Annotated in this window: 53 protein-coding genes, 1 pseudogene and 1 riboswitch (2 of these 55 running past the window's edge); of the genes and pseudogenes, 24 read left to right on the forward strand and 30 right to left on the reverse strand. The window is 63.0% G+C overall.

The window, feature by feature from the left end; translation table 11 throughout:
• Positions 1–76 carry the final stretch of a DNA polymerase IV gene (locus ACFFNA_RS08065; protein ID WP_378917229.1) on the forward strand. 1,253 nt of this gene lie to the left of the window's left edge, so the window shows 76 of its 1,329 coding nt (coding positions 1,254–1,329); the start codon falls outside the window, past its left edge; it ends in the stop codon at positions 74–76.
• 164 nt (positions 77–240) lie between these two features.
• On the opposite strand, the gene ACFFNA_RS08070 is transcribed toward ACFFNA_RS08065, so the two are convergent.
• Entirely contained in the window at positions 241–747 is a 507-nt protein-coding gene (locus ACFFNA_RS08070) for a hypothetical protein (RefSeq protein WP_111546375.1), read from the reverse strand.
• A 184-nt stretch (positions 748–931) separates the two neighbouring features.
• Between ACFFNA_RS08070 and ACFFNA_RS08075 the strand changes: the two genes are divergently transcribed.
• Both ACFFNA_RS08075 and ACFFNA_RS08080 read left to right on the forward strand, forming a co-directional pair.
• Positions 932–1,813, forward strand: coding sequence for a DMT family transporter (locus ACFFNA_RS08075; protein ID WP_378917231.1), 882 nt, complete (start codon positions 932–934; stop codon positions 1,811–1,813).
• A 216-nt stretch (positions 1,814–2,029) separates the two neighbouring features.
• Positions 2,030–2,395 (forward strand): hypothetical protein, encoded by a 366-nt coding sequence (locus ACFFNA_RS08080; protein WP_378917233.1) that lies wholly within the window; start codon positions 2,030–2,032, stop codon positions 2,393–2,395.
• A gap of 74 nt (positions 2,396–2,469) precedes the next feature.
• Here the strand turns inward: ACFFNA_RS08080 and ACFFNA_RS08085 are convergent, their stop codons facing one another.
• The 3 genes from ACFFNA_RS08085 to ACFFNA_RS08095 all read right to left on the reverse strand — a co-directional run bounded on the left by ACFFNA_RS08085 (position 2,470) and on the right by ACFFNA_RS08095 (position 8,991).
• Positions 2,470–3,273: a potassium channel family protein gene (locus tag ACFFNA_RS08085; RefSeq protein WP_378917234.1), complete on the reverse strand. Its 804-nt coding sequence runs from the start codon at positions 3,271–3,273 to the stop codon at positions 2,470–2,472.
• Positions 3,274–3,337: 64 nt separating this feature from the next.
• Positions 3,338–6,832 carry a DNA polymerase III subunit alpha gene (gene dnaE, locus ACFFNA_RS08090; protein ID WP_378917236.1) on the reverse strand — a complete coding sequence of 1,165 codons (3,495 nt, stop codon included), beginning with the start codon at positions 6,830–6,832 and terminating at the stop codon, positions 3,338–3,340.
• Between the two features lie 146 nt (positions 6,833–6,978).
• Positions 6,979–8,991 carry an acetyl-CoA carboxylase biotin carboxylase subunit gene (locus ACFFNA_RS08095; RefSeq protein ID WP_378917238.1) on the reverse strand — a complete coding sequence of 671 codons (2,013 nt, stop codon included), beginning with the start codon at positions 8,989–8,991 and terminating at the stop codon, positions 6,979–6,981.
• A gap of 200 nt (positions 8,992–9,191) precedes the next feature.
• Between ACFFNA_RS08095 and ACFFNA_RS08100 the strand changes: the two genes are divergently transcribed.
• The 7 genes from ACFFNA_RS08100 (at position 9,192) to ACFFNA_RS08130 (ending at position 14,238) form a co-directional block, all read left to right on the forward strand.
• The gene (locus tag ACFFNA_RS08100) at positions 9,192–10,319 is read left to right on the forward strand and encodes an S-(hydroxymethyl)glutathione dehydrogenase/class III alcohol dehydrogenase (RefSeq protein ID WP_378917240.1); all 1,128 of its coding nucleotides are present in this window, start codon (positions 9,192–9,194) and stop codon (positions 10,317–10,319) included.
• 68 nt (positions 10,320–10,387) lie between these two features.
• Positions 10,388–10,957 (forward strand): S-(hydroxymethyl)glutathione synthase, encoded by a 570-nt coding sequence (gfa, locus tag ACFFNA_RS08105; RefSeq protein ID WP_378917242.1) that lies wholly within the window; start codon positions 10,388–10,390, stop codon positions 10,955–10,957.
• Positions 10,958–11,018: 61 nt separating this feature from the next.
• Positions 11,019–11,291: a hypothetical protein gene (locus ACFFNA_RS08110; RefSeq protein ID WP_378917244.1), complete on the forward strand. Its 273-nt coding sequence runs from the start codon at positions 11,019–11,021 to the stop codon at positions 11,289–11,291.
• Positions 11,288–11,758, forward strand: a complete 471-nt coding sequence (locus tag ACFFNA_RS08115) for a YaiI/YqxD family protein (RefSeq protein ID WP_111546367.1) — start codon at positions 11,288–11,290, stop codon at positions 11,756–11,758. Before ACFFNA_RS08110 ends, ACFFNA_RS08115 begins: the two co-directional genes overlap by 4 nt.
• 30 nt (positions 11,759–11,788) lie before the next feature.
• A complete protein-coding gene (locus tag ACFFNA_RS08120; protein WP_378917246.1) occupies positions 11,789–12,466 on the forward strand; it encodes a DUF1345 domain-containing protein in 678 nt (225 codons plus the stop codon).
• Positions 12,467–12,563: 97 nt separating this feature from the next.
• Positions 12,564–13,445, forward strand: a complete 882-nt coding sequence (locus ACFFNA_RS08125; protein ID WP_378917247.1) for a cytochrome b/b6 domain-containing protein — start codon at positions 12,564–12,566, stop codon at positions 13,443–13,445.
• Between the two features lies 1 nt (position 13,446).
• A complete protein-coding gene (locus tag ACFFNA_RS08130; RefSeq protein WP_378917249.1) occupies positions 13,447–14,238 on the forward strand; it encodes a molybdopterin-binding protein in 792 nt (263 codons plus the stop codon).
• A 57-nt stretch (positions 14,239–14,295) separates the two neighbouring features.
• On the opposite strand, the gene ACFFNA_RS08135 is transcribed toward ACFFNA_RS08130, so the two are convergent.
• Positions 14,296–15,297 (reverse strand): hypothetical protein, encoded by a 1,002-nt coding sequence (locus tag ACFFNA_RS08135; RefSeq protein ID WP_378917251.1) that lies wholly within the window; start codon positions 15,295–15,297, stop codon positions 14,296–14,298.
• Between the two features lie 238 nt (positions 15,298–15,535).
• A riboswitch (glycine riboswitch) is annotated at positions 15,536–15,622 on the forward strand.
• 149 nt (positions 15,623–15,771) lie between these two features.
• Between ACFFNA_RS08135 and gcvT the strand changes: the two genes are divergently transcribed.
• Genes gcvT through gcvP form a run of 3 tightly spaced genes read left to right on the forward strand, consistent with a single transcriptional unit; the run spans position 15,772 to position 20,074 of the window.
• Positions 15,772–16,872: a glycine cleavage system aminomethyltransferase GcvT gene (gene gcvT / locus ACFFNA_RS08140; RefSeq protein ID WP_378917253.1), complete on the forward strand. Its 1,101-nt coding sequence runs from the start codon at positions 15,772–15,774 to the stop codon at positions 16,870–16,872.
• 5 nt (positions 16,873–16,877) lie between these two features.
• Positions 16,878–17,246 (forward strand): glycine cleavage system protein GcvH, encoded by a 369-nt coding sequence (gene gcvH, locus ACFFNA_RS08145; RefSeq protein WP_378917255.1) that lies wholly within the window; start codon positions 16,878–16,880, stop codon positions 17,244–17,246.
• Between the two features lie 17 nt (positions 17,247–17,263).
• Positions 17,264–20,074: an aminomethyl-transferring glycine dehydrogenase gene (gcvP, locus tag ACFFNA_RS08150; RefSeq protein ID WP_378917257.1), complete on the forward strand. Its 2,811-nt coding sequence runs from the start codon at positions 17,264–17,266 to the stop codon at positions 20,072–20,074.
• A gap of 225 nt (positions 20,075–20,299) precedes the next feature.
• On the opposite strand, the gene ACFFNA_RS08155 is transcribed toward gcvP, so the two are convergent.
• From ACFFNA_RS08155 to cpaB, 10 genes are all read right to left on the reverse strand, one after another.
• The gene (locus ACFFNA_RS08155) at positions 20,300–21,475 is read right to left on the reverse strand and encodes a GGDEF domain-containing protein (RefSeq protein WP_378917259.1); all 1,176 of its coding nucleotides are present in this window, start codon (positions 21,473–21,475) and stop codon (positions 20,300–20,302) included.
• Positions 21,476–21,640: 165 nt separating this feature from the next.
• Positions 21,641–22,111 (reverse strand): tetratricopeptide repeat protein, encoded by a 471-nt coding sequence (locus ACFFNA_RS08160; protein WP_111546358.1) that lies wholly within the window; start codon positions 22,109–22,111, stop codon positions 21,641–21,643.
• 193 nt (positions 22,112–22,304) lie between these two features.
• A complete protein-coding gene (locus ACFFNA_RS08165) occupies positions 22,305–22,715 on the reverse strand; it encodes a hypothetical protein (protein WP_378917261.1) in 411 nt (136 codons plus the stop codon).
• 89 nt (positions 22,716–22,804) lie between these two features.
• Entirely contained in the window at positions 22,805–23,770 is a 966-nt protein-coding gene (locus ACFFNA_RS08170; RefSeq protein WP_111546356.1) for a type II secretion system F family protein, read from the reverse strand.
• A gap of 1 nt (position 23,771) precedes the next feature.
• Entirely contained in the window at positions 23,772–24,737 is a 966-nt protein-coding gene (locus ACFFNA_RS08175) for a type II secretion system F family protein (protein ID WP_111546355.1), read from the reverse strand.
• Between the two features lie 5 nt (positions 24,738–24,742).
• A complete protein-coding gene (locus ACFFNA_RS08180) occupies positions 24,743–26,164 on the reverse strand; it encodes a TadA family conjugal transfer-associated ATPase (protein ID WP_111546354.1) in 1,422 nt (473 codons plus the stop codon).
• Positions 26,161–27,375, reverse strand: coding sequence for a CpaE/TadZ family protein (locus tag ACFFNA_RS08185; RefSeq protein ID WP_111546353.1), 1,215 nt, complete (start codon positions 27,373–27,375; stop codon positions 26,161–26,163). The genes ACFFNA_RS08180 and ACFFNA_RS08185 overlap by 4 nt, the downstream gene beginning before the upstream one ends.
• A 32-nt stretch (positions 27,376–27,407) precedes the next feature.
• Positions 27,408–27,677, reverse strand: coding sequence for a hypothetical protein (locus ACFFNA_RS08190; RefSeq protein WP_111546352.1), 270 nt, complete (start codon positions 27,675–27,677; stop codon positions 27,408–27,410).
• Between the two features lie 4 nt (positions 27,678–27,681).
• Positions 27,682–29,127 (reverse strand): type II and III secretion system protein family protein, encoded by a 1,446-nt coding sequence (locus tag ACFFNA_RS08195; protein ID WP_111546351.1) that lies wholly within the window; start codon positions 29,125–29,127, stop codon positions 27,682–27,684.
• Positions 29,128–29,159: 32 nt separating this feature from the next.
• Complete coding sequence (cpaB, locus tag ACFFNA_RS08200; RefSeq protein ID WP_245446122.1) at positions 29,160–30,086, reverse strand: Flp pilus assembly protein CpaB; 927 nt, start codon at positions 30,084–30,086, stop codon at positions 29,160–29,162.
• 238 nt (positions 30,087–30,324) lie between these two features.
• Here cpaB and parE point away from each other — a divergent pair, with 238 nt between their 5' ends.
• A complete protein-coding gene (gene parE / locus ACFFNA_RS08205) occupies positions 30,325–32,379 on the forward strand; it encodes a DNA topoisomerase IV subunit B (RefSeq protein WP_378917265.1) in 2,055 nt (684 codons plus the stop codon).
• Between the two features lie 44 nt (positions 32,380–32,423).
• Positions 32,424–34,490 (forward strand): FUSC family protein, encoded by a 2,067-nt coding sequence (locus ACFFNA_RS08210; RefSeq protein WP_378917267.1) that lies wholly within the window; start codon positions 32,424–32,426, stop codon positions 34,488–34,490.
• Positions 34,491–34,567: 77 nt separating this feature from the next.
• Here ACFFNA_RS08210 and ACFFNA_RS08215 read toward each other — a convergent pair whose 3' ends face one another.
• A complete protein-coding gene (locus ACFFNA_RS08215) occupies positions 34,568–35,689 on the reverse strand; it encodes a DUF2336 domain-containing protein (protein WP_378917269.1) in 1,122 nt (373 codons plus the stop codon).
• A 151-nt stretch (positions 35,690–35,840) separates the two neighbouring features.
• On the opposite strand from ACFFNA_RS08215, the gene ACFFNA_RS08220 reads away from it, so the two are divergent.
• The gene (locus ACFFNA_RS08220) at positions 35,841–36,293 is read left to right on the forward strand and encodes a MaoC family dehydratase (RefSeq protein ID WP_111546347.1); all 453 of its coding nucleotides are present in this window, start codon (positions 35,841–35,843) and stop codon (positions 36,291–36,293) included.
• A complete protein-coding gene (locus ACFFNA_RS08225) occupies positions 36,293–37,174 on the forward strand; it encodes an HpcH/HpaI aldolase/citrate lyase family protein (protein ID WP_111546652.1) in 882 nt (293 codons plus the stop codon). The genes ACFFNA_RS08220 and ACFFNA_RS08225 overlap by 1 nt, the downstream gene beginning before the upstream one ends.
• Here ACFFNA_RS08225 and ACFFNA_RS08230 read toward each other — a convergent pair.
• Both ACFFNA_RS08230 and ACFFNA_RS08235 read right to left on the reverse strand, forming a co-directional pair.
• Positions 37,171–37,779: a flavin reductase family protein gene (locus ACFFNA_RS08230; RefSeq protein WP_111546346.1), complete on the reverse strand. Its 609-nt coding sequence runs from the start codon at positions 37,777–37,779 to the stop codon at positions 37,171–37,173. The genes ACFFNA_RS08225 and ACFFNA_RS08230 overlap by 4 nt on opposite strands.
• Positions 37,780–38,364 carry a nitroreductase family protein gene (locus ACFFNA_RS08235; RefSeq protein WP_378917272.1) on the reverse strand — a complete coding sequence of 195 codons (585 nt, stop codon included), beginning with the start codon at positions 38,362–38,364 and terminating at the stop codon, positions 37,780–37,782.
• Between the two features lie 157 nt (positions 38,365–38,521).
• On the opposite strand from ACFFNA_RS08235, the gene ACFFNA_RS08240 reads away from it, so the two are divergent.
• Positions 38,522–39,487, forward strand: a complete 966-nt coding sequence (locus ACFFNA_RS08240; RefSeq protein ID WP_111546344.1) for an RgsD C-terminal domain-containing protein — start codon at positions 38,522–38,524, stop codon at positions 39,485–39,487.
• A gap of 24 nt (positions 39,488–39,511) precedes the next feature.
• On the opposite strand, the gene ACFFNA_RS08245 is transcribed toward ACFFNA_RS08240, so the two are convergent.
• Complete coding sequence (locus ACFFNA_RS08245; protein ID WP_378917274.1) at positions 39,512–40,450, reverse strand: lysophospholipid acyltransferase family protein; 939 nt, start codon at positions 40,448–40,450, stop codon at positions 39,512–39,514.
• A gap of 83 nt (positions 40,451–40,533) precedes the next feature.
• Positions 40,534–42,510: a threonine--tRNA ligase gene (thrS, locus tag ACFFNA_RS08250; protein WP_378917276.1), complete on the reverse strand. Its 1,977-nt coding sequence runs from the start codon at positions 42,508–42,510 to the stop codon at positions 40,534–40,536.
• On the opposite strand from thrS, the gene ACFFNA_RS08255 reads away from it, so the two are divergent.
• Positions 42,509–43,564, forward strand: coding sequence for an SAM-dependent methyltransferase (locus tag ACFFNA_RS08255; protein WP_378917278.1), 1,056 nt, complete (start codon positions 42,509–42,511; stop codon positions 43,562–43,564). The two genes, thrS and ACFFNA_RS08255, sit on opposite strands and share 2 nt — an antisense overlap.
• On the opposite strand, the pseudogene ACFFNA_RS08260 reads toward ACFFNA_RS08255, so the two are convergent.
• Together ACFFNA_RS08260 and yidD are read right to left on the reverse strand one after the other, a co-directional pair.
• A pseudogene (locus ACFFNA_RS08260) lies at positions 43,539–43,760 on the reverse strand (class D beta-lactamase); the annotation flags it as partial. The gene ACFFNA_RS08255 and the pseudogene ACFFNA_RS08260 overlap by 26 nt on opposite strands.
• A gap of 133 nt (positions 43,761–43,893) precedes the next feature.
• On the reverse strand, positions 43,894–44,262 hold the full coding sequence (gene yidD / locus ACFFNA_RS08265; protein ID WP_111546650.1) for a membrane protein insertion efficiency factor YidD: 369 nt from the start codon (positions 44,260–44,262) through the stop codon (positions 43,894–43,896).
• A 392-nt stretch (positions 44,263–44,654) separates the two neighbouring features.
• Between yidD and ACFFNA_RS08270 the strand changes: the two genes are divergently transcribed.
• On the forward strand, positions 44,655–45,572 hold the full coding sequence (locus tag ACFFNA_RS08270; protein ID WP_378917280.1) for a LysR substrate-binding domain-containing protein: 918 nt from the start codon (positions 44,655–44,657) through the stop codon (positions 45,570–45,572).
• 37 nt (positions 45,573–45,609) lie between these two features.
• Here ACFFNA_RS08270 and ACFFNA_RS08275 read toward each other — a convergent pair whose 3' ends face one another.
• A complete protein-coding gene (locus ACFFNA_RS08275; RefSeq protein ID WP_378917282.1) occupies positions 45,610–46,056 on the reverse strand; it encodes an iron-sulfur cluster assembly scaffold protein in 447 nt (148 codons plus the stop codon).
• Positions 46,057–46,296: 240 nt separating this feature from the next.
• On the opposite strand from ACFFNA_RS08275, the gene folE reads away from it, so the two are divergent.
• From folE to ACFFNA_RS08290, 3 genes are all read left to right on the forward strand, one after another.
• Positions 46,297–46,932, forward strand: coding sequence for a GTP cyclohydrolase I FolE (gene folE / locus ACFFNA_RS08280; protein WP_111546339.1), 636 nt, complete (start codon positions 46,297–46,299; stop codon positions 46,930–46,932).
• 90 nt (positions 46,933–47,022) lie between these two features.
• Positions 47,023–47,484 carry a phosphoribosyl-AMP cyclohydrolase gene (gene hisI, locus ACFFNA_RS08285; RefSeq protein ID WP_378917340.1) on the forward strand — a complete coding sequence of 154 codons (462 nt, stop codon included), beginning with the start codon at positions 47,023–47,025 and terminating at the stop codon, positions 47,482–47,484.
• Between the two features lie 84 nt (positions 47,485–47,568).
• The gene (locus ACFFNA_RS08290) at positions 47,569–48,540 is read left to right on the forward strand and encodes a patatin family protein (RefSeq protein ID WP_111546647.1); all 972 of its coding nucleotides are present in this window, start codon (positions 47,569–47,571) and stop codon (positions 48,538–48,540) included.
• Between the two features lie 85 nt (positions 48,541–48,625).
• Here ACFFNA_RS08290 and ACFFNA_RS08295 read toward each other — a convergent pair whose 3' ends face one another.
• Complete coding sequence (locus tag ACFFNA_RS08295) at positions 48,626–50,119, reverse strand: MFS transporter (protein WP_378917284.1); 1,494 nt, start codon at positions 50,117–50,119, stop codon at positions 48,626–48,628.
• Positions 50,120–50,277: 158 nt separating this feature from the next.
• On the opposite strand from ACFFNA_RS08295, the gene ACFFNA_RS08300 reads away from it, so the two are divergent.
• Positions 50,278–51,249: a GlxA family transcriptional regulator gene (locus ACFFNA_RS08300; protein WP_378917286.1), complete on the forward strand. Its 972-nt coding sequence runs from the start codon at positions 50,278–50,280 to the stop codon at positions 51,247–51,249.
• Positions 51,250–51,266: 17 nt separating this feature from the next.
• On the opposite strand, the gene recJ is transcribed toward ACFFNA_RS08300, so the two are convergent.
• From recJ to ACFFNA_RS08330, 6 genes are all read right to left on the reverse strand, one after another.
• Positions 51,267–53,051, reverse strand: coding sequence for a single-stranded-DNA-specific exonuclease RecJ (gene recJ, locus ACFFNA_RS08305; protein WP_378917288.1), 1,785 nt, complete (start codon positions 53,049–53,051; stop codon positions 51,267–51,269).
• A 190-nt stretch (positions 53,052–53,241) separates the two neighbouring features.
• Positions 53,242–53,466, reverse strand: a complete 225-nt coding sequence (locus tag ACFFNA_RS08310) for a DUF6434 domain-containing protein (RefSeq protein ID WP_111546336.1) — start codon at positions 53,464–53,466, stop codon at positions 53,242–53,244.
• Between the two features lie 91 nt (positions 53,467–53,557).
• Positions 53,558–54,541, reverse strand: a complete 984-nt coding sequence (glpX, locus tag ACFFNA_RS08315; protein ID WP_378917290.1) for a class II fructose-bisphosphatase — start codon at positions 54,539–54,541, stop codon at positions 53,558–53,560.
• Between the two features lie 305 nt (positions 54,542–54,846).
• Positions 54,847–55,014, reverse strand: coding sequence for a Thivi_2564 family membrane protein (locus ACFFNA_RS08320; protein ID WP_258593979.1), 168 nt, complete (start codon positions 55,012–55,014; stop codon positions 54,847–54,849).
• Positions 55,015–55,085: 71 nt separating this feature from the next.
• Positions 55,086–55,442 (reverse strand): hypothetical protein, encoded by a 357-nt coding sequence (locus ACFFNA_RS08325; RefSeq protein ID WP_378917292.1) that lies wholly within the window; start codon positions 55,440–55,442, stop codon positions 55,086–55,088.
• Between the two features lie 137 nt (positions 55,443–55,579).
• On the reverse strand, positions 55,580–55,764 hold the final stretch of the coding sequence (locus tag ACFFNA_RS08330) for a homoserine dehydrogenase (protein ID WP_378917294.1). The gene runs 1,129 nt beyond the window's last position; only the last 185 of its 1,314 coding nucleotides appear in the window; the start codon falls outside the window, past its right edge; its stop codon occupies positions 55,580–55,582.

Here is a 55,764-nt window from a genome sequence, read left to right on the forward strand (position 1 = left end):
CCGCAGGGCGGTGGAAACCGGCTATACATTCGGCAAGGGCCGCGACGCCCACCCGCCGGAGCCTCTCGAGGACTGACCTTGCTGGCCTTGCATATCGGGTGTGTTGAGATTCAGGTCAGGCCGAGCCGAGAATGGTGGTTTCCGAGAACCGGAGCGGAGCGTACTTAAAGTACGTGAGCACCGGAAGCGCAGGAAATCACCGTTCGCAGGCCGGCATCACCTGAATATCAACATACCCTGTCAGGTGCGCTGCAGATCGATCCGGCTCGTCACCACGCTCTTGCCGGTTTTAGGGTCGGTGTCGGTGACCGTCAGCCGGATGCCGTTCTCGCCCCTCTTCTCGACCGTCATCCGCGCCTTTCGATCACCGTTGACCTCCTTGGCCCAGCCAATGCCGAGATTGATCGCGTTGCCGGAGCGGCTGCCATTCAGCTGTGCCGGCCCGGTGCGTGACCCGACATAGATGCCGTTGTACTTCGCACCTGTGACCTTCAAGTTGGCGCTGATGGCCCGCGTTACCAAGACGAGACCGCGGCAATTGCCATCCAGCGAGAGTGAGGTTGAGGTCGCATTCGACTTGAAGCTGCAGGATACACTAGCGTTCGGCACATCGGTGGTCACCTGGACAGTACCCTTGCCAGCGAAATTGCCATTGAACGACTGGAGAAACTTGGCCTCATCGGCATGTGCGGTGCCTGCTGCAAACAACAGACAGCCGGCAAGCGCGAACTGCGCGAATGGTTTCATGAAACTCTCCTTGTCGATGTTGCAAAGGCAGTTCCGCAGATAGAATATCGGGACTCAACGCCCGTTGCCGTATCAGGTTCCGCCTCGAACAGGACGTTCCGCAACATCCACCCGTTACGGCTGGCCCAGAAGAATGCAGCGGCTAGCGATTGCGGCAATGGCCCCGGCCTGCGAGATAGCGGGCATGGTACCTACCCCCTCCATCCCCAAGGCCGCGTTCTGGATGGCGCTGTCCATTGCCTCGTTCCTGGCGATGTCGGTCGCCGGCCGCGCCACGACAGCCGAACTCAACGTCTTCCAGGTACTGGAACTGCGCTCGGTGATCGGCTTTTTCATCCTTCTGCCGCTGGTGATGATGAGCGGTGGCTTTGCAGCCATGCGCACGCAGCGCCCCGTCGCCCACATCGCCCGCAACGTCATCCATTATACCGGCCAGGCGGCCTGGCTCTACGCGCTGACGCTGATCCCGCTGGCCGTGCTGATCTCGATCGAATTCACCACACCGATCTGGACGGCTATCCTGGCGGTGACTTTTCTTGGCGAAAGGCTGTCCCGGCCACGGCTTGCAGCGATCGTGCTGGGGCTGATCGGCGTCGTGATCATCGTGCGCCCCGGTGTCGGCGCCGTCGATCCGGGACATCTCGTCGTGCTCGGTGCCGCCGTCTGTTTCGGCGTATCGCTGGTGCTGGTCAAGTCGCTGACGCGCACGGACAGCGTCGTGCGCATCATCTTCTGGATGCTGATCATCCAGTCGGCACTCGGCCTCATCCCGGCGCTCTATGAGTGGCGCAACCCGCCGCTGGAGCTGTGGCCCTGGATCCTGCTGATCGCCTTCACTGGCATGTCGTCGCATTTCTGCATGGCCCGTGCGCTTGCCTATGCCGATGCCACCGTCATTTCGCCGATGGATTTCCTGCGCGTGCCGCTGTCGGCGCTGATCGGCTGGCTGCTCTATCAGGAGCAGATCGACGCCTTCACCGCCGGCGGCGCACTGCTGATCCTGATGGGCAATCTGCTCAATCTGCAGCGAAAAGCGCCACAACCGGCGAAGATCGCCGCGTCCTAGACCATGATCCGCTCTGGTAGAGATTGAGTCTAAGAGAATTTCGTGCCCTGATTGGAGGTTGCCGCCTACTAGCTGGGGCGGTGGGATGAGACACTCCTGGAAGATGGTGCAACGATGCCTCTTATGATCGTCGCTGTTTTGCTGATATCGGTGCTGGTAGCCACCGGCGAAGCGAAAGCCGAAGCGGGAACGCATCTTCTCGAGTCGGAGAATCCTATGGCTTCCTACTATAGCCCGACGGTTGTGGCCGACTATTCTGCGTCCATGGCGCATTATCGAACAAGCTTGAGCGCGCATTCCAGGAATGATGGCCTTGTCGGCGATTTCGTTTCCTCGTTGCGCATTCCATGGACCTGGCGTTCCGATGACGGAAGCACGGTTCGGCGCGTCGGGAACAGCTTGTTCTTGCTCACCGAGGGCGATTGCCTGAGCCGAATGTGCCGCGAGATATCCTGCCGACAGACGGAGTGGCCGGTGTTCGACTGCCGCGATGGCCATAAGCGCAAGATGGCAGCTCCCGGCCTGTCGGGCATCAGCTTCGGCGGCATCAACTACAGCCAGATAGGCGGCCCGCAGTTTTGAGCCTCCGGATCGTGGTGCCACGCGGCGGCCGTTCGGGTTAATCTCTCGATTCTGGCGGGATGAACTCCAGCCCGTCAATTGCCGTCGTCGGGTATGTTGAGGAGGTGACCGCAGGCCTTGCAATGGACGGCGTCGGGCTCGTGTCGCTGCAGCCCGCATTGCGGACAGGGAAAGAATACCTTGGTGGGACGGAACAGCGCCTGCGCCAGCCTGACGAACAGCGAAATGCCGATGATCATGGTGGCGATCGCCGTCAACTTGCCTGCTATCCCGGGCAGGACGATGTCGCCGAAGCCGGTCGTGGTCACGGTGGCGACGGTGAAATAGAGCGCGTCGATGTAGCCTTCCAGACCTGCCGCGGTGCGGAAGAAGAAGGTGTAGACAAAGCCGGTGATGACAAACAGGAAGGTCAAGAGATTGATGACCGCCTGGCTCGCCTCGCGCCATTTCTTGACGCCGCGCATCTCGAAATGCCGCCACAGCGAACCGCTACGCGACAGCGACCAGAGCCGCAGGATGCGCAGGAAACCGAGATTGGCGAGTGCCGTCGGCATCAGCAGCGTCAAGAGGATGAAGGCATCGACCCACGATGTCGGCTGCTTCATCAGCCGCAGCATGTCGTTGGAAGCGAGCAACCGGGCAATCATGTCGACGGCGACCAGTGCCGCCACCGCATAGTCGAGCCAGAGGAATGACGGCGTGTCCTGAAGAACCGGCGTCGCGATGAAGAAAGCAATGATGGCGAGGTCGATGACGACAGCCACCAGCTGGAACCGGAAAGCCGCCGGGGTGCGTCCGTGATAGAGCTTGCGCAGCCTATCGCGCAGCTGCGCCATTGCTGACCTGTCTGGCAATCCGTCCTTGTCCGCCGCATTCATGATTGCGGTGGCGTTCGCGGCAAAAGCCGCCCGGCGGACTGCCGCCAGCCCGCAAGAGCAGGGGTCACACCAGCTCCACTTCGACCACGCCCGGCACGGCACGCATCGCCGAGGCGATCTGCGGCGAGATCCGGTAGCGATTGGGCAGTTCGATCTCGATTTCCCCCTCGCCATCTTCCTTGATCAGCACGAAGCTGACCTGGCCTTCGCCCCTCACCGAAAGCTGGCCGGCCAGCGTGCCGATCGGCGCCGCATTGCGTACGAAAATGCGCAATGCTTTCTGGATGCGGCTTGCCTCGTCCTCCAGCGACTGCACCGTCTGGATGCGCAAATTGACGCCTTCCGGCCTGTCCTCGGCCGCGACGGTGATGACGACGGAACGGCCGGGCTCGAGCAGGTCGCGATACTGCGCCAGGCCTTCGGAAAACAGCACGGCTTCATACTGGCCGGACGTGTCGGAAAACGCGACGACGCCCATCTTGTTGCCGGTGCGCGTCTTGCGCTCCTGCTTGGTGGTGACCGTGCCGGCCAGCCGTCCGGCGGCAGCGCCGCGCTTGACGGCCGCCGAAAACTCAGCCCAGTTCTGCACCCGCATCTTCTGCAAGGCCGCTTTGTACTCGTCGAGCGGATGGGCGGAGAGGTAGAAGCCGACCACCTGGAATTCACGGTGCAGCCGGTCGGCGGCAAGCCATGGATCCGTCGCCGGCAGATTGAGCGCCTGCGACTGGGCGCCGAGCGAGGCGCCGAAGATATCGTGCTGGCCGGAGACCGCGTTCTGCTGCGCCAGCGACGCCAGCCCCATCATGCGCTCGACGCCTGCCATCATCGAAGCACGGTCATGGCCAAAGCAATCGAGCGCGCCGGCCATGATCAGGCTTTCGAAGACGCGCTTGCCGACAATCTTGGGATCGACCCTCTCGCAGAAATCGGCGAGGTTCTTGAACGGCTTTTCGCCACGCTGGGCAACGATATGTTCGACCGCCGCGTCGCCGACGCCTTTGAGCGCGGCCAGCGAATAATAGATGCGGTTTTCACCGACTTCGAAGGGACGAAAGCTTGATATCACCGACGGCGCCAGAACCTCGATGCCGAGGCGCAATGCATCCTGGCGGAAATCGGCAAGCTTGTCGGTGTTGCCCATGTCGAGCGTCATCGACGCCGCCAGGAACTCGACCGGATAATGCGCCTTGAGATAGGCGGTCTGGTACGAGACCACGGCGTAGGCGGCGGCGTGCGACTTGTTGAAACCATAGTCGGCGAACTTGGCCAGAAGGTCGAAAATGAAGTCGGCTTGCGGCTTGCCGACGCCGCGCTCGACCGCGCCCGAGACGAAGCGCTCGCGCTGCTTATCCATCTCGGCGCGGATCTTCTTGCCCATGGCGCGGCGCAACAGATCGGCTTCGCCGAGCGAATAACCGGCAAGCTCCTGCGCGATCTGCATCACCTGTTCCTGGTAGACGATGACGCCTTGCGTCTCCTTCACCAGATGGTCGATCTTGGGATGGATCGACGCCATCTCCTCCTCGCCATGCTTTCTGGCGTTGTAGGTCGGGATGTTCTCCATCGGCCCCGGCCGGTAGAGCGCGACCAGCGCGATGATGTCCTCGATGCAGTCGGGCCGCATGCCGATCAGCGCCTTGCGCATACCAGCACTTTCCACCTGGAACACACCGACCACCTCGCCGCGCGACAGCATGGCGTAGGTCTCGGGATCGTCGAGCGGGATCGTCGCCAGGTCGATTTCGATGCCACGGCGGCGGATCAGTTTGACCGCTGTTTCGAGCACGGTCAGCGTCTTCAGGCCAAGAAAGTCGAACTTCACCAGCCCGGCCTGTTCGACATATTTCATGTTGAACTGGGTGACCGGCATGTCCGAGCGCGGATCGCGGTACATCGGCACCAGCTCCGACAGCGGCCGGTCGCCGATGACGATGCCGGCGGCATGGGTCGAGGCGTGGCGATAAAGGCCCTCCAGCTTCTGTGCCATGTCGAGCAGCGTCTGGACGATCGGTTCCTTCTCGGCCTCTTCGGCAAAGCGCGGCTCGTTGGCGATGGCGTCGGCGAGCTTGACCGGATTGGCCGGGTTCTGCGGCACCATCTTGGAGAGCTTGTCGACCTGGCCGTAGGGCATCTGCAGCACGCGGCCGACGTCGCGCAGCACGGCGCGGGCCTGCAGCGTACCGAAGGTGATGATCTGGCCGACCTGGTCGCGACCGTACTTCTGCTGAACGTAGCGGATCACCTCCTCGCGGCGATCCTGGCAGAAGTCGATGTCGAAGTCGGGCATCGATACGCGGTCTGGGTTGAGGAAGCGCTCGAACAGCAGGGAGAAGCGCAGGGGATCAATGTCGGTGATGGTCGTCGAATAGGCGACCAGCGAGCCTGCGCCCGAACCACGGCCCGGCCCGACCGGAATGCCTTGCGCCTTGGCCCATTTGATGAAGTCGGCAACGATCAGGAAGTAGCCGGGAAACTTCATCTTGGTGATGATGCCAAGCTCGAAATTCAACCGCTCGCGATATTGCTCGACCGTGTAGCCTGGTGTCGGGCCGTGCGCGGCCAGCCGCGCGTTGAGCCCCTCATGCGCCTGGCGGGCCAGCTCGTCGGCTTCCGCCTGCACGGCGGCATCATTGTCGGCGACGTCGCCGCCGGTGAAGCGCGGCAGGATCGGGTTGCGATTCTTCGGATAGTAGGAACAGCGCAGCGCGATCTCGACCGTGTTGTCGATCGCCTCCGGCAGGTCGGCGAACAGCCTGGCCATATCGGCCTGGCTGCGCAGGAAATTGTCCGGCGACAGCCGGCGGCGGTTGTCGGCGGCTACGACCGAGCCCTCGGCAATGGCGATCAGCGCGTCATGCGCGTCATAATCGTCACGCGCCGAGAAGAACGCCTCGTTGGTGGCAACCAGCGGCAGTTCATGGGCATAGGCGAGATCGATCGAGGATTTCTCGATCATGCGATCATAACCGGAAACCCGGTCCAGCTCGACATAGAGTCGGTCGCCGAACATCGTCTTGAGGGTCAAAAGCCGTGCCTCGGCCAGATCGCGGCGATCTTCCTTGAGCGCAATACCGATCGGGCCGCGCGGCCCACCACTGAGGCAGATCAGCCCGTTACAATAGCCTTGCATCATTTCGGTGGTCAGGTGCACCGCCTCGCCGGGCGGTGTTTCCAGATAGACGCGGCTGACCAGCCTGACCAGATTGGAATAGCCGGCCTCGGTCGCGGCGATCAGGACCACCGGCCGCATGTCCGGACCTTGCCGCCTGCGGTCGCGCTGGCCGTCGCTGTTCTCGCCGGAAAAGGCGAGCGCGACCTGGCAGCCGATGATCGGCTGGATGCCGTCCTTTACCGCCTTCTGCGCAAATTCCAGCGCGCCGAACAGATTGTTGGTGTCGGTGACCGCAATCGCCGGGGCTTCGTCCTTGACCGCGTGAGCCACCACCTTGCCGATCTGCAAGGCGCCTTCCAGCAGCGAATAGGCTGAATGCACGCGCAGATGGACGAAGGGCCGCGCCGGCGCCTCAGGCCGCGCAGCCGCTATCGCGGCTTCGCGCATCAGGGGATCGCGTGGAAGTTTTTCGTCGGCCATAATGCTGCGTGAAGGTCCTGAGTCGATGGAGATGTATTGTCCGGGACCCGGCGATGCCAGTCCAGCAGAAACGATCGCCGACCACAGGCTTGCCGTACCCTGCCTGGCTCGCCTTACGCAAACTCCATGATCACCGCATCGACCGCCAGGCTGTCACCCGGCTTGGCGTTGAGTTTCGCCACGATAAGATCGCGTTCGGCGCGCAGCACGTTTTCCATCTTCATCGCCTCGACGACGGCCAGCGTCTCACCGGCCTTGACCTCCTGGCCCTCGGCAACGGCGATCGACACGACAAGGCCGGGCATCGGGCAAAGCAGCAGGTTCGACGTGTCCGGCGCCACTTTCTCCGGCATCAGCCTTTCCAGCTCGGCGGTGCGTGGCAGCATGGCGCGCGCGGTCACCGACATGCCCTTCCAGGCGATGCGAAAGCCATTGGCAACCGGCCTGATCTGAGCGACGACCTTGTGCGTGCCGATCGTGCCACGCCAGATCAGGTCGCCCGGCCGCCAGTCGGAGGCAACGGTCAGCGCCTCGCCGCCCTCGATCGACAGATCGATTTCCATCGGAATGGAAATCATGCCTTCGAGGATGGACGCCGACAGATAATCTTCACCGATCTTCACCACCCAGTCGCGCTTCAGCGCCCCCGAATGCGGCGCCAGGCGCCCGCCCAGCCGGTCGAGCCGGTCGCGGCGCAGCAGTTCCACCGCGGTCGCAATCGACGCCAGCACGGCTTTCTCATCGTTGTTCGGTACGACAGGCGCAAAGCCCTCGGGATATTCCTCTGCGATGAAACCGGTCGATATCAGCCCTTCCCGCCAGCGCGGATGCTGCATCAAGGCAGCCAGGAACGGAATGTTGTGCTCGATGCCGTCGACAACAAAGCTGTCGAGCGCTTCCGACATGGCGTCGATGGCTGCGAGCCGTGTCGGCGCCCAGGTGCACAGCTTGGCGAGCATCGGATCATAGAACATCGAAATCTCGGAGCCTTCGGTAACGCCGGTGTCGTTGCGGATGACGACATCGCCGAATTGTCCTTCCTCCGGCGGCCGGTAGCGCGTCAGCCGGCCGATCGAAGGCAGGAAATTGCGGTACGGATCCTCGGCATAGAGCCGGCTTTCCACCGCCCAGCCGTTCAGCTTCACATCGCTTTGCTTCAAGGCGAGTTTTTCGCCGGCGGCGACGCGGATCATCTGTTCGACCAGGTCGATGCCGGTGACGAGCTCCGTCACCGGGTGCTCGACCTGCAATCGTGTATTCATTTCAAGGAAATAGAAGTTCTTGTCCTTGTCGACGATGAACTCCACTGTGCCGGCGCTCTGATAGTCCACCGCCCTGGCCAGCGCCACCGACTGCTCGCCCATGGCTTTGCGTGTCCTGGCGTCGAGGAACGGCGATGGCGCCTCTTCGGCGACCTTCTGGTTGCGGCGCTGGATCGAGCATTCGCGCTCGCCGAGATAGAGGGCGTTGCCATGCGCATCGGCCAGCACCTGGATTTCGATATGACGCGGATCGACGACGAACTTCTCGATGAAGACGCGGTCGTCACCGAACGAGCTCTTGGCTTCCGAGCGCGCCCGGTCGAAGCCGTCGCGCACTTCCGACTGGCTCCAGGCGATGCGCATGCCCTTGCCGCCGCCGCCGGCCGAGGCCTTGATCATCACGGGATAGCCGATCTCGCCGGCGATCTTTTCGGCATGGTCGGCATTCTCGATGACGCCGAGCCAGCCGGGCACGGTGGAAACCTTGGCGGCGTTGGCGAATTTCTTCGATTCGATCTTATCGCCCATCGCCTTGATCGCCCTGGGCTTCGGGCCGATGAAGATGATGCCTTCCGCTTCCAGCGCCTCGCAGAAGGCCGCCCGCTCGGACAGAAAGCCGTAACCGGGATGCACCGCCTGCGCACCCGTCTCCTTGCAGGCGGCGATGATCTTCTCCGGCACGAGATAGCTCTGCGCGGCGGGCGAAGGCCCGATATGCACCGCCTCATCGGCCATCTCGACATGCACGGCATCGCGATCGGCATCGGAATAAACCGCGACCGTGGAGATGCCCATCTTGCGCGCCGTCTTGATGACACGGCAGGCAATCTCGCCACGATTGGCGATCAGGATTTTGGTGAACATGCGGAATGTCATCCCTCGGGTCGGCCGTTCCTTTTATGGCCTGTGCTGGCGCGGTCAAGCCGGCCGGGTCAATCGCGACCTTTCAATCGATTTGGGATTAGAATTCTTCGTATTGGCCCAAGCCTGGAACCAGCTAGCGGTTGATCGCCAAGGCAAAACCTGAAAGCGTGCGCAAAAATCGCCTTTGGAGGAATTGCCCGATGAAAACCCGCGCCGCTGTCGCTGTCGCCGCCGGAAAGCCGCTGGAGATTCTGGAGGTCGACCTCGACGGCCCGCGCGATGGCGAGGTGCTGGTCGAGATCAAGGCGACCGGCATCTGCCACACCGACGAGTTCACGCTTTCGGGCGCCGATCCGGAGGGTCTGTTTCCGGCCATTCTCGGTCATGAAGGCGCCGGCGTCGTCGTCGATGTCGGCAAGGGCGTCACTAGCGTCAAGAAGGGCGACCACGTCATCCCGCTCTACACGCCCGAATGCCGCCAGTGCCCGTCCTGCCTGTCCAGAAAGACCAATCTGTGCACGGCGATCCGCGCCACGCAGGGCCAGGGCCTGATGCCGGACGGTTCGTCGCGCTTCTCGATCGGCAAGGACAAGATTTTTCACTATATGGGCTGCTCGACCTTCTCCAACTTCACCGTGCTGCCCGAGATCGCGCTGGCCAAGGTCAATCCCGACGCCCCCTTCGACAAGATCTGCTACATCGGCTGTGGGGTGACGACCGGCATCGGTGCGGTCATCAACACCGCCAAGGTCGAGCAAGGGGCGACTGCCGTCGTGTTCGGCCTCGGCGGCATCGGCCTCAACGTCATCCAGGGCCTGAAGCTTGCCGGCGCCGACATGATCATCGGCGTTGATCTCAACAACGACAAGAAGGCCTGGGGCGAAAAGTTCGGCATGACGCATTTCGTCAATCCGAAGGAGATCGAGGGCGACATCGTCCCGCACCTCGTCAACATGACCAAGCGCGGCGCCGACCAGATCGGTGGCGCCGATTACACATTCGACTGCACCGGCAGCACCAAGGTGATGCGTCAGGCGCTGGAAGCCTCGCATCGCGGCTGGGGCAAATCGGTCGTCATCGGCGTTGCCGGTGCCGGCCAGGAGATCTCGACACGGCCATTCCAGCTCGTCACCGGGCGTACCTGGATGGGCACCGCCTTCGGCGGCGCGCGGGGCCGCACCGATGTGCCGAAGATTGTCGACTGGTACATGGACGGCAAGATCCAGATCGATCCGATGATCACCCACACGCTGAAGCTGGAGGACATCAACAAGGGCTTCGACCTCATGCATGAGGGCAAGTCGATCCGAAGCGTCGTCGTTTACTGAGGAGAAGAAAGCCGCCGACCGAAGGGCCAGCGACTGAAGTTGCGCAGGGTTCAACAAGGGAGGAATAAATGCCGGAAAAACTGCATCCTAAAATCGACAATGGACTGCCTAAGGAAAGCGCCAGCTTTGCCGGCGGGACGCTGGTCTGCGCCTGCCCCAGCAAGCCGGTGAAGGTGAAGGTCAAGGGCCAGATCGCCCACAACCATGCTTGCGGCTGCACCAAATGCTGGAAGCCGGAGGGCACGCTGTTCTCGGTCGTTGCCGTGGCCGGCACCGCGGACGTCACCGTCACCGAGAACGGCGACAAGCTCAAAGTGGTCGACCCCAGCGCGCTGATCCAGCGCCATGCCTGCACCGGCTGCGGCGTCCACATGCACGGGCCGGTCGAGCGCGACCATCCGTTCAAGGGCCTGTCCTTCATCCACCCCGAGCGCTTCGAGGAGGACGGCTGGTCGCCGCCGGGCTTCACCGCCTTTGTCTCGTCGATCATCGAATCCGGTGTCGACCCGAAGCGTATGGACGGCATCCGTGCGCAGCTGAAGACAATCGGATTGGAGCCCTATGACTGCCTCAATCCCGGCCTGATGGATTATATCGCGACCTGGACCGCGAAGAAGTCCGGCGCCTTGCCGGCTTGATCAGTTGCGGGCCGGTCCTTCCAGGCCGGCCCGCACCAACGGCCCGAAAGCTTGCAACGTCATGGTCACGATCCACATCAGATTTCGCGACTGGCAAGCGTCCGGTATCCACCGTATTCGCAACTTCGGCGAAGACCTCTGGCGAACATTTCGCGACAACAAGCGCGTCAGCATCGATCTCGGCGAAATCGATAGATGTGTCGACGAAATCACGTTCAGCGCCCGAGGGTCCCATGTAAGAAGAGCGGTGAAGGAAGCCGAGGTGGTGATGCGCGAACACATGGTCGACAAGGAATCCGAGATCGTGGTCGAAGACGGCACCGCGCAAGCATGAGTGAACTCCCCGCCATCCTCGTCGACGCCGACGCCTGCCCCGTGAAAGCCGAGGTCGAAAAGGTCGCCGAGCGCCATGGCGTCGTCGTCACCTATGTCTCCAATGGCGGCCTGCGACCATCGCGCGATCCGATGATCCGCAATGTCGTGGTGTCGAAGGGCGCCGACGCCGCCGACGACTGGATCGTCGATAATGCGCGGACCAACGACATCGTGATCACCGCAGACATTCCGCTGGCCGCCCGCGCGGTGGCGCTCGGCGCCCATGTGCTCGGGCCCACCGGGCGCCCGTTCACACCGGAGACGATCGGCATGGCGGTGGCGATGCGCGATCTCAAGCAGCATCTGCGCGAGACCGGCGAAAGCAAGGGCTACAATGCCAGCTTTGCGCCGCAGGACCGTTCGCGGTTTCTCGGCGAACTCGACCGCATCTTGCGGCGGGCGCTCAAATCCGCCACACCGCAGTAGAAACCGAGCGCCATCCAAGGTTGGAACGCCATGGCTGACGAAACCCCAATGAAGAAACCCATGCAGCGCCACATGCTGTTCGCGGTGTCGGCCTGCTTCGGCGTTTTGGCGCTCCTCACGGCGTTGCTGCTGCACGCCCCGCTTGCCTATTCGATTGGCGCCAACGCATTCTTTGCCGCCTACGTCATTCTCGTCGTCGCTCAGATGCCGAAGTTCACCGGCAGGTACCTGAGCAAGAATGCGCGCGCCACCGACCAGCCGGTGCTGGTCATCTTCGCCGTCACGCTTGTTGTCGTCGGCTTTGCCACCTTCTCGTTGTTTCAACTGATCAACCAGAAAGACAGCGCTCACCCTGTCGAGCTTGGCTTCGCGCTTTTATCGATCCCGCTCGGCTGGTTCACCCTCCATGCCATGGCGGCGCTCCACTATGCCCATGTCTATTGGATGGACGGCGATGCGGTCGACGCCGAAACCAAGAAGAAAATCCCGGTCGGCGGACTGCTGTTCCCCGGCGACAAGCGGCCGGAAGGCTGGGATTTCCTCTACTTCTCGACCGTCATCGGCATGACCGCGCAGACCGCCGACACCAACATCTCGACGACCCATATGCGTTGTGTCGTGCTAGTTCATTCTATCCTGTCGTTTTTCTTCAACACGGTCATCGTCGCTGCGGCCGTCAATCTCGCCGTTAGCCTGGGCAGCCCATAATAATTCCGTGATCGGATGAAACATCGGTTTGGTTGGCAACGTATCAGGAGGACAATGAGCGCGCACGCCACGCCGCGAGGCCGGGAGACGAGACAAGATGGAATCGGTTGCCAGAAGCCAACCCACCGCCGGGGCGGACACTGCCGCGCCGAAGGATGAGACGCTGATCTACCGCCAGTCGCGCTGGACGCGGCTGACGCACTGGATCTGGGCCATCTCGCTGTTCTTCATGCTGCTTTCCGGCCTGCAGATCTTCAACGCCCGCCCGCAGCTCTATATCGGCAAGCAGTCGGGCTTCGACTACAACAACACCATCTTCGCCATCGGCGCCGAGAACACCGACGCCGGTGCGCGTGGCTACACCGAAATCTTCGGGCATCGCTTCGACACCACAGGCGTGCTCGGCTGGTCGGGGCCGGCAGGCCAGGAAACGGCGCGCGGCTTCCCGTCATGGGCGACCATCCCGTCCTACTATGATCTGGGCACCGCTCGCGTCATCCATTTCTTCTTTGCCTGGATACTGACCACAACCTTGATCGTCTGGCTGGTCGCCAGCGCTGTGAACGGCCATCTGCGCCGCGATCTCGCGCCGCGCCTCGACGATCTCAAGCGACTGCCGCAAGACATCATCGACCACGCCAAGCTCAAATTTCACCACACGCGGGAATACAACACGCTGCAGAAGATGGCCTATGGCGGCGTGCTGTTCGTGCTGCTGCCGCTGATGATCATCACCGGCCTGGCGATGTCGCCCAGCATGAACTCGGTGCTGCCGTTCCTCAACGATCTGCTCGGTGGCCGGCAGACGGCACGCACCATCCATTTCACCGTGATGCTGCTGCTGGTCGCCTTCTTCGTCGTCCACATCCTGATGATCCTCGCCGCCGGTCCGATCAACGAACTGCGCTCGATCATCACCGGCTGGTACCGCACCGATCCTCCCGCACAGGACGACAATTCCACCGAGAGGAGCGCGTGACATGCCGAAGTTCGAAATCAGCCGCCGGAAGTTCCTGACGGGTGCCAGCCTTGGCGCCTCCGGCATCATGCTGTCGGGCTGCGACGCCTTCGACAGCCAGCTGAGCATTGGCAGCGGCCTGCGCAGCTTCCTCGAAAACGCCAATGGCCTGACATACCGGGCGCAACGCCTGCTCGCCGGACGCGATGCGCTGGCGCCGGAATTCACCGAGGCCGACATCCGCCAGCCGCAGCGGCCGAACGGCGTCACGGCGCCCGATGACGACGTCTACAAGGGCATGCTTGCCAACAATTTCGCCGATTGGCGGCTGGAGGTTTCTGGCCTTGTCGAAAAGCCGCTATCGCTCAGCCGCGAGCAGTTGATGAACATGCCGAGCCGCACCCAGATCACCCGCCATGACTGCGTCGAAGGCTGGAGCTGCATCGCCAAATGGACCGGCACGCCGCTGTCGCTGGTGCTCGACCAGGCGGTGGTCAAGCCGCAGGCGCGCTACGTCATGTTCCATTGCCTCGACACGATCGACCGCAGCCTCTCCGGCGACATCAAATATTACGGCACGATCGACCTGATCGATGCCCGCCACCCGCAGACGATCCTCGCCTATGGCCTGAACGGCAAGCCGCTGCCGGTCGAGAACGGCGCGCCGCTACGCGTCCGCGTCGAGCGCCAGCTTGGCTACAAGATGCCGAAATATCTCTACAAGATCGAGCTGGTCGACGGCTTTGCCAATGTCGGCGGCGGCAGGGGCGGCTATTGGGAAGACAATGGCTACGACTGGTACGGCGGAATCTGAACCGCAAACCGCAAAATGATGATCGGCCCGGGGGCGTAGCGAGCGCCGCCGCCCGGTTCAGGCAACCTTGTCGAGCAGCGGCTTCAGCGCCGGATGGATTTCCGGCGACGCATGCTTGATCAGGGTCAGCAGTGCGCGCTCGTTCTCGTACAATGGCCTGCCTACCCCGATGTTGTCGATCAGCCAGCTGGCTTCGCCGGCATCGATCGTTTCGGCGCGGCGGGCCAGAGCCTCGGCTGCCCTGTTCTTGGCTTCCCACTCGGCCTCGATGTCGTCGGGGGACCGATAGGCCTCCATGATGCCGGCGAGACCGCCGGAGACCATGCGGCTGAAGAAACCGCCGATTTCCGGATCGGCATGTTCGAAGAAGGCATCACGGCGCAGCGCCACATCGCGTGTCGGCGCCTCGTAGCCGGCCGAGCACATGACGAAATTGGCGATCGCCTTGACGAACAGATCGTTCCAGGACGGATCGTTGTTGGCCTGGGCTGTCTGCTCATTGATCTTGAGCAGCACCTCGGCCTCGGCGCGGGTGATGGCGATGTTACCGTCGCCGCCATGGGCATGGAGGATCCGGCGCAAAAGCTCGACCTCCGCCTTGGCGATCAGCCCGGGAACCAGCGCACCACCGAGCATCAGCGGCCCCTTGCCGTCGATGACGGCGTGGGCGACCTGCTCCAGCGCATAGACGCAAAGCTGGCTCGGCGACGATCTTGCTTCTTCCAGCACATGGACCAGCAATTCGAGTTCGGTTCGGCTGTCGACCATGCCGTCACGCGAGATCGTGCGGATCAGCCAGTCGGCATTGTCCTGCGAGATGTAGCCCGACGGCTTTTCCTGGTGGACGATGTAGTCGGTGACCGCCTCGACAAAGAACTGCGGCCATTCCTGGCACTTGTCCTTGGCCGTGGCGTCGAGCGCGAACAGCGCCTCGGCCTCGCCGCGCGTCACCACGCCATCGCCGAACACTTCATGGCGCAACATGGCCACGTCTTCCCTGGTGATGCGGCTTTTCGAGGTCAGCCCCGCCACCGGCGCGCTCATGATCAATTCGCCCATTTGTCGTCCCCGTCCGCTGCCGGCAAGCGCCGGCCCAAAGCCTCACAGCCGCCAACATATCAGCAGTGTCTTGAAAAACCGGCAAACGGCGTGGTTAGCGAAGACTTGTCAGCCAATGCGTGTCGCCCAAAAGTGTGCTGCGGTTTTGGGAAAACGACATGCATCAAAGACGTCGCTGACAGGTGACAATGTGTCGTCGACGGGCTATGGATGACGAGTCGAGGACTTTTGCGAGTCCTACCTGTTTGCGGGAGAGAACAGCGAAAGCTGTCGCCGAAGGGGAAATCGCCCGAAATCTCTCAGGCAAAAGAACCGTAGACGGGAAAGACACTCTGGAAAGTCGGGGCTTGCCCCCGCGCCGAAGGTGTAAGCGCCGCTGACAGAGTTCCGGCTGCGCGAGTCTCTCAGGCTTCAGACAGAGGGGCACGGACTGGTCGCCATTCGCGACCGATTGCGTGCGACTCTGGAGATGACATGACGGGCGACGACACCAAACACCTTCCCCTCGAAGATATCCACGTGGCCGCTGGTGCACGCTTTGGCGCCTTTGCCGGCTGGTCGATGCCGCTGACCTATCCGGCCGGCGTCATGAAGGAGCATCTCCACACCCGCGAGCATGCCGGCCTGTTCGACATCTCGCATATGAAGCTGTTCGAGGTCAGTGGGCCTGAGGCGGTTTCGCTGCTCAACCGCGCCTGTCCCCTGGATGCCGGCGCGCTCGAAATCTCGCAGTCCAAACTGTCCTTCTTCCTCAATGAGGCAGGCGGCATTCTGGACGATCTGATCGTCACCAGGATCGGCGACCAGCGTTTCATGGTGGTCGCCAACGCCGGCAACGCCGTGGCCGACGAAAAGCATTTGCGTGCGCTTGCCGCGGATTTCGACGCCAGGGTCGAACCGCTCGAGCGCGTCTTCCTGGCTATCCAGGGTCCTGAAGCCTGGGCCGCCCTATCCCGCGCCGGCATCGAGACCGGCTCGCTTTTGTTCATGCATGGTGTCGAGCCACGGCAGAACTGGTTCATGAGCCGCTCCGGCTATACCGGCGAGGATGGTTTCGAGATCGGCCTGCCGGAGGCCGATGCGCGCGACCTCGTCGCGAAACTGCTCGGCGATGAACGCGTGCTGTGGATTGGCCTTGCCGCTCGCGACAGCCTGCGGCTGGAGGCTGGGCTGTGCCTGCATGGCCAGGACATCACGCCGGAGACCGACCCGGCCAGCGCCGGACTGATGTGGGCGATCCCGAAAGAGATCCGCGCTTCCGGCGCTTTCATCGGCGCCGACGCCCTGCGCGCCGCCCTTGAGCGAGGCCCCGCGCAAAAGCGGGTCGGCCTGAAGCCCGAGGGCCGCCAGCCGGTGCGCGCCGGTGCCGCGCTCTTTGATGCCGACGGCAAGCCCGCCGGCCATGTCACATCAGGCGGCTTCGGCCCCTCGGCCGGCCATCCGGTCGCAATGGGTTATGTCGCAACGCCGCTGGCCAAGCCCGGCACACGGGTTTTTGCCGATGTGCGCGGCACGAAAATCCCAGTCGATATCAGTTCCCTGCCCTTCACACCGCATCGCTACCGCAAAGGATAATCTTCATGGCAAAGACCTATTTCACCGAAGATCACGAATGGCTCCGCGTCGAGGGCGGCGTCGCCACTGTCGGCATCACCAACTACGCGCAGGAGCAGCTCGGCGATCTCGTCTTCGTCGAACTGCCCGAGACGGGAAAGAAACTCGCCAAGGGCGACACCGCCGTGGTGGTCGAATCCGTCAAGGCGGCCTCAGACGTCTACGCGCCGGTCGACGGCGAGATCACCGAAGCCAACGGCACGCTGTCGTCGGACCCGTCGCTGGTCAACTCGGCGGCAACCGGCGCCGGTTGGCTGTGGAAGATGAAACTGGCCAATGAGAGCCAGTTGGAAGGCCTCATGGATGAGGCCGCTTACCTGGCCCACATCGGCTGATAGCAGGACCAAAAAAGATGACCGCAGCACCCACCCCCTTCTCGGCCCGCCACATTGGCCCCGGCCTCAACGATGTCAGAGCCATGCTGGCCGTGATCGGCGTTCCCTCGGTTGAGACACTGATCAGCCAGGCCGTGCCGAGATCGATCCGCCTCGACTTGCCGCTGAACCTGCCCGCGCCGGCCAGCGAAGCCGAAGCCCTGGCCGAGTTGTCAGCGACCATGGCAAAGAACACGGTGTTGAAGAGCTTCATCGGCGCCGGCTATCACGGCGTCGACGTGCCGCCGGTTATCCAGCGCAATCTGTTCGAGAACCCGGCCTGGTACACGGCCTACACGCCCTACCAGGCCGAGATCAGCCAAGGCCGGCTCGAAATGCTGTTCAATTTCCAGACCCTGGTCGCAGAGCTGACCGGTCTGCCGGTGGCCTCGGCCTCGCTGCTCGATGAAGCCACCGCCGTCGCGGAGGCGGTCGGCATTGCGCTGCGCCACCATCGCGACAAGCGCACCAAGGTGGCGCTTGCCGGCACGCCGCATCCGCAGACGCTGGATGTCGTGCGCACCCGCGCCGAACCGCTCGGCACCGAGGTCGACGGCGAGACCATCGACGACAACACCGCCGCCTTGCTCGTCTCCTGGCCGGACACGTTCGGCGTCTATGGCGACCACAAGGCGGCGATCGAGAAGGCTCGCGCCACCGGCGCGCTGGTCATCTTCATTGCCGATCCGCTCGGCCTGACGCTGACCGACGCACCGGCGAAACTCGGCGCCGACATCGCCGTCGGCCCGATGCAGCGCTTTGGCGTGCCGATGGGCTTTGGCGGCCCGCACGCCGCCTATTGCGCCGTCTCCGACAAACTGACCCGGCTGATGCCCGGCCGCCTCGTCGGCCAATCGACCGACAGCAAGGGCCGCCCGGGCTATCGTCTTGCGCTTCAGACGCGCGAGCAGCACATCCGCCGCGACAAGGCGACCTCCAACATCTGCACCGCCCAGGCACTGCTCGCCAATATGGCGACGGCCTATGCCATCTGGCACGGCCCCGCCGGGCTGCAGGCGATCGCCGGACGCATCCATGCGCTGGCCAACCGTCTGGCGAGCGGCCTCGAGGCGGCAGGCGTGTCGGTGCTCGGTGCCAGCCGCTTCGACGCGGTGACGGCGGAGGTCAAAGGCAAGGCCGCGGCAATCGCATCTGCCGCTGAAAAGACCGGCCGGCTGTTGCGCATCATCGACGCCGACCATGTCGCCGTCTGCTTCGACGAGACCTCAACCGATGCCGATGTGGAGGCGATCGCCGCGCTGTTCGGCGCCAAGGCTGGGACCGCCGTTGCCAGCACCGTGCCTGGCAGGCCGCGTGGCAAGGAGTTCCTCACCCAACCCGTCTTCCGCGACAACCACTCGGAAACCGAGATGATGCGCTTCCTGCGCCGGCTGGCCGACAAGGACCTGGCGCTCGATCGCGCCATGATCCCGCTCGGATCCTGCACCATGAAGCTCAACGCCGCCGCCGAGATGATGCCGGTTAGTTGGCCAAGCATTGCCAATCTGCATCCTTTCGCACCGGCCGCGCACTCGGCCGGCTATCGCGCCATGATCGGCGAGTTGGAGGGCTGGCTGTCGGAGATCACCGGCTTCGACGCCGTCACCTTGCAGCCCAATGCCGGCAGCCAGGGCGAATATGCCGGCCTGCTCGCCATTCGCGGCTACCACCGCTCTCGCGGCGACAATCACCGCACCGTCTGCCTGATCCCGTCCTCCGCGCATGGCACCAATCCGGCGAGTGCGGCGATGGCGGGCATGAGCGTTGTCGTCGTGCGCTGCAGCGAGGATGGCAATATCGACATGGACGATATGAGGGCCAAGGCCAATGAGCATTCCAAAAATCTCGCGGCGCTGATGTTCACCTATCCCTCGACGCATGGCGTGTACGAGGAAGGCGCGCGCCACCTCTGCGCCCTCATTCACGAGCATGGCGGCCAGGTCTACTTCGACGGCGCCAACCTCAACGCCCTGGTCGGGCTCGCCCGCCCCGGCGACATCGGCGCCGACGTCTGCCATATGAACCTGCACAAGACCTTCTGCATCCCGCATGGCGGCGGCGGCCCGGGCGTCGGCCCGATCGGCGTCAAGGCGCATCTGCAGCCCTATCTGCCGGGCCACGTCACCGAAGGCTCGGGCCATGCGGTGTCGGCCGCCCCTTTCGGCAGCGCCTCGATCCTGCCGATCACCTGGATGTACATCCGCATGATGGGCGCTTCCGGCCTGAAGCAGGCTACGGAAACCGCCATCATTTCGGCCAACTATGTGGCGACGCGGCTCGCACCGCACTTCCCGCTCCTCTACAAGGGCAGGCACGATCGCATCGCGCATGAATGCATCCTCGACACCCGCGTGCTCAAGGACAGCGCCGGCATCAGCGTCGACGATGTCGCCAAGCGCCTGATCGACTATGGGTTCCATGCGCCGACCATGTCGTTCCCGGTCGCCGGCACGCTGATGGTGGAGCCGACCGAATCCGAGCCCAAGCGGGAACTCGATCGCTTCTGCGAGGCGATGATCGCCATCGCCGGAGAGGCCGCGAAAGTCGCCAGAGGCGACTGGCCTTTGGCCGACAATCCGCTGGTCAACGCGCCGCACACCGCCGCCGAGGCACTGGCCAGCCAGTGGACCCATCCCTACTCGCGCCTGGAGGCGGCCTATCCCGCCGGCGATGCCGACACGGCAGCAAAGTACTGGCCGCCGGTGTCGCGCATCGACAATGTCGCCGGCGACCGCAACCTGGTCTGCTCCTGCCCGCCGCTGTCGGATTATCTGGGCGCGGCGGAATAGCTAATGCATGTCGCTCAAAAGTGACCCCGGTTTTGAGACAGCGACATGCATACAAACAAAGACTTAAAGCGCGTCGCATGAATCCGTTTCGACGCGACGCGCTTTAGAGCATGATCCCGAAAAGTGGGCACCGGTTTTCTCGGACAAGAGGAACCGTTTGTCCGGAGATCATGCTCAAACAAACAAACGGAGGCCCATCCCGATCCCATCGGGATGGAACGGGCTCTACGCCGAGCGCAAGGCCGGCTTGACCGGTTCGGCCTTGCCCGTCCTTTTGCGGCTGATGACGCAATTTCTCCCGGCGCGCTTGGCGGCATAGAGCGCCGTGTCGGCCTCGGCCAGCACGTCGTCGAGCCTGCGGCCGTCGGTCTCGCCAAAGCCGATGCCGCCGCTGACCGTGCTGCGCAACGGACCGAGCTGGGTGGCAACGATTTCGGTGCCGAAGGCGACGCCTATCTTGCTGGCGAGATCGTAGGCCCTTTCATCCGTCATCCGCGATATGACGACGGCGAATTCCTCGCCGCCGAGGCGGAAGGCGTCGACGCCGGTCCGAGCATATTTCTTGATGACCGCGGCGAAGCGGCACAGGACCTGGTCGCCGACCGGGTGACCGTAGACGTCGTTCGTCCGCTTGAAGTGGTCGAGGTCGAACATGACGACGGACATGAACGGACCGAAACTCCGCTCGCCATAGAGCGATGTCAGCGCCCGGCGGTTCATCAACCCCGTCAGCGGGTCGGTCATGGTTTCGGCCTTCAGCTCGATCTGCGCCTGCAGGTGGTGGAGGGAAAGCGTCAATGCGCCGAGCCCGGTCATGCAGGCCACCGCGACGACGGAGTTCAGTCGTTCGGCCCAATTGTCGGGCGCGGCCGCGAGCGCCCACTGCCCCCGGCCCAGCAGAACCATGCCACAGAGCGCAAACGACACCGCACAGGTGCCGCTCAGAAACGAAACCACCAGCAGGATCCGGCGATCATGGCTGCCGTTGATCCAGAACATGACGCCGATCGCCGACAGCAGTGCCGTTACCGTCGCGTAGGTGATGATGAAGCCTACACCATCAAGGCCGATGAAGGTCACGGCCGCGCAAATAGCCATGGCGGCAAGCGTCGGAGCAACGGCACGCCTGTAGCCGGGCACGCCGAGATACTGCATGGACGACAGGCAAATGATCAGGAACCCCAGGCTGAGCAGAGCAAGCACGATCTGGCAGAGCAACGGATCGGGCTCTTTGGTGTATCGCCAGAACAGGATCACATGCGCGACAAGCACCAGAATGCCGCACGCCACAGTCAGCACGAAACCTGCCTTTGGCGCGGTGCACCAAATCGCAAACATGGTAACGCTGAGGCAGATGCCCGACAGCGCGGCTGCGAGCAGGAGCGAACTGAAGTCCAGCATGTCGGGCGAAGGCCTCTCGAGCGTCGGCGGATGCGCTGCATTCTAGGTCAGCGGCAGCCCTCAGATACGGTTTTCAGCCGATCTTTCGACGCAACCTGCGGATAGGGTTTACAAAGCGTCGATGCCCTGTGTCCCGAAACCGCACCCTTGGATGCGCCGACCAGATCAACCCTTGTTCAGCAGAGCGAGATTGGCGTTGACGACCGTGGGATCGGCCATGCCGGCCCTCGCTTCGAGCAGCAGCGCCTTGGCCTTCTTGCGATTGCCACGCAACAGTTGCGAATAGCCCATGTTGTTGACGATCTGCGGCTTGCGGCCGGCGACTCTCAAAAGCTGGTTGTAGGCACGGTCGGCGAAGTCGAAGCGGCCAAGTTCATCATAGGAAGCGGCGAGCCCCATCCAGGCTTCGGCATTGTCGGCCTTCAACTCGACGGCCTTGCGGAAATGCTGTTCGGCGAGGCCGTAATTGGCGTCGCGAAACTGCGCCTTGCCTTGCGCCAGATCGGAAGTGTCGATGTCCTTTGCCGCCGGTTGGATGGCGGTGGTCTTGGTGGTGTCGACGCCGCTTGTCGTACAACCAGACATCATCAAGACGGCCGCCATCGCGGCCATTGCCGTGAAGTTACTGTGACGCATGCCCCTGCCTCATCGCCCGATTTGCCGGGTCGTTCTTCAGGAAACACACTACAGCCGAGCGATTAAACTTCGGTGCCAAAACGCTCTTAAAATTAAGCTTCGGGCACACCAGCCATTAACCATCCAGTGCAGGCCAGAGGACTTTGACCACGGCAACCGAAGTTCGGGTTGCCTGGCCTGGCCGCCCCGCGGGCTAGAAAAAATCGTTGAGAAACGCCGCCGCGCCGTCCGAGATGCCGACGACCTTGTTCGTTGCCTGACGATAGAATTTGAAATTGAGCTCGGTGCCGGGCTGGCCGTCATTCCAGTCGTTGAGACGTTTGAGCTCGCTGCGTCCCAGTGGCCGCTTGGCCAGCGCGGTGCGTTCGATGGCAAGGCTGACGCGCGGCGTTTGCCGGGCAATGCCGGGCTTCCTCACGATCGCTTCAGTGGAGGTGACAAGGCCGCGCGCGACAAGACCTTGGCCGCCCTCGTTCTCACTGGCGAACACGAAAACCGTATCGCCTTTGGCGATATGTTTGCCGCCATACATCGTCTTTTGCGCCGTGAATACGAACGTATTCGCCCGTGGATCGGCAATTTCGGCCTTGATCGCGAACGCCATGTTTGTCCTTCACGCCCCGCCTCTCGACGAAGCATAAACATCTTCCCGGATGCGAGACAGGCTTGGGCTGGCTTTCGTGGCGCGCGCGCCTAGTGCGCCATCGTCATTTTGACGATGACCGGAATGGCCGCAATCATCAGCACCACCGGCAGGATGCACACCACCACCGGCACCGACATCTTGGCCGGCAGGGCGTGCGCTTTTTCCTCGGCCAGCGACATGCGCTTGTGGCGCATGTCGTCGGAAAAGACGCGTAGCGCTCCCGACAGGCTCGTGCCGAGTTCCTTGGACTGCTGCAGCAGCGTGGCGAAGGAACGCACCTCGTCCAGGCTGAGGCGGTCGGCGAGCGCCTTCAGCGCATCGTCAAGGCTGCGCCCGGCCCTCAGCTCCAGCGACACCAGCTGCAGGTTCTGGCTGAGCGCGGGATAGGTCTTGGCGAGTTCCTTCGACACGCGCTCGATGCCGGCCTCCATGCTCATGCCGGCATCCGAACAGACGATCATCAGGTCCATGAAATCGGGAAAGCCGTTGCGGTACTCACGCCTGCGTTCCCGGACTTTCTGGCTCAGCACCAGGCCGGGCACGAAATAGCCGGCCGCTCCTGACAGAATGACGAATGTCCAGCGGCTGGCCATCGTCGCGTCCGGGCTGGCCATCCACCGGTTAAGCACAAAGACACCGATTGCCGTGCCGATCATCGCGGTGAACCGGATCAGGAAGAACATGCCGACAGCGCGCGGCTCCATATATCCCGCCTGGATGAGCTTCATGCGCAGCCGGGCGACATTTTCCGGATCGCTCTTGGCGTAGAATTCCTGCGCCCGCTTCACCGCCCTCTCGCGCACGACGCCGGTATTCTTCTTCTGCACCGGCTCTGGTTTCGCGGCCACGGGACCGTAGTCGACCTTGAGCCGGCGCTTGACCTCGTTACGATCGCCCTTCGCCGCCATCATCGGCCATGCAACAGCGGCAGCCCCCGCAGCCAGCAGCAGGACGGCCACCGGCATCAACGAGGTCGGCGCAAGCGAGGCGAGGAATTCGATGAAGCCCTGCATGTCAGAACTTGAAATTCGACATCTTGAACATCATCAGATTGCCCAGCATGAGCCAGGTGATCGAGCCGCCAAGCAGGTACCAGGTCTTCGCCTCGCCCCAGACGTCGCGGTAGAAGCCTGGCATCAGCGCCATGATGGCGGTAAACAGCAACGCCGGCACCGCCGTCAGGATGTAGGCCGACATGCGGCCTTCGGTTGCAATGGCGCGCACCTTGCGGCGCAGCTTGCCGCGCTCGCGGATCGTCGTCGCCAGGCCGTCGAGGATCTCGCGCAGATTGCCGCCCGAGGTGCTCTGGATCGAGACAGCGGTGACGAACAGCGGCAGATCCTCCTGGCCGACCCGGTCGAACAGCGAGTTCAACGCCGAAACCAGATCGGAGCCATAGGTCACTTCGTCGGCGATGACGCCGAACTCTGTACCGATCGGATCGGGCATCTCGCGAGCCACCATAGCGATCGCCACCGGCACCGGATGGCCGGCCTTCAGACCGCGCGTGATCAGTTCCAGCGCCTCCGGCAACTGCATGCCGAACCGCTTCACCCGGCGCTTGCGCTTGAAACGCAACGTTATCACCGGCAGCACCGGCACAAGCACAACAAACAGGACAAGCCCCATCAGCGGCGGCAAGCCGTACCAGACGGCGACCAAGGCCATGGCCATCGCCACGCCGCAGGTGATCATCAGGAATTTCGGCAGCGGCATGATCATGCCCGACTGGGTCCGCAGAGCGCGAAACCGGTCCGGCGAAAACAGCGACGTACCCGCGTCAAGGCCGCGCTCCTTGCGCAACTGGACAAGCACCTGCTCCTGGCTGATCCTGCCTTCCTGCAGTTTCATGCGCCGGTTGATGGCGGCGCGCTTGTCGCTGCGGCCGGCAAAAAGCAGGTAGCAGGCCTCGGCGATCAGGATGCCGGTAAGTGCTGCCGCGGCATAGACGACATAGATCGCGCTGAATCCGTCGAACACTTTGGCTACTCCTGCGGCCGGCCGGGTTCGAAATATCGTCCGGGGAACTCGATGCCCATGGCGCGCAGATCCTCGAGGAAGCGCGGCCGGATGCCGGTCGCCTCGTAGTGGCCGAGGATCTTGCCGTCGGCCTCCATGCCGGTGCGCACGAAGCGGAATATCTCCTGCATCTGGATGACATCGCCTTCCATGCCGGTCACCTCAGCGACGCTGGTCACCTTGCGCTTGCCGTCGGACAGGCGTGTCAACTGCACGATAAGGTCGAGCGCGCTGGCGATCTGGCTGCGGATCGACTGCACGGTCATCGGCATGCCGGTCATGCCAAGCATCTGCTCCAGGCGCGAAATGGCGTCGCGCGGCGTGTTGGCATGGATGGTCGCCATCGATCCTTCGTGGCCGGTGTTCATCGCCTGCAGCATGTCGAAGGCTTCCTCGCCGCGGCACTCACCGAGGATGACGCGGTCGGGGCGCATGCGCAGCGCGTTCTTGACCAGATCGCGCTGCTTCAGTTCGCCATGGCCTTCAATGTTGGCTGGACGCGTCTCCATGCGCGCCACATGCGGCTGCTGCAGCTGGAGCTCTGCCGCGTCCTCGATGGTGATCAACCGCTCGTCTTCCGGGATGAAGGCCGACAGCGCGTTGAGCATGGTCGTCTTGCCGGTGCCGGTGCCGCCCGAAATGATCGTCGTCTTGCGGGCATGCACGGCGGCCGCCAGCACTTCGGCCATGTTCTGGGTGATGGCGCCGAATTCGACCAGCTTGTGCAGGCCGAGCTTGTTCTTGGAGAATTTGCGGATCGACACCAGTGGCCCGTCGACCGCAACCGGGCGGATGGCCGCGTTGAAACGCGAGCCGTCCAGCATGCGTGCGTCGACCATCGGTTGCGATTCGTCGACACGGCGGCCGACCGCGGCGACGATCTTGTTGATGATGCGCAGCAGATGCGCCTCGTCCTTGAACGGAATATGGACCGGCGTCAGCTTGCCCCTCTTTTCGACAAAGCAGTTCTGGTGACCGTTGATCAGGATGTCGTTGATATCGGGGTCCTTGAGCAGCGGCTCCAGCGGACCGAGGCCGACCATCTCGTCGACAATGTCGTCGACCAGCGCGTCAAGCTCGACGGTGTTGATCGCCATCCGCTCCTGCTTGGTCTTTTCCGACACGAAATCATGTACTTGCCGGCGCATCTCATCCTTGGGCAAACGCTCCAGCGCGACAAGGTTGATCTCCTCGAGCAGCAGCCGGTGGATACGCACGCGCGCATCGAGCACCTTGTTGGCATTCTTTGCCGGTGCTGCGTCCGGCTTTGCCGGCAAAGCCTTTCGGTTCGTCGGAATGACGACGGCATGATGCGCGACCGGCATCGTCTCGGCAGCGCGCTGCGGACGCGCATCGCGGTTCTGCAGGGTGGAAAAGCGACTGGTCATCCGGCCTTCCTCTTCAGCAATCCCCGGCCCATGCCAAACAGCGAGCGCGATTTCGCCCGGGGTTGGACCGCTTCCTCCGGCAGGATGATCTTCTTCAGATCGTTGACGACATTGGCGTTCGGGTCGATCTCGTGCAGCGGCACGCCGCGATCGACCGCCTCGCGCACCAGTCGGTAGTTGTTGGCAATGCCGCCGACGAAATGCTCGCCGAGGATTTCCTGGACGTCCGCCTGCTTGATGCCGTTATCGAACATCTTTTGCTCGAAACGGTTGACGATGACGTTCGGCTTCACTTCCTTGCCGGCGGTCTCGTAGACCGCCTGGATCAGACGCTGCGTGTGGCGCAGGCACGGCACCGTCATTTCGGCGACGATGTAGAGCTTGTTGGAACCGAGCAACACCGTCTCCGTCCACGGAAACCAGGTGCGTGGCATGTCGATGACGACATTGTCGAAATAGGCCGAAACGAGGTCCAGCATGCGCACCACGACATCGGTCTTGAACGAGCGCATTTCCGCCGGATGCGTCGGCGCCGCCAGTACGCAAAGCCCGCTGGCATGCTTCGACAGCATCACGTCGAGCAGTTGCCGGTCGAGACGTTCGGGCTGGTTCTCGATCTCGGTGATGTCGAAACGCGGTTCGAGGTCGAGGTATTCGGCACAGGCGCCCTGCTGGAAATTGAGGTCGACCACGCAAGTCGACGCGCCGCGCGTCACCGAGTGATGCAGCTGGAAGGCGGTCTGCAGGGCCAGCGTCGTGGTGCCGACGCCGCCGGCGGCCGGCATGAAGGTGTAGATCTGCGACTCGGTGTTTTCCTCGCGCCCGGGGCCCTGCAGCGTCCGCACCACGGAGCGCACCAGGTCGGCGGTGGTGATCGGCTTGACCAGGAAGTCCGCGACCTTGAGCTGCACCAGGATACGCACGGCGGCGGCATTGAACTCCTGGGTGACGACGACGACCGGCACCTTGTCCTCCAGCCGGCGCATGATGCGCTGCAGCGACTCGACCTCCTCCAGCCTTGCCGCATCCATGTCGACGATGATGGCGCCGAAGTCGGCTTCCTGGATCTCGCCGCGCAGCTCGGTGACATTCTTTTCCACTGTCGACAGCTGGATGATCTCGGAGGCGGCGAATGCAGTCCGCGTGTCCTGAACAAAGGTCCTGTCGGTCGATACGAGCAGGATCTTCCTGGTCTTGATGCCGTTTGCCATTCTGTCAGCCTGTCCGGTCGCCGCCTGTTGGATCAGTTGCCTGTCGTGGATTGCGACGCCTTCGCACCGGCCGCCTGATCGGGAGTGATGGCCACCGCCTCGCCGCGCTGGGCTGGAACGAGAAGCTTTGTGTTCTGGACGCCGTATTTCCACGGATCGACCATCTGCATGGCGGTGTTGGCGGCTTGCGCATTGCCAGCGGCGGTCGTCAGCCCCTCGGTGCGCACATAGTCGTCGCTGGTGCAGCCGGCAGCGAAGCCGGACAGCAGCAAGGCGATGCTCGATCTCAAGATCAGACGCATGGCTTCAATCCTTCGGCAGGTCGAGGAAATGCCCGACCGTGGTAACGGCAGCCGGCTGCGCGACACTGCCGCCGGCCATTGCCAGCGCGCGATTGGTGTCGGACGTCTTCACTTCCTCAGTGTTGTTGAGAAAATAGTCGACGTTGCTCGGCGGCTGCGTGCCATCGGTCGGTTCGACGAGCTTCTTTGACGGGTCGACCGGTTTGACCAGATAGGGCGTGACGATGATGACCAGGTCGGTCTCGCGCCGCTGATAGGATTTCGACGAAAACAGCGCCCCAAGCACCGGCATTTTGCCAAGGCCGGGAATGCGCGACGTGGTGATGTCGTTTTGCGACTGCAGCAATCCGGCGATCATGAAGCTCTGGCCGTTCTTCAGGTCGACCGACGTCCTGGCGCGACGCACGATGAAGCCGGGCACCGAGATGGTGCCGATATTGTAGGAGGCCGACGGGTCGATCGACGAGACTTCCGGCGCGATGTCCAGGCTGACCAAGCCGTCCTTCAGCACCGTCGGCGTGAAATCCAGGCTGACGCCGTATTTCTTGTAGCTGACGGAGATCTTGCCGTTGTCCTCGGAAACCGGGATCGGAAATTCGCCACCAGCGAGGAAGCTTGCCGTCTGCCCGGAACGGGCAATCAGGTTCGGCTCGGCCAGCCTTCGGGCCAGGCCGCGCTCTTCCAGCGCCTTGATGGCGATATCGATCGACACACCGTTCGAGAGCAGCCGGCCGATGATCTCGCCGGTCCCGGCTGCCGGCACGGTGCCCGGTTCGAGGGTGACATCGCGTCCGCCGAGGCCGTAGGCGAAATTGGCGCTGTATTTGGCGCCGAGATCCTGACCCGCCTGGCGGTTGATCTCGACAAAGCGGACGTTGAGCTGGACCTGCTGCGACGACGAGATGTTGACCGAGTTGATCACCTCCTCGGTGCCGGAAAAGCGCGTCGCGATCTTGTTTGCCTTTTCGGCGGCAACCGCGTCATCGGCCTCGCCCGACAGCACGACACGGCCATTGGCCGAGCCGACCTTGATCCTGGCGTCCGGCACGCTGGCGCGGATGGTGCTGGCCAGCTGGTCGGTGTCGAGCGTCACCTCGATGTCGACGGTGCCGACAAGCTGCTTTTTCTCATCGAACAGCGCGATGCCGGTGGTGCCGAGGTTGTTGCCGAGCACGTAGAAGGATTTGTCGGTCAGCGGATTGACGTTGGCGATCTCCGGATCGCCGATGACGATCTGGTAGAAGGCGGCGTTCGTCATGATCGTCTTCGGCTTGCCCTTGGCCACCTTGATCGACGCATTCTTGGTCGACGACACATAGACGATGTCGTTGTCGGCCCTGGCCGAAGTGCCGAAAGCCGGCATCCCTGCAGCAGCCAGCGAAGCCGCGACAGCCACGGTGCGCAAAATGCGCAACCGCCCCATGACCCGATATGTGATCAGCCCCAACATTGTCCCGTCCCTCACCCAGTCCCCACTGGCTTCTATTTCTGGTCCGGCGAAGGAACCTGGTATTCCTCGGCCTTTGTGCCGCGCGTCACGATGACCGTCTTGAATTTCGGTTTCTCCGGCTCCTTCGCCATGGCTTCGAACAACGAACTGGCCGCGGCCTGCACGTTGGAAGCGACCGATCCGCCGAACGAAGAGATGGTGGTGACGCCGTTCTTGCCGTCACCGCCTTCGCTAGCGGAGCGAAGCGACAGCGACAGCGTGCCGACGGTGCGGGCCAGCGCCACTTTCTGCGCGCCTTCGGTGGTCACCTCGATGGTCACGGAATTGGCAATCTGCGGCGTGGTCTGGCGCGAGTCGGCGCCCTGCCCGACGCTCAGCACCTTGGCATCTGAGACGACGATCTCTGAGGTGATGGTCGAACCGGCAGCGCCTTGCGCGTTCTTGGCCACTTCCTGGATTTCGCCGGCATCGCGTGTCAGCACGACATCGACCCGGTCGCCAGGTGTGACGAAGCCGCCGACACCGGCAATCTCGTCGGTGCGGATCGTCACCGCCCGCATTCCGGGCGTCAGCATGTTGGCGAGCGTCGCGCGGCCATTTGGCCCGGACAGCTTGGTGAGCAGCACCGGTTCGTTGACCTCGATCGGCGTCAGCACCACGCGATTGCCGTCGCCAAGCAACCCATCGATGGTCGGGAAGGCGCCCTGTGGCAAGGAATCCTGCGGCCAGGGGATTTCGCTGAGCTTCGTGCGGTCGAGTTCCATGCCATACCGCAACGGGGCATTGGCCACCACGATGGTCTTGAACTCGATTTTGGGTGCGGCTGGCGCGGCGATCGACGCCGTCTTCTCTTCGCTATCTGCCTTGGCCTGGCTCTTGACCCAGAAATCCGCGGCAAAGATCGATATCGCGCCGAAAACGGCGGCGATGCCGATCATCGATATGGCCTTGCCCCTCACGCCCGAAACCCCTGATGCCCGCAGTTTCTTGTTTTGTTGGGCTCACACTAGGTGGCATTGTTAAAGAATCAGGAATCCAGCGCGGTGGCATTTGACCTATTTCCGCCGGCTTGGTTATCGAATGGTTTTGGGTTAAGACGGGGCAATTCCCCGAACGGAACAGGAACCTCGGTCGCTTGGCGCTGAAAAGCGTGGCAGTATCGCGAGGTGATTCGCAGCATCGGATGCTATGGCAGGCATGGACGACAACAACGATCTTTTCGGCAATCTGGACAAGCAGCCGCAGCCGGTGCGCACACCGGCGCGCCCGGCGGATCCGCTGGTGCAGGCCACCAAGCGCCCTGCCGCGACCAAGGATGGCAGCGAAGGCTATAGCGCCGCCGACATCGAGGTGCTGGAAGGGCTGGAGCCGGTGCGCCGCCGGCCAGGCATGTATATCGGCGGCACCGACGACAAGGCGATGCACCACCTGTTCGCCGAGGTCATCGACAATTCGATGGACGAGGCGGTTGCCGGCCATGCCACCTTCATCGATGTCGAGCTCTCTGCCGACGGCTATCTTGCCGTCACCGACAATGGCCGCGGCATCCCGGTCGATCCGCATCCGAAATTCAAGAAGCCGGCGCTCGAAGTGATCATGACGACACTGCATTCGGGCGGCAAGTTCGACTCCAAGGTCTACGAGACATCAGGCGGCCTGCATGGCGTCGGCGTCTCCGTGGTCAACGCGCTGTCGGACCATCTCGAGGTCGAGGTCGCGCGCGGCCGCCAGCTTTATCGCCAGCGCTTTTCGCGCGGCGTCCCGGTAACCGGCCTGGAACAACTGGGCGAGGTTCACAACAGGCGCGGAACAAAAATCCGCTTCCACCCCGACGAGCAGATTTTCGGCAAGGGCGCTGCGTTCGAGCCGGCGCGGCTCTACCGCATGACGCGCTCGAAAGCCTATCTGTTCGGTGGCGTCGAAATCCGCTGGACCTGCGATCCGTCGCTGATCAAGGAAAAGGACACGACTCCGGCCAAGGCCGAGTTCCACTTTCCCGGCGGCCTGAAGGACTATCTCAAGGCATCGCTCGGCGACGAGTTCCAGGTGACGCGCGAAATCTTCGCCGGCAAGAGCGACAAGCAAGGCGGCCATGGCTCGCTCGAATGGGCGGTGACCTGGTTCGGCGGCGACGGCTTCATCAATTCCTACTGCAACACCATCCCGACCGGTGAAGGCGGCACCCACGAGGCCGGCTTCCGCAACGTGCTGACGCGCGGCCTGCGCGCCTATGCCGATCTCGTCGGCAACAAGCGCGCCTCGATCGTCACCTCGGAAGACGTCATGATCTCGGCGGCGGGCATGCTGTCGGTGTTCATCCGCGAGCCGGAATTCGTCGGCCAGACCAAGGACCGGCTGGCAACCATCGAGGCAATTCGCATTGTCGAGACTGCGATCCGCGACCCGTTCGACCATTGGCTGGCCGACAACCCGCAGGAAGCCTCGAAGCTGCTCGAATGGGTGATCGCGCGCGCCGACGAGCGGGTGCGCCGGCGCCAGGAAAAAGAGGTGTCGCGCAAGAGTGCGGTGCGCAAATTGCGGCTGCCGGGCAAGCTCGCCGACTGCACGCAGAATGCCGCGGCCGGCGCCGAACTGTTCATCGTCGAAGGTGACTCGGCCGGCGGCTCGGCCAAGCAGGCACGCGACCGTGCCAGCCAGGCCGTGTTGCCGCTGCGCGGAAAAATCCTCAACGTTGCCAGCGCCGGCAACGACAAGCTTGCCGGCAACCAGCAGATTTCAGACCTGATCCAGGCGCTCGGTTGCGGTACGCGGTCGAAATATCGCGACGAGGATTTGCGCTACGACCGCGTCATCATCATGACCGACGCCGACGTCGACGGCGCCCACATCGCCTCGCTGCTGATCACCTTCTTCTACCAGGAGATGCCGGCCCTAGTGCGTGGCGGCCATCTCTATCTGGCAGTGCCACCGCTCTATTCGATCCGGCAAGGCGGCAAAGTCGCCTATGCCCGCGACGATGCGCACAAGGACGAGCTTCTGCGCACAGAGTTCACCGGGCGCGGCAAGGTCGAACTTGGCCGTTTCAAGGGACTGGGCGAGATGATGGCCGCTCAGCTCAAGGAAACCACCATGGATCCGAGGAAGCGCACACTGCTTCGGATCGATGTGATCGACGCCGAGGCCGCCACCAAGGACGCCGTCGACGCGCTGATGGGCACCAAGCCGGAAGCCCGCTTCCGCTTCATCCAGGAACGCGCCGAATTCGCCGCAACGGAAGTGCTGGATATCTGAGCCGCACCCGGTCTAGCTTGCGCTTCTGATACGGAGACCAGCGTGTGATCTGGGCGCGGCTGAAGGGCTATTTCGAGACCAGTTTGGCCGGGCTGACGCAGCCGACGCGTTCGGACTGGATTTTCTCGCTGCGCACCGTTTCGGCCGGCCTGATCGCGCTTCTGGTCGCCTACGCCCTCGAGCTCGACCACCCGCAATGGGCCATGATGACGGTGTTCATCGTCGCCCAGCCCGTCGCCGGCATGGTGCTGGCGAAAGGCTTCTACCGGCTGCTCGGCACGCTTGCCGGCGGCATAGCTGCGATCGGCATCACCACGGTGTTCGGCACCGGCCCCTGGGTGCTGGTGACGGTGCTTGCCGTCTGGATCGGCATCTGTACCTTCGTCTCGTCGCTGCTGCGCAATCCCGAAGCCTATGGCGCCGCCCTTGCCGGCTACACCGCGATGATCATCGGCTTGCCTGCCTTCGGACAGCCACACCTCGTCGTCGACCTCGCGGTCGCACGCTGTGCCGAGATCGTACTCGGCATTGTCTGCGCCGGCCTGACCAGCCGGCTGATCCTGCCCAAACTGGCCAGCGACGCCATCGTCTCGCGGTTGAAACGCTGCATCCTCGATCTCGCCACCTATGCCGGCGGCGCATTCTCCGGCGGCGATCCGGCAACGCTGTCGGGCCTGCATCGAAAGCTGGTCGCCGATACCCAGACGCTTGGCGAGATGCGTGCCTATGCCAGGCTCGAAGCGCCGAGCTTCGCGCCGCGCGCCCATCCGGTCCGGCGCACCATCGGGCAACTGCTCTCGGCCCTGTCGGCGGCGCGCGCGCTGCATTCGCACGCGGCCCCGAAGAACGCGGCGCTCATTCCGGTGCGCTCGGAGCTGCAAGCCCTTGTCAGCGAACTGGCGGCCAAACCCGGCGCGCTGGATGACACCGCACCCTGGGTGGCCCGGCTCGACGCGATCTCGGCCAAGGCCCGGCAAATGCCCGATGCCTCGGCCGATCAGGGCGATGACAGGGTCGGCACCATCACCCGCCTCACCATCGCCGCCGATTTCGCCGAAGCGCTCAGGCAGGTGCTGCGCGGCCTCGACGCCTTGCGCGCGCCTGTCACGCGCCCAGCCCGGGGCAGCAGGCAGCCCGCGCTGGTGGTGCATCGCGACTATGCCGGCGCATCGCGCAATGCCGTGCGCGCCGCCCTTGCCACCTTGCTGGTCGCGGCCTTCTGGCTGACGACGAAATGGTCGGAAGCCGCCGGTACCGTCATTCTCGTTGCCGTCGTGTCGAGCCTGTTTGCCGCTCGCCCCGATCCCGTGCAAGTCGCATGGGGCTTCTTCAAGGGAACGCAGCTCGCTTTGCCCTTTGCCTTTCTCGTCGGCCAGATCGCGCTGCCCGCTTTGCCCGGCTTCGGCTGGTTCATGCTGTTTGTCGTGCCGATCCTGGTGCCGACGGCGCTCGCCATGGCCAACCCACGCTATGTCGGCGTGGCGACGGCCTTCGCCATCAACTTCCTCGCCTTCCTCAGCCCGCATCAGGCGATGACCTACGATCCCGGCCCGTTCTTCGCCGGCTCGGCGTCGATCCTGGTCGGCATTCTGCTGGCGATCGGCGTCTTCATCCTCGTACTGCCCGCCGATCCGTGGCTCGCGGCCAACCGCATCGTACGCGCCATGCGGGAAGATCTTGCGCGGCTTTGCCTGCATGAGCGCGTGCCGAGACGTTCCGCCTTCGAGAGCCTCGCCTATGACCGCATCAACCAGCTGATGCCGCTGGTGCAGAATGCTGGCAGGAAGGGCGATGCGGTTTTGGGCGGCAGCGTCGCCGCCGTCACCGTCGGCCTGGAAGTCCTGCGGCTGCGCGACGCAAGCCAAGGCCATGCCATCCCGTCCGAGACCGCGCTGTCGATCGCCAACTTTCTGAGGGGGCTGGCGCGCGAACTGCTCTTCCGCGCTCCCGGCGATCCGCAAACGTCAACCATCGCCGTCGCCCGGCAGTATGCGACGAACATCGCCCAACGGAACGGCACCGGCGAGATGCTGCAGATCGCGGCATCGCTGCGCATCATTGCCGCCGCGATGGAAGATTTTCCGGATTTTTTTGCCAAGGATCGGAGCTAGAGCGGCTACGCGTGTCGAGATTCAGGTCAGGCCGGACCGCCATTCGCAGGCCGGCATCACCTTAATATCGATACACGTCAGGCCGCAGCGATCGCCAATGCATGACCCCGTGCGTTCTCGCGCAGCGCATCGAGATGGATCGACTTGACCAGCGCTGCGAGATCGCCTTCCACGGACTGTCCGCCCAACTCTTTCAGCATCAGCCAGCTGACCTCCTGCACCCCGGCGACACGCTTGCCATTGGCCACCTCGCGCCAGATTTTCAGCGCGCGCAGGATGATGGCATGCGTGGCGGCGGCGAGACCGGCGCTGCGAAACAGCGCCTGCAGAGCCACATCGTGCCCGCCGGCCAGCAGCGCCCTCACCCTTTGTTCGGATTGCCGGCTAAGCGCAACCAGCGCCGAGCCGAAGAAATCGACCTTGCCATGCGCGATGGTGCGGATGAGGAAGCTCGCGGTGAGATCGCCGCGCAGCCTGAGATGCTCGATCAGCGCCGCATGTTCTTCCTGTCGCGTGCCTTCGATCAGCGTGACCGAAGCCTTGACGCAGGCGTCGCGCATCACGCGGTCGGCTCGCGCCGCGCCCATCAACGCCATGACCAGCGGCGACGTTTTCAGCATCTCGCCGAGCTTAACGAGCAGCATATGCCGGCAGTCGGCAGGCAGGCGGGCGTCTGATATCAGCGCCTCGCGCACCAGGGGCAGATGGCCGTGGCGTTCGGCCATGCGGCGGAAGCTGAGCGAAGCGATGTCGGCGCCGCTGTTGGCGAGCAACACGGCGCAGGCTTCCGCCTCGCCGATCTCAGCGATGGCCGCCGACAGCGCCATCGAAACGAACGGCCGGTCAGCGATCAATTTTTGCGTCACCTTCGGACTGCTGGCCACGCGATTGATCAGGTCGGCGTCGGTGAGCAGCGGCGAGCGCGCCAGCACCACGCCGGCGACTTCCGGCTGGTCTGAGGCCAGCGCGCTGATGATCTGCAACGGCGCGTGTTGGCTCATCGACAGCGCTTCGGCCATCGCCAGCCGCACTTTCGACGAAGCGTCGTCGAGCAGCAGCGTCAGCGCCGCCTCGGCAGCACAGCGATCTTCGAAAGGCAGGTCGGAATTGACGTAGGCCCGGGCCAGTGCATTGGCCGCAGCAGCGCGCTCCGAGACCTTGGCGGTGCAAATCCATCTCAAAAAATGCGAAACAACCATACCGCCTGCTTACGCCCCCTGCCAGAACGCTCCTGGCCCCGTGCAGACGGTACGCAAAAAAGGTTTACGAACGGTTCACCATGTTCATTAACTGGCTTGCGAGCCCTGAATGCAGCGCCTATCAACCCCATAGGCAGGTGAGGAGCAGGATATGGCCGGGCTTTATTTCGAAGAGTTCGTCGTCGGCCATGTCTTCCAGCATACGTTGCGCAAGACCGTCACCGAAAGCGACAACATGCTGTTTTCGGTGATGACGCTGAACCCGCAGCCGCTGCATATCGACTTCGATTTTGCCGCCAAGAGCGAATGGGGCAAGCCGCTCGTCAATTCGCTGTTCACACTCGGCCTGATGATCGGCATTTCGGTCAACGACATCACCGTCGGCACCACGGTCGCCAATCTCGGCATGAAGGAAACCGTGTTTCCGCACCCGGTCTTCCATGGCGACACCATCCGTGTCGAAACGACGGTGATCTCGGTGCGCGAGTCCAGGTCGAAACCCGACCGCGGCATCGTCGAATTCGAGCATCGCGCCTACAACCAGAACGGCGATCTCGTCGCCAAATGCACGAGGCAAGCGATGATGCTGAAGAAGGCGGCCTGATGCGTTCCCTGCTGTTCGTCCCCGGTGATTCCGAGAGGAAGCTGGAAAAGGGTTTTGGCGCCGGCGCCGATGTGGTCATCGTCGATCTTGAAGATTCCGTGGCGCCGCAGAACAAGGCGCTGGCGCGCGAAATCGCGGCGCGCTTCATCGCCGAACGCAGGGCGCAAACCAGTTCGGCGATCTATGTCAGGGTCAACGATCTATCGACCGGACTGACGGATGACGATCTCGCGGCTCTTGTTTCAGCCAAGCCCGACGGCATCATGCTGCCAAAATCGAACAGCGGCCAGGATGTGCAGCATCTCTCGGTAAAGCTCAGGGTTCGCGAGGCCGAAAACGGCCTCGCCGACGGCGCGATCAAAATCCTGCCGATCATTACCGAAACCCCGGCAGGCGTGCTGGCGGCGGCCAGCTATGCCGGGGCGAGCGCGCGGCTTGCCGGTCTCACCTGGGGGGCCGAGGATCTGTCGGCGGCGATCGGCGCGCGCACGGCTCGCAACGAGCGTGGCGGCTACACCGACGTGTTCCGTTTCGCCCGCACCATGACCATCCTCGCCGCGGGTGCGGCGGAGGTCGCGGCGATCGACACCGTCTTTCCGAATTTTCGCGACATGGCGGCATTTGAAGCGGAATGCGCCGAGGCCGAGCGCGACGGCTTCACCGGCAAGATGGCGATCCATCCTGACCAGGTGTCCGTCATCAACGCCGCTTTCACGCCGTCGGTCGAGGCCGTCAAACAATCGGCGGCAATCGTCGCGGCGTTCGCGGCAGCGGGAAATCCCGGCGTCGTCGGCATCGACGGCAAGATGTACGACCGCCCGCATTTGCGGCTGGCTGAACGGCTTCTGGCGCGGGCCAAAGCGGCGGGGATCTCGGCTTAATCCTTGTCCCAGCGCGGCCGGCGCATCGAAAATATCTCGTTGACACTGGCATAGTCCATGTAGCCGAGACGAGCGACATTGCCGGCCTTGGTGATGTCGAACAGACCATCCTTCAGGAAGGCATCGTCGATGTGCACGCCGATCACTTCGCCGGCGACGACGACAGCGCTCGTCGGCGATCCGTCCAGCGCCTTTGGCCGAAAGACTTCCGTCACTCGGCATTCGAGCGCAGCCGGTGCTGCCGCCACGCGCGGTGGCGCGACGAGGCGTGACGGCGCCATGGCAAGGTCTGCATAGGCGAACTCATTGACGCCGCGCGGCGCGCTGACCGACGTGCGGTTCATCTTTTCGGCGAGATCACGGCTGACCAGATTGGCGACAAACTCGCCGGTTTCCTGCGCGAAGGTGGCGCTGTCCTTGTCGCCTTCGGAGGAAAACCAGACGATGAAGGGCCGTGTCGAAACGGCATTGAAGAACGAGTATGGCGCGAGATTGATCTCGCCTGCCCGGTTCAGCGTCGATATCCAGCCGATCGGGCGCGGCGCCACGATCGCCTTGGAAGGATCGTGCGGCAGCCCGTGGCCCTTTGAAGGCTCGTAGAACATTCAGCCCACCCACGGCCCCGAATAATCGGCATAGAGCTTCGCCGGATCGGGTCGCGGCCGCTCCGGCGCCGGGCCGGCGTAGGAGCCGATATGGACGAAGCCAATGACGCGCTCCTGCGGTGCCAGCCCCAGCAGCGCCCTGCCCTCCGCTACGTCGGAATACCAGTTGCTGATCATGTTGGTACCATAACCCAAAGCATTGGCTGAGATCATCAGGTTCATCGCCGCCATGCCGCCCGACAGGAACATTTCCCATTGCGGGATCTTTTGATTCTCCCTGGGGATCGATACCACGCCGATCACCAGCGGCGCGCGCGAGAACCGCGCCAGTTCCTGGTTGCGGCGGCCTTCCGGCAATGGCCCCTCCCGCTGCTCGGCAAGTGCCGCCAGTTGTCTTCCGATCTCGACGCGGGCATCGCCGCGGTAGAGGATGAAGCGCCAGGGTTCGAGCCGGCCATGGTCGGGCACGCGCGAGGCGGCGGTGATCATCGTCGCGATCTCCGCATCGCTCGGCGCCGGCTCCTTCAAATCGGGGATCGGTGCGGAGTTTCGGGTCAGCAGGAAGTCAATGATCGGCGACGCCATGGGCGCAAGTCTCCTAAAACAATCTGTTTTGAGCTGAAGCGCACCATCGGGAATTCGGGCGGCTCGGGCAATGGCGGCGCGCGCGCCGGACGGAAGAGTCGTATCGCTGGACTCTTAAGCCTTGAAATTGCCACCGCCATGGGCTTCAACGCAAGGCATGTTTGAGGGGACACTGCGTCTTTTCCTGGTCTGGTTGGTCGCCCTGCTGTTCACGGCGCCGGTTTCGCTCGCCGTGGCGCAGAACGCGGACGGTGTTGGCGATCTGAAGCTTCCCGGAATTTCGAGCTACGCGACGCCGAAAAGCGAGAGGTCGCTGGCGCTCGGCAGCGGCGGCGCCATCACCCTGTCCGCCCAGTTGACCGACAAGGGCGCCGACATCACCCGCGGCATCGTCTGGCGCGTCTTCAAGCCCGAGGCCGTCAACGGCAAATTGCCGATGGTCGCCTCCGCGCATGGCGGCACCGCCGTCTTCCAGCTCGAACCCGGCAGTTATCTGGTTCATGCCTCCTACGGCCGGGCCGGCGCCACCAAGCGCATCACCGTTGTCGGCAAGGACGCCAAGCGCGAAAGCCTTGTGCTCGACGCCGGCGGCCTCAAGCTCGACGCCGTTCTGTCCGGCGGGGTACGCATTCCGCCGAAGAACCTGCGCTTCTCGATCTACGAAGGCACCGCCGAGCCGAATGGCGAGCAAGCGCTGATCATACCCGATGTCGAACCCAACACTGTCGTGCGGCTCAACGCCGGCACCTACCACGTCGTCTCGACCTATGGCGCGGTCAACGCGGTCATCCGCTCCGACATCCGCGTCGAGGCCGGCAAGCTGACCGAAGCCACCGTCGAGCATCACGCCGCCGAGATAACCATGAAGCTGGTGCGCGAAACAGGTGGCGAGGCGATCGCCGACACGTCCTGGTCGCTGCTTAACGAATCCGGCGATCCGATCAAGGAAAGCGTCGGCGCTTTTGCCTCGATGGTGCTCGCCGAGGGCGACTACACCATCATCGCCAAGAACCGCGACCGCATCTACCAGAAGGATTTTACGGTCGTGGCCGGGCAGAATCAGGAAATCGAGGTTCTGGCCACCGAGGCTGCGGCGATGGACCCCGAGGAAGGCGCCGACTAGCCTTCAGCCTGACGTTTGCCGACTTCAGGCTGCCAGCTTGGTCCGCGCCGGCAGGAACGGAAGCCGGCGGCGCGCCACGATTGGCGCCAGGTCGAACACGCCGCGATAGAGACGGTCGAGCAATGCCTTGCGGTCGCGTAGCGGCTCCAGCTCGTTCCAGCTTAGCACATTGCCAACGCGCACCTCGATCGCCTTGCCGGACAGCCGCGCGAATTCGCGGATGAGCAGCGACGTGCGCAGCGTCAGCGAGGCCTTGCCGACGAATTTCGCCAGGCGGCCATCGCTCTCGGCCATGTTCATCGGGCCGCTGACCAGATGGAACAGCCGGCCGTTTTGTCCGGAAAAATGCATCGGAATGACAGACGCCTTGGCGTCCTGGACGAGACGAGCCGGAAACATCTTCCACGGCAGGTCGCGCGCCCGGCCAAAGCCCTTCGGCGCGGTGGCAACGCCGCCGGCCGGAAACACCACGATGGTGACGCCCTCTTTCAGCAGCCGCACCGCCTCGTGGCGCACGGCCATATTGTTCTTCAGCGCGTCCTTGGTCTCGGAAAAGTCGATCGGCAGCGAATAAGGCTCCATCTCGCGGATCTTGAGCAGATCCTTGTGGATGATCACCCGGAACGGCCGCCCAAGCTGCTCTACCAATGAAAGCACGGCAATGCCGTCGCCGATGCCGAACGGATGGTTGGCGACGATCACCAGTGGTGTGTCCGGCAATTGCGCGGGCGGCCATTGATCCGCTGTCCGCACCCGGACGTCGATCAGGTCGAGCATGCGGCTGAACACACGCTCGCCGGTTGGCACGACCTGGCGGCGCCAGAAATCGTAAAGCGCGGTGTAACGGTCGCGGCCCGACAGGCCTTCGACCGAATGAATGAACCAGCGCGTCAACGCCGGCTGGCGCGGATTGGCATAGGAAAGCTCGGGAAAGGACCGTTCGCGCAATTTCAGCTTGAGCATGAGGCTCGTTACAAGGTTGGCGTGACAGGGATATGAAAATGGCGGTGGATCGCTCCACCGCCATGTCGTCGGGACCATGCAGATCAGGCAGCGCGTTTGCGCTTGCGGTCGGGCGTGACCGCTTCTTCGGTCAATTGCGCGATCGCCTGGGCAAGGCCGAGCGATTCCTGGTCGCGCGAGCCCAGCCGGCGCATGTTGACCGTCTGCTCTTCCGCCTCGCGCTTGCCGCAGACGAGGATGACCGGAACCTTGGCCAGCGAGTGCTCGCGGACCTTGTAATTGATTTTCTCGTTGCGCAGATCCGCTTCCGCCAACAGTCCGGCGGCCTTGAGTTTTGCCACCACCTCGGTCGCATACGCGTCGGCGTCCGACGTGATCGTCGCCACCACCACCTGCAGCGGCGCGAACCACAGCGGGAAATGACCGGAATAGTTCTCGACCAGGATGCCGAGAAAACGCTCCATCGAACCGCAGATGGCGCGATGCACCATGACGGGTTGCTTCTTCTCGGAATCCGAGCCGATGTAGAAGGCGCCAAACCGTTCCGGCAGGTTGAAGTCGACCTGCGTCGTGCCGCACTGCCACTCGCGGCCGATGGCATCCTTCAGCACATACTCGAATTTCGGCCCGTAGAAGGCGCCCTCGCCCGGATTGATCGAGGTTTTGATGCGATTGCCGGACCGCGTCCTGATCGTCTCCAGCACGCTGCCCATGATCGCCTCGGCATGGTCCCACGCCTCGTCGGTGCCGACGCGCTTGTCCGGCCGCGTCGATAGCTTGACGCTGATCTCGTCGAAGCCGAAATCGGCATAGGTCGACAGGATCAAATCGTTGATGCGCAGGCACTCCGACGCCAGTTGCTCCTCGGTGCAGAAGATATGCGCATCATCCTGCGTGAAGCCGCGCACGCGCATCAGCCCATGCAGCGCGCCCGATGGTTCGTAGCGATGCACATTGCCGAATTCCGCAAGCTTTACGGGAAGATCGCGATAAGACTTCAACCCATGCTTGAAAATCTGCACATGGCCCGGACAGTTCATCGGCTTCAGCGCAAACACACGATCATCGTCGGTATCGTCGCCGGCGACCGTCACCTTGAACATGGCGTCGCGGTACCAACCCCAATGGCCTGAGGTCTCCCACAGGCTCTTGTCGAGCACCTGTGGCGCGTTGACCTCCTGATAGCCCTGCTCGTCGAGCCGGCGGCGCATGTAGTTGACCAGGTTCTGGAACATCTTCCAGCCCTTGGCGTGCCAGAAGACGACGCCCGGTCCTTCTTCCTGGAAATGGAACAGGTCCATCTCGCGGCCGAGTTTCCGGTGGTCGCGCTTCTCCGCCTCCTCCAGCATCGTCTGGTAGGCTTCAAGCTGCGCCTGGTCGGCCCAGGCGGTGCCATAGATGCGCGTCAGCATCGGATTGTTGCTGTCGCCGCGCCAATAGGCGCCGGCCACCTTCATCAGCTTGAAGGCATTGCCGATCTGCCCGGTCGAGGTCATGTGCGGGCCACGGCAGAGGTCGAACCAGTCGCCCTGCGCATAGATCTTGAGGTCCTGATCCTCGGGAATGGCGTCGATCAGTTCCAGCTTGTAGCGCTCGCCCTTGTCGGCAAACACTCTTTTCGCCTTGTCGCGCGACCAGACTTCCTTGCTGAACGGCTTGTTGCGCGCGATGATCTCGCGCATCTTCTTCTCGATCACCGGGAAATCGTCTGGTGTGAACGGCTCGTTGCGGGCGAAGTCATAATAGAAGCCGTTCTCGATCACCGGCCCGATGGTCACCTGCGTTCCCGGCCACAGTTCCTGCACGGCTTCCGCCAGCACGTGTGCGGCATCGTGACGGATGAGTTCCAGGGCGCGCGGGTCTTCGCGGGTGACGATCTCGACCTTGCCGGACTTGCCGAGTGGATCACCGAGGTCGCGCACGACGCCGTCGATGCTGTAGGCGACCGCCTTCTTGGCCAGCGACTTCGAGATCGATTCGGCCAGGCCGGCACCGGTCATCGCCGCATCATAGTCGCGGACGGAGCCATCGGGAAATGTCAGGGAAACGGCATTCAACATGGGTATCTCCTATCCAGTCCCGCAAACGAGCGCGGGTGGTCGTCGGGTAAAGCCGGATGCGTCCGGCAGCGGGCGGGTTTTAGAGGCAGCGCCGCGCCAGGTAAAGAGCACTGATTGGCCTGGCCGTCAGGAAATGTCGGCAGAGATGTCGCAGGCCGTTGTCAAGGCTTGCGAATATCGCCGGCATGGCTTTGGAATCATCGACATGGAAGACGCATCCCCAAGCAAAACCGCCCTGGGCGTCGCGCGCCTGAGAGCTCTCCATCAGATTTCACCTGAGGCGGCGCTGTTTCGCGACCCTTACGCGATCGCGATTCTGGGTGAAAGTACTCCCGCCGAGCAACAGCTTGCGCAAGAGGACAACCGCAGCCGGCGTATGCGCCTGTTCGTGGCGGCGCGCGCCCGCTTTGCCGAGGATTGGCTGGCAGCAGCGGTGCGTCGTGGCGTCCGCCAGCTCGTCGTGCTTGGCGCCGGCCTCGACACGTTTTCGCTGCGCAATCCATACCCAGGCCTCGCAGTGTTCGAAGTCGATCACCCGGCAACCCAAGCCTGGAAACGCAAATCTATCGCCGATGCCGGTCTTGCCGAACCGCCGGCCACCACATTCGTGCCGGTCAATTTCGAGCGGCAGCGTCTGCCCGAGGAACTGGCATCGGCCGGTTTGAAATCGACCGAGCCGAGCTTCTTCATGTGGCTGGGGGTCGTGCCTTACCTCACGAAAGACGCGATCTTCACCACACTCTCCTACATCGCCGGCACCCTCGGTTCGGAAGTCGTATTCGACTACAGCGAACCGTCTGAGAATCGCGACGCGGCGGGACAAGCCGCTTTGGCTTTCCACGCGGCGCGCGTCGCAGCAGTCGGCGAGCCATGGATCAGCTTCTTCATCCCTGGCGAACTGGCGAAATCGCTCCGCGACCTCGGATTCGATGAGATCGAAGATCTTGAGAGCGGCGATATCGCCGCCCGCCTTTCCGGGACACCGAAGGGAGAGACGACCAACGCCGGTGGCCACCTCATCCGTGCGCGCCGATCGGCGACAGCGGCACCTTGAACGTCGAAGCCGGGCTGAACCTCTGGTCGCACACTCCATCCTGGTAAAGCGTCTTGCAGCTCGCGGCGTCGAGGATCAGCGTGCCCTGCACATCCCCAAGCGGCGCTGATTGCGCGCGCAGCGGAAATCCCAGCAGCCAGGCGAGCAGGAACAGGATCCCGGCAAAGATGAAGGGAAGACGGTCGAAATTACGCATTTGATGCTCGCTCCAGAGGGGTTCGCGAGCGGCTTAGCGAGGTCTCTTGTCTCGATTTTGTCTCAAATGCGTAGTCTTTGTGCAGGCTGGCGTTAACCCTACCAGATCGTAAACGACAAGCTTGGCAGGCCGGTCAGCTTTGCGCTTCGCCGCGCTTGCCGCCGATCCGCCAGTACCGCCACGGCGCGAACCAGACATAACGATCCGCCAGCACCTCCGGCACGCGGTCAATGCCATGCGTTCCGAACGGCCCGCAGCGCAGCACCCGGAAAAATCCCATCCAGCCGCCGGCCCACAGGCCGTGACGGGCGATCGCCTCATGCGCATATTCGGAACAGGTCGGCAGATGCCGGCAGGAATTGCCGACAAAGCCCGACAGCGTCAGCTGATAGAGCCTGACGAACGAAGTACCCAGGACCCGGCCCGGCGTCTTGCGCCACGGGCCCGGCCAGTTGCGGCCGCGCTTCGGCGGTCCGGCAATGCGCCCATGCTGGTGGCCCACCACAAGTCTCCGCTCCAGAGCATGATCCCAAGAAGTGGGAACCGGTTTTCGGGATCATGCTCGATACATTCGCGTTTCCCAGGCGATAGATGTGGGCTCCGGTTGGAGAAAGCAATCCCTTCTACCCGCTCGCCATGCCATCAGGGTCGGGAGCGGCGAAACGGCTGCCTGTCAACGGAAGGCGCCCAGCGGCCAGGACTCACTGGCCCTTCGCGGCGCCTTGCATGCCCTCTGTCGTCTCGCCATTGGAACGTTGCGATCCGCATGACATCGCCAAGGATGTTCAGGATCTGGATCATGGCCGTGTCTCCTTTGACATGGATTAGACCGCCGCTGGCCTTCGCCTTCAAACGAGTATAATTTCCACTTCGGATAATCTTGGGTTATGCGAAATGAAGCGCGGACGCCTGCCGCTGACGGCATTGAGGAGCTTCGAGGCGGCGGGCCGGCATCTGAGCTTCAGCAAGGCCGCCGAGGAGCTTTTCGTCTCGCAGGCAGCGATCAGCCGGCAGATCCGTGAGCTCGAAATCTTCCTGCGCCGGCCCTTGTTCGAACGTCACCATCGCCGCGTCGAGCTGACCGACACCGGCCGGCGTCTGCTGGACCAGCTCGTCAAGAGTTTCGACGCCATCGACACCTTGCTTGGGGAACTGGTGGCGACGCCGGCGCAGTTCGTGGTTCGCGTCAGTGTCGAGCCATCGCTGGCATCCGTGTGGTTGGTACCCCGGCTCAATCGGTTTCGCGAATTGCGGCCCGATATCGACGTCTCCCTCGAAGTCGATCCGAGGCCGATCGAGTTCCGCAGCGATCAGCCCGAGCTTGCCCTGCGCTTCAGCGCGCATGCCACCTCGTGGCCGCGCAGCCAGGCCGAGCGACTTGCCTCGACAGTCGATTCGCCGGTGCTGTCGCCGGCACTGCTCGCCGCGGGTCCTGCCCTCGAGAGACCGATTGATCTTGGTCGCTACACGCTTTTGCACGAGGAAAACCGTCAGGGTTGGGCGCGCTGGTTCGAAGCGGCCGGCGTGCCCGCCGATGCCGTGCCCGCGCGCGGTCCCATGCTGGCGGATGCGTCGCTTTCAAAGCAGGCCGCCCTGCTCGGACATGGCGTGGCACTGGGCGATCTCTTGCAGATCGGCGGGGAAATCGCATCCGGCGCGCTGATCAAGCCGTTCGACATCGACGTCGCATCCGGCGCCTATTGGCTGGTGGCCAGGAGCTTGCGCGATCTCTCGGAGCCAGCCGCGGCCTTCGCCGACTGGCTAAGAAGCGAATTTGCCGAAAGCAGACGGGCGCTGGAAGCGCAGGCTTAAGGCGGGCTTCCTAGGCGGCACTCTCGCTACTTTGCCTTCAGGCCGCTTGTTCGGCGCGCTTCTTCTCGATCTGGCCGATCGCGTCGACCACGGCGTCGAAAGTCAGCATGGTCGAGGCATGGCGCGCCTTGTAGTCGCGCACCGGTTCCAGATATTTCAGGTCTGCGAAGCGGCCGTCGGGCGGGGCGCCATTTTCCTTCAGCATCTTCAGCATGGTGTCGCGTACCGCGCGTAATTCCGCGGCACTCGCGCCGACGACATGCTGCGCCATGATCGAGGATGACGCCTGGCCGAGCGCACAGGCCTTCACGTCATGGGCGAAGTCGGTGACCACGCCGTCCTCCATCTTGAGGTCGACGGTGACGGTCGAGCCGCACAGCTTGGAATGCGCCTTTGCGGTCGCGTCAGGATGGTCGAGGTGGCCGATGCGGGCGATGTTTCCGGCAAAACCGAGAATTTTCGCATTGTAGACGTCGTTGATCATTATTTTCCAATCTGTCGCCGCCAAGCGAACAGCGATTGCCGCTGTCGTGTCTTCCTTTCGCTCGTCATGACCATATATAATGCTGGCAGTCCGGTATCGACAAGACAACGAAAGCCAGTGTCCTTGCCGGGAAGTTCACGCCACTTGCGGGGCTGGAAACGAGGCGAGTTTCCGACACCGAAAGGTCGTGGTCCGTTCAACTCGTTCCTCCGTCGAGAGGAACTACGGGAGACGCCTTTTATGGATGCCGTCATCAAGAAACTCATGCCCCAGTCAGCCTATATGGAGAAGCCGGTTACCGACCGGCCGAGCGAAGCCGAAGTCGAGGCCGCCGTGCGCACGCTTTTGCGCTGGACCGGCGACAATCCGGACCGCGAAGGGCTGGTCGACACGCCGATGCGGGTGGCCAAGGCCTTTCGCGAAATGTTCGGCGGCTATGACATGTGCCCGGCCGAAGAGCTGGGCCGCACCTTCGAGGAGGTCGCCGGCTATGACGACCTGGTCATCGTCAAGGACATCCAGTTCCACTCGCATTGCGAACACCATATGGTGCCGATCATCGGCAAGGCGCATGTCGGCTACCTGCCGGACGGTAAGGTCGTCGGCCTGTCCAAGATCGCGCGCGTAGTCGATATCTTTGCCCACCGCCTGCAGACCCAGGAGGCGCTGACGGCGCAGATCGCCGGCGTCATCCAGGATGTGCTCAATCCGCGCGGCGTCGCCGTCATGATCGAGGCCGAGCACATGTGCATGGCCATGCGCGGCATCCGCAAGCAGGGCTCAACCACCCTCACCTCGACCTTCACCGGCGTCTTCAAGGACACGCCCGAAGAGCAGGTTCGTTTCGTCACCATGGTGCGCGGCGGCGGGGCGTAAGCCCGTCACCGACATCGCCAGACCATGATCCCGAAAAGTGGAGACCGGTTTTCGGATAAGATCATGGTCAAACAGGAAAATAGACCGGCGATGTCGGCACTGGAATTTCCCAAAGCTCCGTCAGACAAGAAAGCGCTCGAGGAAGGCGCGGTGTTTTCACCTCGCTTCGACGCAGCCGGCCTCGTCACGGTCGTCGTCACCGATGCCGAAGACGGCATGCTGCTGATGGTTGCGCACATGAATGCGCAAGCGCTGGCGCTGACGCTGGAGACAGGCATCGCCCACTACTGGTCGCGCTCGCGCAACGCGCTGTGGAAAAAGGGCGAAACCTCGGGCAATTTCCAGCATGTCGTCGAGATGCGCACCGATTGCGATCAGGATGCATTGTGGCTGCGCGTCAAAGTGTTGGGCCACGACGCAACCTGTCACACGGGCCGACGTTCATGCTTTTATCGGACGGTGGGCCTGGTCGACGGCAAGGGGACGCTTGCCGATGACGGCAGCAAGCCGCTGTTCGATGCGGAAAACACATATCGGAAACCATCAGCTTGAACCTTCCACCCGACACAAGTCACATAGATTCACCATTTCGATACGGCCCGCCTGTATATTAGCCTTGGGACAAGGGAGATCATGATGCTCGAGTGGGCGTCATTGCGTAACAGACCGGATGTCAGGGAGGCCAATGGCCTGTCCTCGTCAGGCGGCGCATCGGAAACAGACCTGCCTAAGAAAACCGGTATTTCGCTTGCCTTAGGCGGCGGTTGCGCCAGAGGCTGGGCGCATATCGGCGTGCTGCGCGCGCTCGATGAAGCCGGCATCGAAGTATCGATGATCGCCGGCACCTCGATCGGCGCGCTGGTCGGCGGCTGCTACCTCTCAGGCAAACTGGACGAACTGGAAGAATTCGCCCGCAGCCTGACCAAGCGACGCATTTTTGGCCTGCTCGATCTCAACCTGCGCGGCAGCGGCCTGTTCGGCGGCATGAAGCTCGACGCCCGGCTGCGCGAGCACATGACTGGTATTCGTTTCGAGGATCTGGCCAAGCCGTTCGTCGCAGTCACCTCCGAAATCCGCACTGGCCACGAAATCTGGCTATCGAGCGGGTCATTGATCACCGCCATGCGCGCCTCCTATGCGCTGCCCGGCGTGTTCGAGCCGGTGAATTGCAACGGCCGTGTGCTGGTCGACGGTGCGCTGGTCAACCCGGTTCCGGTCTCAGTCTGCCGCGCCTATGAACAGCCGCTCGTGGTGGCGGTCAATCTTCACTACGACCTGTTCGGCCGCGCCGCCGTCATCAAGCACAGCGCCGGCGAACTGGTCGTCGAAAAGGATGCGCCGCGGCCCGGCCAGATCGACGCCGGGCGCCAGTCGCATCAGACGCGGCTCGGCATCACCGGCGTCATGGTCGAGGCCTTCAACATCATCCAGGATCGCATTTCACGCGCCAGGCTTGCCGGCGATCCGCCCGACATGTCGCTGCAGCCGAAGCTCAGCCATATCGGCCTGACCGAATTCCACCGCGCCGACGAGGCGATCAACATCGGCTATCAGGCGACGATGGCGCAGATCGGCGAGCTGACCCGGCTGCAGTCCGTTCTCGCCTGATGCATGTCTCCCAACGCATGGAAACAAACACTTGAAGCGCGTCGACTAAACGCGACGCGCTTCAAGCAGCGGTGACTGAGGGGAATCAGCGGGCAGCTTCGGCAGAAGCGGCAGCATCCTGAGGTATCGCCGGATTCTGCTTAAGTGCCAGAGCCAGCACCGCGCCAAAGAAAACCGCGGCGGCGGCGAACAATCCTGCCATACGCAATCCGTCGACGACATCCGACGCGGTAGCGGGCCCGCCACCCAGACCGACATTGGCCACGACAAGACTGGCGGCCAGACCCAATGCCGCGCCGATCTGCAGGGAGGTCGACCCTAGCGCTGACGCAACCCCCTGTTCGTTGGGAGCAACTCCGGAAGCGGCGGCTACGAACAGCGTCGTAAAGGCGATGCCGCCACCGAAACCATAAATGAGGATTCCGGGCAGCACGGCCCAATACGAACCGCCTGGCGACAGGGCAAGAGAGATCGCCACCAGCCCGATCCCGTAAATGAACATGCCGGCGAACATCGTGGCACGAGTCCCCCACTTGTTGAGCAGCAGCGCAGCGCCCTTCCCGCCACCGATCATCGCCAGCACACCGAGCGGGACGAATGCCAAGCCGGCGGTGAGTGCGTTGTAGCCGAGCAGGTTCTGAAAATAGGTGGTGAGAAGGTAGTAACCGGAACTCAGCGCCATGTGGTGAAAGAAGCTCACCGCCATGGCCGTGACGAGGCTGCGATTGGCAAACAGCCGCAGTGGCGCCAGCGGATCGCGCACGCGTCTCTCGATGAGAATGAAAGCACAAAGCAGCAGCACGCCAATCACAAGCGATCCGGAGCTGCGAACAGCATTCCAGCCCACCTCGGGCCCGCTAGCCAGGCCGAACACCAGCAGTGTGACGGCGGTCGTGACAACCAGCGCACCCGGTAGATCAAAACTTCGCCTCTGGCCCTTACCTGCTGGATCGGGTGCCAGCAGAGCCGGCGCTGCGATAAGAGCAGCGCCCAAAGCCAGTGGAACGGTGAAGAAGAAGACTGCTTGCCAGCCCCAGCCATTGGTCAGGACGCCTCCGATGATGGCACCAGCGGCTAGGCCGCCACTCCCGGTGGCACCCCAGACCGCCAGCGCCCGATTGCGTTCGGCACCTTCCGCGAAGCTTGTGTTGATCAGCGCTAGTGTTGCAGGAAATAGAAGCGCCCCGCCTAAACCCTGGACTGCCCGAGCAATCACCAGCGTGAGAGCGTCAGGCGCAAATCCGCCTGCAAAGGACGAGACGCCGTAGAGCACGAGCGCCAGCATGAACATACGCCGCGGGCCGCGCCGGTCAGCCGCCCGACCGCCGAGCAACAGAAAACCGCCAAAAGCCACAGCGTAAGCGCTTACTACCCATTGCAGCGACTGCGGCGTAAAGCCGACATCACGGCCGATATCCGGCAGGGCGACATAGACGATGTTGTAGTCGATCGCGATTATGAACTGTGCGAATGCCAGCAGCGCGAGCCTGAGCCCGGACCAGCGTGGCGGTCGCGTGACGCCGGTTGCGTCCAGCGTACTCAACGCGTCCGTATCGGTTTGATTTGGCGATTTCTGCATTGGTCTCTTTCCCAGCTATGGATTCCGCAGCCTGCTCTTCGGCAGCCAGGCGCGCATACGGCCACCCTGGAGGCGCAGCACCTATTTCGGAATTGGCATTTTTGACAAAGATTGTGCTAAACTTGCCATCGGCGATAACGATACCGGGAGTGCCGCGAATGGCTGCCAAGTGCATCCATGTTGTGATCTGGCTGCCGTCCGACTTCTATTCGGCGGTTGTCTCGACGCTGGTCGAAATGTTTCAACTCGTGAATGACGTCGCTGGTGCAGAGGTTCTTTCATGCGAGTTCGTTTCCAGGGCATCGCCTGCAATTTCGACGGCCGGAATTTCCTTCCCTGCGAAGGCGCAACCGTCCCGAAAAATGGATGTGCTGATTCTCATCGCGATGCCGGGCGCCGAGATTCCTGAGCTTCTGCGCTCGCTTGACCAGGAGAGTGAATATTCAAAACCTCTGATTGCACTCGCGCGACAACAGCAAGCCATCATCGCGGCACATTGCGGGGCATGTTATTTGCTCGCCGATACGGGCCTGTTGGACGGCAAGCGCGCGACGATATCCTGGTGGCTGAAGTCCCACGTCAGCAGCCGGTTTCCCCAGGTTCAATGGGACTCATCGCGCATGCTTGTTCGCGACGGTCGCCTTTACACCTGCGGAGGCGGATTTTCAGGACTGGAACTCGCCAAAGCCCTGCTGGTCGATTTGGGCTTCTCGAAGGAGGAGCGGATTGTTCGAAAGCTTCTGGTTCTTCCGCCTTCGCGCAAATATCAGAGCCCCTACGAATTCCCTCTCGAGGAATTGCCGAAAGAGACCAACCCGCTGGAATACAAACTGCGTGGACTTTCGGAAAACAAGATGCGGGAAATCGATTTGAGTTTTCTCGCGGCGGGACTTGGCATGTCTGCGCGAACGCTGTCCCGCAGGTTTGCCAATGAGCTCAAGACGACCCCGGGAAAATGGATCCAGGAAAAGCGGCTTGAATTGGCAAGGTCGCTGCTTGAGGGAACGAAATTAAGCATTTCGGAAATCTGCTATCGAGTGGGCTACCAGGATGTCGCTTCGTTCAGTCGTACTTTTTCCAAAACGACCGGAATGGCGCCGGGCGAATTTCGGAAGCAAATACGCTCCTAGGTCGCCCCACTGTAACCTTACGCACGCGCCGCGTCGGTGATGCGAAATTGCACCGTGCGGTTGCCGTTCCAGTGATTGCCCGACAGCGAGCCGGCGACATGGATTGTCTTGCCCCGGTTCTTGAACAGGAATTCGCCAAGTGCGGTATCGACCGCGCGAAAGGCGATCGCCTGGATGCGGCCGCCGCTTTCCGACTGCAAGTCGACGCGGATGTGGTTGGTGCCAACCGGCCGCGCATCCGCCAACCGATGACGCGGCAGCACGAAGACCGGCGCTGCGTGCCCGGCGCCAAACGGGCCGGCTTTCTCCAGCGCGTCGAGAAGGCTGAGTGTCGCGCCTTCGGCGGCAAGCGCACCGTCGATCGCCAGGCTTTCCTCGCCTTGCAGACGGAACACGTCGGCCGCCGCCCGCTCTTCGAAAAACGCCCTGAGCTCGCCAAGCTTCGCCCGTTCCACGGTGATGCCGGCCGCCATGCCATGGCCGCCGCCCTTGACGATCAGCCCGGCATCGGCCGCTTCGCGCACCAGACGGCCAAGGTCGAACCCCGACACCGAGCGGCCCGAACCGGTGCCAATGCCATTGGCGTTGAAGGCGATGGCGAAGGCCGGCCGGCGCGCGTGATCCTTCAGCCGTGAAGCGAGCAGGCCGACAATGCCCGGGTGCCAGTTGTTGCTGGCGGTGACGACGATGGCCGGGCCGTTGCCGCCGGCAAGCTCGGCATCCGCCTCGGCGCGCGCCGCCGCCAGCATCTCCTGCTCCATCAGCTGCCGTTCCTGGTTGAGCCGGTCGAGCGTCTCGGCAATGGTGCGCGCCTCGACCGGATCGTCGGTGGCAAGCAGGCGACTGCCAAGTGCGGCATCGCCGATGCGCCCGCCGGCATTGATGCGCGGGCCGATCAGATAGGCGAGATGGAAGGTGCTGATCGGTTCGCCGATGCGCGACACCCGTGCGAGTGCAGCCAGCCCTTCGTTCTTCTGCTGGCGCGCCATCTGCAGTCCTTTGACCACAAAGGCGCGGTTGATGCCGGTCAGCGGCACCACATCGCAGACGGTGGCAAGTGCGACGAGATCGAGCAGGGAAAGCAGGTCCGGCGGCGTGGCATCGGCCAAGCGGCCGCGCAGGATCTTGGCCGTCTGCACAAGAGCGAGGAAGACCACACCGGCGGCACAGAGATGGCCCTGCCCCGAAAGGTCGTCGTCACGGTTGGGATTGACGACGGCAATTGCCGCCGGCAAAGCACCGCCGACCTGATGGTGATCGAGCACGACGACATCGGCGCCGGCCGCATTGGCGGCATCGATGGAAACGGCGCTGTTGGTGCCGCAATCGACGGTGACGATCAGTGTCGCGCCGCGCGAAACAAGTTCGCGCATGGCATCCGGATTGGGGCCATAGCCCTCGAAAATACGATCCGGAATGTAGATTTCCGACGGCACCGAGAAATGCGTGAGGAACCGTTTCAACAAGGCCGACGAGGCGGCGCCGTCGACATCATAGTCGCCGAAGATCGCCACCTTTTCCCTGGCCACCACCGCAGCCGCAATGCGGGCCGCCGCCTTGTCCATGTCGGTCAGCGATGCCGGGTCCGGCAGAAGGTCACGGATCGTCGGGTCGAGAAACCGCTCGGTCTGTTCGGCGGTGACGCCGCGACCGGCAAGTACCCGCGCGACGATGTCGGGCACGCCGTGGCCTTGCGCGATGGCGAGCGCAACCATGTCCTGCCGCTCAGTCAGTCGGTGCTCCCAGGAAACCCCGGTAGCCGACTGCCTGACGTCGAGGAAGAGGCGCTTTTCACCGGTCATGCGGTTTGCCAACTCATAATTGGCCGCAGGATAATGCATGTCGCCCAAAAAGTGTGCAGCGGTTTTGGGACAACGACATGCACAAACAACAACCTAAAGCGCGTCGCGTGAGCGCGACGCGCTTTAGGCCAAAGGCAGGCAAAGCCAAGCGGTTCGCGTTGATGCGCCGTCACGGGAAATTTCAAGAAAACTACGCTTTCCGCTTTTCAGCCTGGCGCCGAAGCCATTCGTCGGCCGCATCGCCCATCGTCTTGCCCGCACCGTCCTTGAGCCAGGCCATGAAAGGCCGGTCGAACCTGAACGCATCGCCGCATACGCTAGTGAAAAAGCGGCGCACGTTCTGGGTGTTGCGATAGGACTTCGTGATCGCGGTGGCGCGCGAAATCGCATCCGCGTGCCAGTCGAACGGTTTCATCATCAAATCCTTGCGGCCAGCATCATCCGATGCAGCGACAGGGCTAACAACTGCGATGCTGGTCCGCAAGCACCCGTGCCAATAACAGAACCTAGAACTTATCCAGGTCCTGATGGCGTGCCTTGATCTCGCGCACCGTCCGCGACGACGAGCGCAGCACGATCGTGTGGGTGGTGATGGTGTTGCGGCCGAACTTGACGCCGGCCAGCATGTTACCGTCGGTGACACCGGTGGCCGCGAACAGCACGTCGCCGCGAGCCATGTCTTCCGTCCGATAGACCCGTTTCGGATCGGAAATACCCATCTTGGCGGCTCGCGCGACCTTTTCCGGCGTGTCGAGGATCAGCCGGCCCTGCATCTGGCCGCCGGTACAGCGCAAGGCGGCCGCGGCCAGCACGCCCTCCGGTGCGCCGCCAGTGCCGAGATAGATGTCGATGCCGGTTTCCTCGGGATCGGTGGTGTGGATGACGCCGGCGACATCGCCATCGCCGATCAGCCGGATCGCAGCGCCCGTGGCGCGCACGGCATCGATCAGCTTGCCGTGGCGCGGCCTGTCGAGGATACAGGCGGTGATGTCCGATATCGCGACGCCCTTGGCGCGGGCGAGGCTGGCGATGTTCTCTGCCGGTGAGGCATCGATGTCGATGACGCCGTCGGCATAGCCCGGGCCGATGGCGATCTTGTCCATGTAGACGTCGGGCGCAAACAGCAGGCTGCCCTTCTCGGCGATCGCGATGACGGCCAGCGCATTGGGCAGGTTCTTGGCGCAGATCGTCGTGCCTTCGAGCGGATCGAGCGCGATATCGACCGCCGGGCCTTTACCCGAGCCGACTTCCTCACCGATGTAGAGCATCGGCGCCTCGTCCCGCTCACCCTCGCCGATCACCACCGTGCCTTTGATGGCGAGCCGGTTGAGCTCCTGCCGCATGGCATCGACGGCGACCTGGTCGGCCGCCTTTTCGTCGCCGCGCCCGCGCAATCTGGCGGCCGCGACGGCGGCCCGTTCGGTGACGCGCACCAACTCCATGGTGAGTATCCTGTCAAGGCCGGCGACAATGTTCTGGGCCACATTCATCTGGCAATTTCCTCGTTGATATGCGGCCTCCCGCCGGAGGCGCGTCTCTTTTGTCAAACGAGCATGACAACGGCAAGACCTGCTGGGAGTTTTATCGAATATCCAGCAATATCAATCGATTAAACCGCATTCTTGAAACGACGCCGGCCCGGTCGCAAAGAACCGGGCCGACTTGAAAAAGTGAAAATCGCGCCTCCGCTGCCTAAAGCGCGTCGCGTTTGAACGGATTCAGGCGACACGCTTTAGGTCTTTGTCTTTATGCATGTCGTTACCCCAAAACCGGGGCCACTTTTGGGCGACATGCATTAGAAAACCGCGAGGTATTTGAGCAGTGAAATAATGCCGATAATGATGACGATGATCTGGGCGATCTGTCTCATCCGGGCATCGAGCGGCAGACGCTGAACCAGATAGAGAACGAGGATGATGACGAGGAACGTGATCAGGATGCCGATCAACATGGATGAAGCCATAGTGCCCTCCTGGAAATGACGTGCTGAAAACAGAGAAATGAGCCGACAGGGCCGGCTCCGTCACGACGCGATCAATACCAGCGGCGCGAGTTGTCGTTCATCGACTGGCCAACGGCGAGGCCGGCCAGAAAGCCGAGCAGACCGATCACGCCGACCACGGCTGTCGTCGTACCGGGATTTTCGCGCGCGACTTCCGACACCGCCTGCGCCTGGCTGCGCAACTGCTGCGCAGTCCGCGAGGCGCGGGTCGCGGCTGTGTCGTAGAAATCCGAAGCCTGCTCGCTGGCGTCGTCGAGCATTTCCGCACCGCGCGCCGAAATGCTCTTGTTGATCTTGGTGATCTCCTTGCGCAGTTCGGCGATCTGCTTTTCCAGCGTCTTCTGGATGTCGTCGATGTTGGGGCTGTCGGACTTGTTGGTATCGGCCATGAAGCGGTTCCTTTGGTTGCTTACCAAGAGAACGGCGCCAAGGCGAATTCGTTCCGGTCGATCGTGGCTGCCCGCCATCAGACCGACGCGCAATACCGGCGGGATTCTTGCCCCGCGCGGCGACCGGAAGGGGAAAGCTACCCTGCCCGCTCGATGCGGATGACCTGCGGCTTGTCGGTCAGATGGCCATCCTTGGTGATGCCGTCGACAGCCTTGCGTACGGCGGCCTCGGTCGTCTCATGGGTGACGAGGATCACCGTCTTTTGCGCCTCCGCCTCGCCGTTGACCGCGTGCTGGACGATCGATTCCAGCGAAATATCGT

Origin of the sequence: Mesorhizobium kowhaii, assembly GCF_042431665.1 — a bacterium.
In the GTDB taxonomy this organism is placed as follows: Bacteria; Pseudomonadota; Alphaproteobacteria; order Rhizobiales; family Rhizobiaceae; genus Mesorhizobium; species Mesorhizobium kowhaii.

What these genes read in the sequence shown, in the direction of transcription:
- ACFFNA_RS08070 (WP_111546375.1), bottom strand. Translation starts at nt 747, where the DNA reads ATGAAACCATTCGCGCAGTTCGCGCTTGCCGGCTGTCTGTTGTTTGCA.
- ACFFNA_RS08075 (WP_378917231.1), top strand. Translation starts at nt 932, where the DNA reads ATGGTACCTACCCCCTCCATCCCCAAGGCCGCGTTCTGGATGGCGCTG.
- ACFFNA_RS08080 (WP_378917233.1), top strand. Translation starts at nt 2,030, where the DNA reads ATGGCTTCCTACTATAGCCCGACGGTTGTGGCCGACTATTCTGCGTCC.
- ACFFNA_RS08085 (WP_378917234.1), bottom strand. Translation starts at nt 3,273, where the DNA reads ATGAATGCGGCGGACAAGGACGGATTGCCAGACAGGTCAGCAATGGCG.
- dnaE (WP_378917236.1), bottom strand. Translation starts at nt 6,832, where the DNA reads ATGCGCGAAGCCGCGATAGCGGCTGCGCGGCCTGAGGCGCCGGCGCGG.
- ACFFNA_RS08095 (WP_378917238.1), bottom strand. Translation starts at nt 8,991, where the DNA reads ATGTTCACCAAAATCCTGATCGCCAATCGTGGCGAGATTGCCTGCCGT.
- ACFFNA_RS08100 (WP_378917240.1), top strand. Translation starts at nt 9,192, where the DNA reads ATGAAAACCCGCGCCGCTGTCGCTGTCGCCGCCGGAAAGCCGCTGGAG.
- gfa (WP_378917242.1), top strand. Translation starts at nt 10,388, where the DNA reads ATGCCGGAAAAACTGCATCCTAAAATCGACAATGGACTGCCTAAGGAA.
- ACFFNA_RS08110 (WP_378917244.1), top strand. Translation starts at nt 11,019, where the DNA reads ATGGTCACGATCCACATCAGATTTCGCGACTGGCAAGCGTCCGGTATC.
- ACFFNA_RS08115 (WP_111546367.1), top strand. Translation starts at nt 11,288, where the DNA reads ATGAGTGAACTCCCCGCCATCCTCGTCGACGCCGACGCCTGCCCCGTG.
- ACFFNA_RS08120 (WP_378917246.1), top strand. Translation starts at nt 11,789, where the DNA reads ATGGCTGACGAAACCCCAATGAAGAAACCCATGCAGCGCCACATGCTG.
- ACFFNA_RS08125 (WP_378917247.1), top strand. Translation starts at nt 12,564, where the DNA reads ATGGAATCGGTTGCCAGAAGCCAACCCACCGCCGGGGCGGACACTGCC.
- ACFFNA_RS08130 (WP_378917249.1), top strand. Translation starts at nt 13,447, where the DNA reads ATGCCGAAGTTCGAAATCAGCCGCCGGAAGTTCCTGACGGGTGCCAGC.
- ACFFNA_RS08135 (WP_378917251.1), bottom strand. Translation starts at nt 15,297, where the DNA reads ATGGGCGAATTGATCATGAGCGCGCCGGTGGCGGGGCTGACCTCGAAA.
- gcvT (WP_378917253.1), top strand. Translation starts at nt 15,772, where the DNA reads ATGACGGGCGACGACACCAAACACCTTCCCCTCGAAGATATCCACGTG.
- gcvH (WP_378917255.1), top strand. Translation starts at nt 16,878, where the DNA reads ATGGCAAAGACCTATTTCACCGAAGATCACGAATGGCTCCGCGTCGAG.
- gcvP (WP_378917257.1), top strand. Translation starts at nt 17,264, where the DNA reads ATGACCGCAGCACCCACCCCCTTCTCGGCCCGCCACATTGGCCCCGGC.
- ACFFNA_RS08155 (WP_378917259.1), bottom strand. Translation starts at nt 21,475, where the DNA reads ATGCTGGACTTCAGTTCGCTCCTGCTCGCAGCCGCGCTGTCGGGCATC.
- ACFFNA_RS08160 (WP_111546358.1), bottom strand. Translation starts at nt 22,111, where the DNA reads ATGCGTCACAGTAACTTCACGGCAATGGCCGCGATGGCGGCCGTCTTG.
- ACFFNA_RS08165 (WP_378917261.1), bottom strand. Translation starts at nt 22,715, where the DNA reads ATGGCGTTCGCGATCAAGGCCGAAATTGCCGATCCACGGGCGAATACG.
- ACFFNA_RS08170 (WP_111546356.1), bottom strand. Translation starts at nt 23,770, where the DNA reads ATGCAGGGCTTCATCGAATTCCTCGCCTCGCTTGCGCCGACCTCGTTG.
- ACFFNA_RS08180 (WP_111546354.1), bottom strand. Translation starts at nt 26,164, where the DNA reads ATGACCAGTCGCTTTTCCACCCTGCAGAACCGCGATGCGCGTCCGCAG.
- ACFFNA_RS08185 (WP_111546353.1), bottom strand. Translation starts at nt 27,375, where the DNA reads ATGGCAAACGGCATCAAGACCAGGAAGATCCTGCTCGTATCGACCGAC.
- ACFFNA_RS08190 (WP_111546352.1), bottom strand. Translation starts at nt 27,677, where the DNA reads ATGCGTCTGATCTTGAGATCGAGCATCGCCTTGCTGCTGTCCGGCTTC.
- ACFFNA_RS08195 (WP_111546351.1), bottom strand. Translation starts at nt 29,127, where the DNA reads ATGTTGGGGCTGATCACATATCGGGTCATGGGGCGGTTGCGCATTTTG.
- parE (WP_378917265.1), top strand. Translation starts at nt 30,325, where the DNA reads ATGGACGACAACAACGATCTTTTCGGCAATCTGGACAAGCAGCCGCAG.
- ACFFNA_RS08215 (WP_378917269.1), bottom strand. Translation starts at nt 35,689, where the DNA reads ATGGTTGTTTCGCATTTTTTGAGATGGATTTGCACCGCCAAGGTCTCG.
- ACFFNA_RS08220 (WP_111546347.1), top strand. Translation starts at nt 35,841, where the DNA reads ATGGCCGGGCTTTATTTCGAAGAGTTCGTCGTCGGCCATGTCTTCCAG.
- ACFFNA_RS08225 (WP_111546652.1), top strand. Translation starts at nt 36,293, where the DNA reads ATGCGTTCCCTGCTGTTCGTCCCCGGTGATTCCGAGAGGAAGCTGGAA.
- ACFFNA_RS08230 (WP_111546346.1), bottom strand. Translation starts at nt 37,779, where the DNA reads ATGTTCTACGAGCCTTCAAAGGGCCACGGGCTGCCGCACGATCCTTCC.
- ACFFNA_RS08235 (WP_378917272.1), bottom strand. Translation starts at nt 38,364, where the DNA reads ATGGCGTCGCCGATCATTGACTTCCTGCTGACCCGAAACTCCGCACCG.
- ACFFNA_RS08240 (WP_111546344.1), top strand. Translation starts at nt 38,522, where the DNA reads ATGTTTGAGGGGACACTGCGTCTTTTCCTGGTCTGGTTGGTCGCCCTG.
- ACFFNA_RS08245 (WP_378917274.1), bottom strand. Translation starts at nt 40,450, where the DNA reads ATGCTCAAGCTGAAATTGCGCGAACGGTCCTTTCCCGAGCTTTCCTAT.
- ACFFNA_RS08255 (WP_378917278.1), top strand. Translation starts at nt 42,509, where the DNA reads ATGGGTATCTCCTATCCAGTCCCGCAAACGAGCGCGGGTGGTCGTCGG.
- thrS (WP_378917276.1), bottom strand. Translation starts at nt 42,510, where the DNA reads ATGTTGAATGCCGTTTCCCTGACATTTCCCGATGGCTCCGTCCGCGAC.
- ACFFNA_RS08270 (WP_378917280.1), top strand. Translation starts at nt 44,655, where the DNA reads ATGAAGCGCGGACGCCTGCCGCTGACGGCATTGAGGAGCTTCGAGGCG.
- ACFFNA_RS08275 (WP_378917282.1), bottom strand. Translation starts at nt 46,056, where the DNA reads ATGATCAACGACGTCTACAATGCGAAAATTCTCGGTTTTGCCGGAAAC.
- folE (WP_111546339.1), top strand. Translation starts at nt 46,297, where the DNA reads ATGGATGCCGTCATCAAGAAACTCATGCCCCAGTCAGCCTATATGGAG.
- hisI (WP_378917340.1), top strand. Translation starts at nt 47,023, where the DNA reads ATGTCGGCACTGGAATTTCCCAAAGCTCCGTCAGACAAGAAAGCGCTC.
- ACFFNA_RS08290 (WP_111546647.1), top strand. Translation starts at nt 47,569, where the DNA reads ATGCTCGAGTGGGCGTCATTGCGTAACAGACCGGATGTCAGGGAGGCC.
- ACFFNA_RS08295 (WP_378917284.1), bottom strand. Translation starts at nt 50,119, where the DNA reads ATGCAGAAATCGCCAAATCAAACCGATACGGACGCGTTGAGTACGCTG.
- ACFFNA_RS08300 (WP_378917286.1), top strand. Translation starts at nt 50,278, where the DNA reads ATGGCTGCCAAGTGCATCCATGTTGTGATCTGGCTGCCGTCCGACTTC.
- recJ (WP_378917288.1), bottom strand. Translation starts at nt 53,051, where the DNA reads ATGACCGGTGAAAAGCGCCTCTTCCTCGACGTCAGGCAGTCGGCTACC.
- ACFFNA_RS08310 (WP_111546336.1), bottom strand. Translation starts at nt 53,466, where the DNA reads ATGAAACCGTTCGACTGGCACGCGGATGCGATTTCGCGCGCCACCGCG.
- glpX (WP_378917290.1), bottom strand. Translation starts at nt 54,541, where the DNA reads ATGAATGTGGCCCAGAACATTGTCGCCGGCCTTGACAGGATACTCACC.
- ACFFNA_RS08320 (WP_258593979.1), bottom strand. Translation starts at nt 55,014, where the DNA reads ATGGCTTCATCCATGTTGATCGGCATCCTGATCACGTTCCTCGTCATC.
- ACFFNA_RS08325 (WP_378917292.1), bottom strand. Translation starts at nt 55,442, where the DNA reads ATGGCCGATACCAACAAGTCCGACAGCCCCAACATCGACGACATCCAG.